This is a genomic window from Blastomonas sp., assembly GCF_046294995.1.
Lineage (GTDB): Bacteria > Pseudomonadota > Alphaproteobacteria > Sphingomonadales > Sphingomonadaceae > Blastomonas.
This window is the reverse complement of the sequence record NZ_JBKBOG010000005.1, coordinates 130704-187206: the sequence shown is the minus strand read 5'-3', so window position 1 is coordinate 187206 and position 56503 is coordinate 130704. Positions and strand designations below refer to the sequence as shown.

Below are 56503 nucleotides of genomic sequence, written 5' to 3'. Positions count from 1 at the left end.
CGCCTTGTGGCCGAGCTTGAGATAGCCCTCGTCGTGCACGCCCGCGCTGTATTCGAGGAATTTATCATAGCCCGCGACATCGGCGGGGTTGAGCTTTTCGATCTCGGCGCGCAGGCCGACTTCGTCGTTGGAATAATCGAAATTGGTGCCGTCGGGCCAGTTGAGCCGGTAGAACGGCATCACCGGCATCAGCTCGACGTCCTCGCTGATGTGGTGGCCCGAAAGCGCCCACAATTCCTCGAGGCAGGGCGGATCGGTGATCACGGTGGGGCCGGCATCGAAGGTGAAGCCGTCCTTCTCCCAGAAATAGGCGCGGCCGCCCGGCTTGTCGCGACCTTCGATGATGGTGGTGGCAATTCCGGCGGATTGCAGGCGGATGGCAAGCGCCAGCCCGCCGAATCCCGACCCTATGACAGCAGCTTTCTTCACGTGGCTTGGCCCCTGATTGTGTGCGACCCGAATATGCGGGCAGATTGTGCGGCACTATAGCGTTACGTGTGCAATGTGCCAGCAGATGCGCGCGCCTGTGTACGGCCGTGTGCACGTAGCCAAAACCCTTGCGATGCTGCGCCGCAATATGGTCTGGCTGCATCACCGGCATGTCTATTACACCGAAACCATCGCCTTTCCGCCAAGTTGCAAAAAACGCATGAAGCATGTGCATTAATTTCATTCGCAAGTGCAGCATTTCAGTTTGCAACTTATCAACCGAGCGCCTAAATCCTTTTCAACAACAAAGTCTGCCCATCCAGGGGCCGTCTCCTCCCTAGAGTGAAAGGAATGTTCCCATGACCATTCGTGCTTCCGCCCTGATCGGCGCCGTGCTTCTCGCAGCTACCGCTGCTCCCGCTTTCGCTCAGGACGATGCCCTGATCTCGAAGAACCAGACCATCTATGACGCCGAAGGCAAGCGCGTCGGCAAGGTGACCCGCGTTCTCGAAGACGGCTCGGCCCTGGTCATCTACAAGGGCAAGGTCGTGCGCATCGGCGCTGCGACCCTGACAAACGGCGAAGGCAAGGTTTCGACCTCGCTTTCCAAGAAGGAACTCGCGCGTCTGGATTGATCCGTCAATTCATACGCCGACCGGCCATGTGCCGGAAGGTAAGGGGCGGGAAGGCATGACGGTGCTTTTCCGCCCCTTTTCATGTCTAAAATCCTTGGCTTGCCGGGGATGTGGATCGCCGAAGGCGAGACGGAGGCGTGTCCACATTTGCGGGTGCAAGGCACCCCTCCACCACCCTGCGGCTGGTCCCCCTTGCCTTGCAGGGGAGGATCTGTCGGCGAACAACCGGCTTTTCATTTGGGCCGAAACCCGCTTAAGGTTTTGTCATGAAACTGACAGGCCCCGCATCGCAAAGCTATTTCTCCCAGCGCCTCAGGCTGCATTATGCCGACTGGGGCAACCCCGATAAGCCGCCGCTGATCCTGCTGCACGGCGGCGAGGACCATTGCCGCTCGTGGGATTTCGTGGCGGGCGAGCTGATGGCCGACTGGCACGTCATCACCCCCGACCTGCGCGGCCATGGCGATTCGCAATGGACCGCCGACGGCAACTATCCGACGATGAATTTCGTGTACGATCTGGCGCAACTGGTCGAACATCTCGGGCACGATCAGGTGACGATCGTCGCGCATTCTCTGGGCGGCAACACCGCGCTGCGCTATGCCGGGCTGTATCCTGAAAAGGTGCGCAAGGTTGTGGCCATCGAGGGTCTTGGCCCGTCGCCCAAGATGGTCGAAGAGCGCAGCCTGACCCCGCTGCACGATCACTGGCGCAAATGGTTTGCCGACAAGCGCGCCAAGGCGACGCGCAAGCACCGCGAGTATGACAGCTTCGAAGAGGCCCTCTCGCGGATGCACGCAGAGAACAGCTATCTGACCGCCGAGCAGGCGCGGCATCTGTGCGAACATGCCGTGATCCGCAACGAGAACGGGACGTACAGCTGGAAGTTCGATCCGCACATCCGCATCTGGCCGATCCTCGACATCACCACCGAGCAGATGCAGGCCCTGTGGCAGCGCATCACTTGCCCCACTTTGCTGTGCTGGGGCGAAAAAAGCTGGGCCTCCGATCCGGAGGCCGATGGGCGGTTGGAATTGTTCGCCAACGCCCGCCTCGCCAAGTTCGCCGATGCCGGCCACTGGCTGCACCACGACCAGTTCGACCGGTTCATGGCCGAACTGAAGGGCTTTTTGTGATGCAGCAAGCCGACGATTTCCTCACCGAGTGCGATCGTATCCACGCGCTGCTGGGACCGCTCGATAACACGACGCTGGCGACGCCCACCGCATTCAAGGGCTGGACGATCGGCGACATCATCGGTCACCTGCATGTCTGGAACCAGGCGGCGCAGATGTCGCTGAAGGATGAAGGCGCGTTCAAGGCCTTCATGGGCCAGGTGGGCGGGATCATCCGACAGGGCGGCGATCTGAATGCGTTCGAGCGCATTTGGCTCGATGGCCTCACCGGGCAGGCTTTGGTCGCCGCTTGGGCTCAGACCTATCGCGCCACCGCCGCCGATTTCGCGACCGCCGATCCGGCGCAGCGCGTGCCCTGGGCAGGGCCGAGCATGAGCGCGCGCTCGTCGATCACCGCGCGGCTGATGGAAAGCTGGGCGCACGCGCAGGCGATCTTCGACGTGCTGGGAGTCGAGCGCGAGAATGGCGATGGCATCAGGAACATCTGCGTGCTGGGGCTCAACACCTATGGCTGGACGTTCAAGAACCGCAGGCTGGAAGCGCCGCAGCCGGTTCCGCACCTGCGCCTGACCGCGCCCTCGGGCGAAGTCTGGGTGTTCGGCGAACCGGCGGACGGCGAACTGATCGAGGGCGATGCGGCGGAATTCTGCCAGGTGGTGACGCAGACCCGCAACATCGCGGATACATCGCTCAGGGTGACAGGTGCGAATGCGACCGCCTGGATGGCCATCGCGCAATGCTTCGCCGGAGCCCCGGTCGACCCGCCAGCGCCGGGGGTGCGGCGGAAGGCGGCTTGAGCCATGGCGGCTGCCAACTGAGGCATCGCGATTGACCAACCCGTCACCCTGAACTTGTTTCAGGGCCCATTTTTCCCCACGCGGCTTCGGCTCATCGGGCACGATGGGTGCTGAAACAAGTTCAGCATGACGGGTTTTTGTACCGCAGAGTTGGTGCGGAGACCTGATAATGATCATGTCGAGCGACGGGCGGTAGATACGTCGATGGCGGAGGCGAATACCCACCTCTTCGCGGCTTCGCTTCTTCGCGTCTTCGCGTGAAAAATATTGGCTCACGCGAAGACGCGAAGCCGCGAAGGAAAGCCATTGCAACAAGAGGTGCGCGTATCGGTCCCCTGCGAAGGCAGGGGTCCATCTCCCAGGCGCTGCGCCGGATGCGAGGGCAAGAGATGGATGCCTGCCTTCGCAGGCAGGCGGCTGTGTGAGGTAGGCGACCCATCACTGCCGCTCCGTATCCCGTCATCCCGGGCTTGACCCGGGACCCAGCGTCTTTTGCCCAAACGGAACATGCGATAGCCCTGGGCCCCGGATCAAGTCCGGGGTGACGATAACGGGAACGGCCTTAAACCCGGCCCGCAGGGTCGTTCACGACGAAGCGATGCGGACCTAAGAGTGCTCAGGCGTCTATCAAAGCAACTTCCGGCACAACCTGAATTTCTTCTACCGACCCATTGCGGGCACCGACGAATTGGCTGATGTTGTTCTAATGAGCGTCCGCACACAGTCTTTGACCATCGCCTTCTATGCTGCTTTCGCGTTGTGGTTCACTGCAATGAGCTACAGCAGGCCGGGATTTTATAGCTGGCTCATCCATCCTTTTGCGCAGGATGCGCTTGGCCTCCTGCTGTGGGGCATCTTCGCTGCGGTCGTAGTCGCAGTGGCCCACCGGTCAATCATTGCGGCATCAATGCCTTGGCTCGATTTGGTTGCCTTCGGTTGCGCTGTCGTGGTCTTCGAGTTGGTCTGGCGACTTTATCTAAGTCCCGATATTTGGGATGCGTTCAAGGTGATCTCAGTCGTGGTGGATGCAGCCACGCCAATCATTGGCGCAATCGGCGTCGCCGCGCTCGTCGGAGAGTGGAGACGGGGGCGGCGGCATGCCGCCTGATGGCCGCTTCCTCGTCAATCCCCTTGCACCCATAACGCGGCCAACCCTCACCCCCGCCGCGGCATCCTGAACGGCAGCATCAGCTTCACGATTCCCTTTTCCAGCCGGTCGAGTGACAGGCTCTCGTGCACCGCTTCCGCGCTCTCACCGAACAATCGCGTCTTGAGCGCGGTGCGTGAGTAGAACGGCGTGTCTTCCCACGTCCGGCGGATCTCCACCGGCGCACCGGCGTCGGCTCTCGTGATGCGTGGCATGCGCCACAGGGTCTTGGGCAGCACGCGTTCGGGTGGCAGTTCCACCTCGCTGATCGTGCCGTTGTCGGCGAAGCGCAGCCCCATCGCAAAGCGCGAGGCATCGCGCCGCTGGCCTTCGTAGAGCACCACCGAATCGCGCCCGAGATGCGCGCGCGACCAGTGCCAGTCGGAAAAGCCGCGTTCCAAGGGCTCGACCCCGGCGTTGCTGTCGATATAGCCCTCGCCGCGCCAGCTCAACGACGGGTTGTCGAGCTTGACCTCGACCACCGCGCGCGGCGCGATCGGGCGCCAGGCGTGGTTGCCCTCGGCATCGAGCGGCCACAATGTCTGCGGCATCACCTTGGGGTAGACGCGGATGGTGCCGCGCACCTTTTTGGGGAGCGGCGCGGTGATCTCTTCCAGGTCGATGCGCAGGCTGTCGCCATCCCAGTGCATCGAGCTTGGACCGATCACCAGATTGTCGTGATCGCGCGACAGGTGCTCGCGGCCACGCTCGGTCATGCACCAGCCGCCGCGCGGGCCATAGAGCGCGACGTTCATCGCGATGTGGTTGTCGGGGTCGGCGCGCCCCGACCAGTGGTAATAAGGCGAGAACACGCTGCCGATGAACGCGATGATCGTCAGGCCGTGCTTGCCGTCGTCGCTCAGCGCGTCGATGTACCACCAGGCATAGCCACCCGGCGGGACGATCGCATCGAAGGCAGGTCCGCAAGCAGCCGCTCTGCCGCCAAGCGGCCGGAGAGACTCGCCATCGGGATCCCGGCGCCGGGGTGGATTCCACCCCCGGCCAAATAGAGCCCCGGCAGGCGGCTCGCTGCCCCGGGCCGCTGGAAAGCCGCCTTCCATCCGTGAGTCGCCCGGCCGTAGAGCGCGCCGCCCGTTGCCGGGAACAAATGCTCGTAATCCGCCGGCGTCACCAAATGCGAGTTGTCCGCCGTTCGGTCGATCGTCAGGCCACAATCCTCCAGGAAGCCGAAAACTTGCCTCTCGCATCTGTCGATCTCCCCCGGTGAATTCTGGAATGTGTCGCCATTGGCTGGCGCGTTGACGATAAGCTGCAGGCGTTCGGGCCCCGGCGGCGCGCGCGCCGAATGGTCGTCGCGGTCCTGCGCGCAGATATAGATGGTGGGCTGGGCGGGCACTTGCCCCGCCTTGAAGATCGAATCGAATTCGGCGCGGTAATCGTTCGAGAAGAACACGCTGTGCCGCACCAGCGGGAAGCCCGAGGTCTTGGCGTTGATCAGCCAGGTCATGCTCGAGAGCGAGCGCTGCTTACGCGGCACCGGGGGAACGGCCTTGCGCGCCTTGTCGCCCAGCCGCCCGATGTTGAGCGCGGCGGGATCGCCGTTGAACACGACCGCGCGCGCGCGGATGACCTCGCCCGATTCCAGGCGCACCCCGGCAGCGCGGCCATGCTCGACCACGATCTCGGCGATCGGTGCATCATAGCGCAGCTGCGCGCCGTTGCTGCGCGCCAGCTCTGCGATGGCTGTGGCGATCGAATGCATGCCGTTGTCGGCGAGCCAAACCCCGTCCTGCTCGACATGCGCAATCAGCATCAAGGTCGCGGGCGCGACGAACGGCGAGGAACCGCAATAGGTGGCATAGCGCCCGAACAGTTGCTGCAGCCGGGGGTCGGTGAAGTGCCGCCCCAGCGCCTTCCACATCGCCTGATAGGGGCGGATCGCCATGGTTTCGGGCAGGCGCTTGAAGCCGATGCGGGTGACAAGCGAGAAGGGGGTGGGGGCAGGGGCCTCGAGATATGGTTCGCGCAGCACGTTGAAGATGCGCGCCGCCTCGGCGCAGAAGGTGCGGAAGCCTGCGGCATCCTTCGCGCCGAAGTACTCGCCGATCGCCTCTTCGCTGGCCTGGACGTCGGCAAGCAGGTCGAAGGGGGCTTCGGGTCCCCAGGCGTGGCGCGCGATCAGGCTTGCCGGGGTGAGGGGAATCGCGGTTGCCAGATCGCCGCCGCAGTCAGCGAACAGCCGGTCGAACACCCAGCGCATCGTGAACACGGTGGGGCCACCATCGACCGGCCGGCCTGCCGCGACAACCTCGCGGAGCTTGCCGCCGGGGGTGGGCTGGCGTTCGACCACCAGCACCGGCTCGCCCGCCGCCGCGAGCAACGCCGCCGCGCTCAGCCCGCCGACGCCCGCGCCGACCACGATGATCGGCTCATGGCGCACGGGGCGGCCCGTCGAGAGAAACGCGGTTCATGCAAGGATGCTAGCAGGTGTCCAGAAAAGATGACAGACGTTTGTCAGGTAAAATGGACATGGGCCGTGGTGCCCTCAAAAGCCCTCCCCCTTTGATGGGGGAGGGTTGGGTGGGGGTGATCTCTCCGGATTGAACAAAGGATGCCCTCCTGCGCCGCTGCGTCAAGCCGCACCATCACCCTCACCGCTGCAACTAGGCAGCAAGCTGCCAAGTTTCGCTGCCTCTCCCATCAAGGGAGAGGCGAAAGGGGGCGTTACGCTCACAACACTCTTCGCAGGGGATGAGCATTGGTCACGGCGTTCTCGCCAACATCCCCCGCCGCCACAAATCGGCGATGTGCACCGGGAAGGACAGCATCAGCGGCAGCGCGATCAGCGGCCAAGCGGCGCCGGTCAGCGCAGCCCGCAGGGCGAGAACGATGAACACCGCAGGCCCCAGCGCCAGCGCGACGTCGAGCGCCTTGCTTCCGCGCGACACCAGCCAGACGAACTCGGCCGCCAGCACGATCAGGATCAGGTCGGCGGCATGGCCGCTGGCGAAAAGGGCGGCGGCGGCGTCCATCTCAGCCAAACGGGCCGTTGAGTTGCACGATCCCATAGTTCAGCGCTGCCGCGACGCTGACCCACGCGATATACGGCAGCAGCAGCCACGCGGCCGGCTTCGAGAAGCGCCCGCAATAGACGATCAGTACCGCGACCGAGAGCCACAGTGCGGTGACCTCGATCAGCGCCCAGTCGGGGCGTTGGACGCGGAAGAACAACAGGCTCCACAGCACGTTGAGGAAGCCGTTGAACGCGAACAGCCCGATGATGTTGGTGCGCGCGTTGCGGCTCGGCGCGGCGCGCCAGGCGGCAAGCGAGGCCATCGCGGCCAACGCGAAGATCAACGTCCAGGCTACACCGTACAGCCAGCCGGGCGGGGCCCAGTCCGGCTGCGCAAGCCCCTGGTACCACGGGCCCAGATCGGTGATCGTCGCGCCGCCCGCGGCCACGATCAATGCCGCCATCGCCGCCAGGATGACGGGCAGAAAACCTTCACGATGCATTCGGTTTCAGCCTCCCAGCTGCAAAAATCAGGCGCCCCTCATCTTGAGCCTTCATGTCAGGCGCGCGACAGCCCGAGCAGATGTCCCATGTCCTTCACGAAAATTTTGGCATGCGCCACCGGTTTGCGGCGGACCAGCTCCTTGTGCATATAGCTCTGCCAGGTGAGATACTGGACATCGGGATCGGCGCACATCTTGACGAAGCGCTCGCGGCGCTTGTCCGACGAATACCAGAAATACTGCATCATCCCCAGAATCCAGAACACCTTGCCGTGCTTAGCCATGAACTGCTTGCGTGCCTGCTTGAGCGCGGAAGCCTTGCCGGTGACGAGGAACTGGAACACCGCGTCGCCTGCCAGCCGCCCGCACGCCATCGCGTAATAGATGCCCTCGCCCGAGGCCGGCGCGACCACGCCTGCGGCATCGCCCGCGACCACCAGATCGCGGCCATTGTCCCAGCGTTTCAGGGGCTTCAAGGGGATCGGTGCGCCTTCCTTGCGGATCGTCTCGCAGCCGGCCAGGCCGATCTGCTCGCGCATCATCGCGGTGGTTTCGCGCAACGGAAAGCCCTTGTTGGCGCTGCCCAGGCCGATGCTGGCGGTGTCGCCATGCGGGAACACCCAGGCGTAGAAATCGGGCGAGAGCTTGCCCTGATAATAGACGTCGCAGCGATCCTGATCGAAGTCGGTGGCATGGGCGACGTCAGCATCCGGCGTCTTGATGATCTCGTGATAGGCGAACACGCATTTGACCTGTTCGGCGCCCTTGATGTTCTGCCTGGCGACCGCCGAGCGTGCACCGTCTGCACCGATTACCGAGCGCACCCGAACCCGCCGGTCGGGTCCGCCTCGATCGCTGCGATAGACCAGCACCGCCATGCCATCCGAATCGCGGTCGATGCGTTCGTAGGTGCCGGTGATGCGTTCTGCGCCGTTGATCGCCGCCCGCGCGCGCAGCCATTCGTCGAACACGTCGCGGTCGACCATGCCGACATAGCCCTTGCCTTCAGGGCCATCGCCCACCGGCATGTCGACCTTGCGCCCCGCAGGCGAAATCATCCGCGCCGCGCGCGCCTTGGCGACCAGCAAGGATTCGGGAATCTCGAAGTCCTTCAGCGCGCGGGGCGGGATCGCCCCGCCGCACGGCTTGATCCGGCCATCGCGGTCGAGCAGCAGCACCTTGAGTCCGCGCTTGGCCAGATCGTTGGCCGCGGTCGCGCCCGATGGGCCGCCACCGATGACCGCTACGTCGAAATCCGCATCCGCCATTGCCTGTCTCCTGTCTGGCCCTCAGGCCGGTGCCGCCAATATGAGCGGATCGGCGGTGCGCATGGTCACGCGCACCCCCAAAAGCGCAGCGAGGATGAACAGCCCCGCCTCGCCAGCAAAAATCAGCTGAAACGCCGCGCCATCGCTGGCGAGCAGTCCGCGCGCGATATCGACTCCCATCGCGCCGGTCAGACCGCCCAGCCCGAAGGCGATCGCCTGCGACGCGCCCCACACTCCCATGCGGACACCTTCGCGCGATTGCTGGCCGGCGCCCGCCAGCCCCATCATCGCGCCGATCGCCGAGACTGCGAACAGCCCGTTGGCAAAGCCAAGCACCGCGACATTGGCCTTGATCGGCCAGTCGCTGCCCGTTGTTGCTGCGATCGCAAGCCCCGCCAGAGCGAGCGCCGATCCGCCGCAGCCCGCCAGAATCCACCAGCGCAGATCGGCAGGGCGGCGACCGGCAAAGGCGCTGCCGCCGATCCCGGCGACAATCATCCCTGCCATCACGCCGCCATGCTGCAGGCCGGAAAGCTTGGTCGATTCGCCCGGGGTCATGTCGAAAACGAGGCCTGCGAACGGCTCGAGGATCAGATCCTGCATCGCATAGGCCAGCATCGAGACGAAAACGAAGATGGTGAAGCGGCGTGCGGTGGGGTCGCCCATGATCTCGCGCAACGCCTCGCCGAAACTGCCGGTCGGCGCATCGGCGTTGGGATGCGGCGGCGGCACCAGCCGCTTTTCGATGCCCGCAATCGCGACGCAGGCGAGCACGAATGCGCTGAGCGCCACCCCGCCCGAGACGATCGCAAGCCTTTGCTCGCTGAACGGGTCGATCAGGCTGCCCGCAGTCGCTGCGGCGATGACGATCCCGCCGACCATCATGATCCAGGTGATCGCAGCGGCTGCCGCGCGCCGCTCAGGCACCACGCCCGATGCCAGCATCGCCAGCAAGGATGTGCCCGCCGCACCCACGCCTGCGCCGATCATGCTGAATGCGAGAACGGCGAGCAGCGTGCCGATCACCGGCGAGACCGGAAGCAGGATCGTGGCGTTGACCGCCACTATGCCGCCCAGCGCCAGAATACCCATGCCGCCGATGATCCACGGGGTGCGCTTGCGCCCCCGGTCGGAGCCATGGCCCCACATCGGCCGCGACAACTGCACCGCATAATGCCAGGCGACCAGGCCTGCGGGCAGCGCGGCAGGCAATGCGTATTCGACGACCATCACCCGGTTGAGCAAGGATGTCGCCAGCATAACGACCGCGCCGATGCTGGCCTGCACCAGCCCCATGCGCACGATATCGATCCAGCCCAAGCCGATACGGGTGGGGCCAAAGCGGGGCATCGCAGCAACGCTCATACCCAGCCTCCCAGGCCCAGCGCCGCAGCGAGCATGCCGAAGACATAGGACGAGACGCCAGTGGCGTTGTACCACGGCGCGTATTTGTTGGGGTCGGTGAGCAACCGGCGCATGAACACCAGTTGCATTGCCAGCAGCAGGGTGACCGCGATCGCAGAGATCGCCAGCCCCCAGTTGAGCAGCAGCGCGATGACCACCACCTGCGGCAGCGCCATCACTGCGCAGGCCAGCCGCGCGGCGTTGGCCACGCCCAAGGTGACCGGCAGCGAACGCACACCCATCGCGGTGTCGCCTTCGACCGCCTTGAAATCGTTCAAGGTCATGATGCCGTGTGCGCCGATGCTGTAAAGCAGGATGACGATCAGCACGCGGCTGTCGGGCAGCCCGCCGCTCATCACGCTCGCGCCGGTGAACCAGCTCAGCCCCTCATAGCTCAACGCCACGACACCCGGCCCCACCCATCCGCTCATCTTGAAGCGGAACGGCGGCGCGCTGTAACCCCAGGCGCACAGCAGCCCGACGATCGTCGCGAGGAACACCCAGAAGCCCAGCACCGCGCCCAGCACCAGCGAGAGTGCGGACCCGATCAGCGCGACATAAAGCCCCCATTTGCCGGCGATGCGGCCCGAAGGGATCGGTCGTTCGGGCTGGTTGATCGCATCGACATGCCGGTCGTACCAGTCGTTGACCGCCTGGCTGGTGCCGCAGACCATGGGCCCTGCGAGCAGCACCCCGCCGATCAGGAACAGCCAGCGATCATTGAGCGGCGCGCCCGACGACATCACCCCGCAGAAAAACGCCCACATCGGCGGAAACCAGGTGACCGGCTTGAGCAGTTCGAGCACATCGCGCGCGGCGGGAATCGGCACGGAACGGGAGATGTTGGCGGAGCGATCCATGGATTGGAGGCTATGCCTGACGCGCAGAAGTGTCAATCAGAATGGACAGTCGATAAGCTTCTCGTGATAACGAGGCGTCGGTAGCGGCGATACCCAATATCGGGCAATAGGGATGGGTCACGAGGGGAGCCGAACACCGATGATGTCACTGTCCAGAGGGGCGATCGTGCTGGCGTGTGTGCCGGGGCTGCTCTTTTCCTCCGCCGGGCCTGCGGCGCAGACGTCCGGGGTGGTGCTCGAAACGGAAGCGCTCGACCCGACCGAGAATGTCACGATTGCCCAGCCGCCTAACGCTGCGCAGCGCGACCGGTCCTATCCGTTCTACATGCCGATGCAGGGTCTTCGTCCGCCGGCGGTGACTTTGCGGATAAGGTGCGATGCTTCGCGGGCGGCGAGGCGTGAGGTGTATGCCGGGCAATCGGCTGAGTCGCTGGGTGGGCGGGTCGAGGGCGGATACGAGTTCATCTACGAGGCCCTGGATGGCGCGGGACAGCCCTGTGTCTATCCCTTCGCGCCATGGATGCCGCAGATCACCGGCGCGACGCAGGGCACGCAATACATCTTCCGCTCGTCGGTCCCCGGCATCCCGGTAACCTTCCGCACCGACGATGCCTGGGCGACGATCAATCCGCGCATGTTCGATCTCGGGCCGCAGCGGATCCATTTCGAGATGCGCGATATCGCGCTCGACTTTCCCGGCGCGGGCGAGGCCAAGGGTGCGGTGCATCTCGAGGTGCTGGGGGTCACCCGGCCGGGGCTGCTCACCGCGGTGATTCGCAGGGCCAAGCTTTTCGGCGGCAAGAATGCGCTGTTCGTGCCCGGCGGGCAGACCATGGTCTATATCGAGGACAGCGAGATTCGCGGCAACGTCGGCGACAATGTCGACCAGGAACACTCGACCTATATCAACGGCACGCTGGTCTCGCATCTGCGCAACTCGGTCTGGTACGGGCAGAAGGGCTGGATCGATGTTGCGAGCGGACACCAGCTCAAGGACAAGGCGTATTTGCGCATCTACGAGGATGTGACCGTCGCCAACCTGCCGGGCGCCACGGTGCCATCGGCGATGCCATTGGTCGATATCTCGGCGTTCGGCTTCACCTGGTCGAACAATCTGCGGCTGAAGCGCGTGGCGCCGACGCAGGCGCCGCGCGACGCTTTGGTCGATCTGCGCACCGAGATCGTCTACGGCGCGCCCGAAAACCACCCCTGGAACATCTTCGTCAGCCCCGACTGGCGGATGCCGGCAACGCCGCTGGGCGCACTCGATCAGGTCTATCTGTCGGTGTTCCAGAACACCGTGGTCGATAGCTTTCGCACCGAGCCGTTCGTCTTCAGGCTGGGGATGCAGGGGCTGGGGGTGGAGCCGGGCACGCCCACCGTGATCGGACAGGAGCACACGACCAAGGCGCAGCAGCGGATGGTGTCGCTGGCCTTCGGCACGCAAGGGAATTTTCGCCGGGCCTATTCACCCGAAGGCTGGAGCTTTGTCGACCCGCAGCTTGCGCCGGAAGCGCGGTGGGTTCTCGATCGGGATGCCTTTATCCGCCACGCGCTCGGGCTGATCGGCAGGTAGGCGCGGGGTACCCCGCGCTAGCTGAGCTCATCCTTGCGCCCGACCAGATTGTCAAGGCCGTGGCGATGCAGCTTGGAATACAGGCTCTGGCGGCTCAACCCCAGGATTTTGGCGGCAGAGGCGCGGTTGTCCGAGGTATAGGCAAGCGCCGCCTCGATGCACATGCGCTCGATCAGGTCGGTCGATTCGCGCACGATCTCGCGCAGCGGCATTCGCCCGACCAGCTCGGTCAGCTGGTCGACCGAGCGGGGAAGGTCGCGGTCGGCAGGCGGCAGATCGCGCATACGACGGCTGACGGTGCGGATGGCAAAGCCGTAATGCCCGCCCTGGCTGTCGGTCTTGACGCCTGAAACCTCGATCGCCTCTTCGATGGCATCGTCGGCGTGGACGATGGTGGTGGCATTGCGCACCTGGCCATGGGTGTCGAGCTGCTTGCGCATCAGATCGACATCGATGCCCGGGCGGCCGATGAAGCGTCCCAGCGGCTGGCCGGTGATCGCTTCCTTGGAGCTGCCGTGCACCAGATCGATGAACGCCGAGTTGGCGGTGATGATCTGCATCGCGCCATCGGTGAGCACGAAGGCATCGGGCATACGCTCGATCAGCTCGTGCAACGGGCGCTGGTCGCCGTCCGCGACCGCGGAATCGCCCGATTTCGACAACCGGATCATGAACTGGCGGCCGTTGTCCTGGCGGAACGGCATCGCGGTCAGCTTCATCGGCGGAAGGCCTTCGGCGATGCTGATGTCCATTTCGCAGCGCTCGCCGGTCGCGGTTGCGCCGCCCAGGCTGGCGATCAGATCGTCGCGCGAAATGCCACCGATCACATTGGCGAGATCGCGGTTTTCCAGCGCGCCTGACTTGGCGCCGAACAGGCGGTAGCTGGCAGGGTTGGCTGCGCTGATCCGACGCGTGCTGGCATCGATGACCAAAACCGGATCGGTGATCATATCGAACAGCAGGCGGAAGCGCGCCTCGGTTTGCCGCAGCTTGAGATAATCGCGTTCGAGCGACTGCTGGGTCTGCAACAGGCGCTGCTGCAGGCTGGCCCAGGCGCGCACGTCACGGCCGATCGCCATGCGCGGGTTGCCCGCGCCCAGATCGACGAGGCGGTAATGGATGGGAAGGTTGCCGTCGGGGCCAGGATGGTTGACCTGCCGCCAGCGCTCGGGCGCTCCGGTTGAATGACTGGCGAGCATCTCGTTGATCTTGGGCTTGCTATCAAGCGCAACGGTGTCCTCCCAGCGCCTGCCTATCCAGCCGCTGAGGTCGGGCATGTCGTCGACACTGACGGAAACATCGCTGATGACGCCGTCTGAATCGAGCGCCAGTGCTATATCGCCTGCGGCCAGCACCAACGCGAGTGCTGCACCGATTTCAAGTGTGCCAACGACGCCTTTGAGGTCGCGAAAAGGCATGGGGATCGCGGAAAGCTCGTCCTTTTTCATTGCCACGCCGGGAGCGGACTTCAAAACGAAAGAGCTACGCGCTCAACCCCGGCAGATACGAGTTCGTCAGCCAGCGCGAGCGCCGCTTGAGCGTCAGGCGCGGTCCCGTCTGCGCCCAGATCGCGCGCACGTGCAGGGTCATAGCCAAGGGCCGGACCGCCGATCATGATCGCCATATTGGGATTACAGGACACACTTCTCATCGCAGTCAGCAGCTTGGGAACCGCCGCAATATAAAAATCGGTCGTTACTGTCAATCCAACCACGTCAAACGACGTCGCGCTCAATGCCTGCAAAACGTCGGATTGCTGTGGTTCGATCAACGTCTCGACTTCCCAGCCGGCGCGCTGGAAGCACTCCGAGATGATCAGCGTCCCCAGACTGTGCTGGTCGCCGGGCATCGCCGTGAACAGGGCCTTGTTCGAACGCAGGTTCCATCCGGGTGAGGGCGGCGCCCAAGTCGCTACGGTGCGCAGCAGCGACTGCAGCCGCCACAGGCCCATCGTGACATCGACGAAGTCGCATTCGTCGCGAGTCCATTTGTCGCCCAGCTCGCGCGCGGCAGGGGCAATCAGCTGGATGAAGATCGTTTCAGGCGCAATGTTCAGGTCCAGATACGTCGTCACCATATCGGAAAGCGTCTCGACCTCGTGCAACAGCACCTGCGAGGCGAAATCGCGGATCGCGGCTTCATCGAATATCGGTTCGATCGTCATGGTATCGACGGCGGTGGCCGCCTTGGTATCGTTCATGTTGTCATTCGATTGTGTGCCTGACGGTTCGCGGAACCCGTTGTTGTCCGGTCCGGCGCCGTGGCCCGACATGGCGCCCGGGCTCATCGTCGCGGTGGTTTCGGCAGGAAAGTGGCTCATTCGCGGATCATCCTGGTGCACCATCAGCAGCCGTGGAATGATTTCGTCCTCCACGAGGCGGCCTACATGGTCGCTGGGATGGGGGTTGGCAAGTCGGCCGTGGCCGGTCTGCTCGCCGTCCCATGGCGACGTATTCTTGCGCGAACGGGCGCTGCGAAACAGTCCTGTCGTCGATTTTATCAGATCGATGCCAAAAACTGAGGCCATTCCCGACTCTCCTGGTCTTGTCGATGCATCCCGGTCCCTGATCGGATCGTGCATCGGCCTGGAGGCTGGAGACTTCTTGGACCGTTCCCTCGCCAGGCTCCAACCCTACGCCTGTCCAGTGGGCCTGACAACCTGCTTTTTGTCAAGAAAACTATACGTCAATTTAACTTGACACTTTTGCCGGGCGAGGGGTAGGTTTCAGTTATTGAAACGGGAGACGCAACGGCGCTTATGCGACTGGAAAACCAGCCTAGACCTGCGGAAAAGCGCGACTTTACAGGCGATCATGCTGTTCGCTCGTACCAGGCGGCGCCCGGTTCGCTTTATACGGCCGAAGAACGCCAGCGCCGCGATTCGACCGTGTGGACCCTCGTCCAGGGCGTGCTCGCACCCGTTCAGTTCTTCATCTTCCTCGGCAGCCTCGCGCTGGTCGTGCGCTATCTTGTAACAGGCGAGGGCGCCTTTGCCGCCGACGTCTCGATCATCGTCAAGACGCTCACGCTTTACACGATCATGATCACCGGATCGATCTGGGAGAAGGTGGTCTTCGGCAAATGGCTGTTTGCACCTGCGTTCTTCTGGGAAGACGCCGTCTCGATGCTCGTGCTCGCGCTGCACACAGGCTATCTGGTGATGCTGCTGGGCGGCATCGGCAGCATCGAGGCCCGGATGGGTGTCGCGCTTGGTGGTTATGGCGCCTATGTCATCAATGCGGGCCAGTTTCTCTGGAAGCTCCGCGTCGCCCGGCTGCAGGGTGCGCTCAACACCGAGTCGCAACGTCCTAACGGACTGGCGGTGGCATCATGATCGCCACCGCGCCCGCTCCCGCCATCGCCGAAGCCGGCTGCACCAGCGCTCCTGTCCTGCGCGAACGCGGCCAGCGCGAAGTGTTCTGCGGCCTCACCGGCATCGTCTGGCTGCACCGCAAGATGCCCGACGCGTTCTTCCTCGTCGTCGGATCGCGCACCTGCGCGCATCTGCTGCAATCGGCCGCTGGCGTGATGATCTTTGCCGAGCCGCGCTTTGCCACCGCGATCATCGAGGAACGCGATCTGGCGGGCCTGGCCGATGCCAATGAAGAGCTCGACCGAGTCGTCCGCCGTCTTCTGGCTCGCCGCCCCGAAATCCGCACCCTGTTCCTGGTGGGCAGCTGCCCGTCGGAAGTGATCAAGCTCGATCTGGCGCGCGCCGCCCACAGGCTTGCTGGCGCCTTCCTCCCCGATGTGCGAATCGTCAACTATTCGGGCAGCGGCATCGAAACCACCTTTACCCAGGGTGAGGACGCGTGCCTTGCCTCGCTGGTGCCGTTCATGCCGCAGCTTCCCGAAGGCTCGGCCCAGCAGCTGCTGATCGTCGGCGCGCTTCCCGATATCGTCGAAGACCAGCTGCTGCGGCTGGTGCGTGAGATGGGGATCACCAACGTTGCCTGCCTGCCGGCACGGTCCTCGCGCGATCTGCCCGCTGTCGGCCCCGATACCCGCTTCCTGCTCGCGCAGCCGTTCCTCGGCGATACCGCGCTGGCACTCGAAGATCGCGGCGCGGTGCATCTGCCGTCTGCCTTCCCGTTCGGCGCGGAAGGCACCACCGACTGGCTGCGCGCAGCGGCAAACGCATTCGGCATCGATGAAATGCACTTCCGCAGCGTCGTTGCTCCCGGCCGCGAACGCGCCAAGCGCGCGCTCGAGCACAGCCGGGCGCGGCTCGAAGGCAAGACCATCTTCTTCCTCCCCGATTCGCAGCTCGAACTGCCGCTCGCGCGCTTCCTGCATGTCGAGCTCGGCATGATCCCGGTCGAGGTCGGAACGCCCTATCTGCACCGCCAGCACATGGCCGCCGAACTGGCGCAGCTGCCGGTCGGCACCGTGATCAGCGAAGGCCAGGATGTCGACAAGCAGCTCGACCGGGTGCGCGCCTCCAAGCCCGACATCACCGTGTGCGGCCTTGGCCTCGCCAACCCGCTCGAGTCGGAAGGCTTCACCACCAAATGGGCGATCGAACTGGTGTTCTCGCCGATCCATGGTTTCGACCAGGCGGGTGATCTCGCTGAACTTTTTGCCCGGCCGATTCGTCGCCGCGACGTGTTGAGGGTATAGGGTCATGCAGCTATCGGTCTGGACCTATGAAGGGCCTCCTCACGTAGGGGCAATGCGGGTCGCGACCGGTATGACCGACGTGCATTACCTGCTGCACGCGCCGCAGGGCGACACTTATGCCGACCTGCTGTTCACGATGATCGAACGGCGCGGCAAGCGTCCTCCGGTCACTTACACCACCTTCCAGGCGCGCGATCTGGGCAAGGATACAGCCGAGCTGTTCCAGACCGCCGCGCGCAATGCGGTTGCCCGCTACAATCCCGCCGCCCTGCTGGTCGGATCGTCGTGCACCGCCGAACTGATCCAGGATGACCCCGCTGGCATGGCCCAGGCGATGCGGCTTTCCATTCCCGTCATTCCACTCGAGCTGCCCAGCTATTCCCGCAAGGAAAACTGGGGTGCTTCGGAGACTTTCTACCAGATTGTCAGAACTCTCGCGGTCGGGGATTCCTCCCGCCCCGCATCGCGCCAGGCAGGTTCTCCGCGTCCCAAAGCGAACCTGCTTGGGCCGAGCGCACTGGGTTTTCGCCATCGCGACGATATCGTCGAGATCGCGAAGATTCTGGCTGCGCTCGGCATAGAGATTAACGTCACCGCGCCGATGGGGGCAGGCGCGGCGGATATTGCACGGCTCGGCGATGCCGATTTCAACATCGTGATGTATCCGGAAATCGCCGACACCGCAGCGCGCTGGCTGGAGAAGACCTTCAAGCAGCCCTTCACCAAGACGATCCCGATCGGCCACGGCGCAACACTCGATTTCATCCGCGAAGTCGCTGGCCTTGCCGGTGTCGATGCCGCACCGGCACTCGATCTTGCCGAAGCGCGGATGCCCTGGTGGAGCCGCTCGGTCGATTCGACGTATCTTACGGGCAAGCGGGTCTTCATCTTCGGTGATGCGACGCATGCCATCGCCGCTGCCCGAGTCGCACGCGACGAGCTTGGCTTCGTGGTCTGCGGCCTGGGCTGCTACAACCGCGAATTCGCCCGCGATATCCGCGCAGCCGCCGCCGAACATGGTGTCGAGCCGCTGATCACCGACGATCATCTCGAAGTCGAGGACGCCATCGCTGCCGCGCACCCCGAGCTGGTGCTGGGCACGCAGATGGAACGCCACATCGCCAAGCGCCTCTCGGTGCCCTGCGCAGTGATCTCGGCGCCGGTGCACGTGCAGGATTTCCCCGCGCGGCACAGCCCGCAAATGGGCTTCGAAGGCGCCAACGTGCTGTTCGACAGCTGGGTGCATCCGCTGGTGATGGGGCTGGAAGAGCATCTGCTCACCATGTTCCGCGATGATCCGGAATTCCACGACGGTGCCGGCGCGAGCCACCTGGCGCATGGCACGACCCAAAATCCTCCCCTGCAAGGGGAGGTGGCTCGCGTCAGCGAGGCGGAGGGGTATAGCCCTCACGATAGCATGACACCCCTCCACCAGCCCGTGGCTGGTCCCCCTCCCCTTGCAGGGGAGGATTTGGCTCCTTCACATGGCGATGTCCTCGAACTGGTCCGCTGGACCGCCGAAGCCGAAACCGAACTCAAGAAGATCCCCTTTTTCGTCCGCGGCAAAGCGCGGCGGAACACCGAACGGTATGCCGAAGAGCGCGGCCTTTCATCGATATCCCTCGATACGCTCTATGATGCGAAGGCCCATTATGCCCGCTAGAGCCCCCCAAAACCTGGCCAAGCCCGCAAAAGGCCGTTCCGCGGCGATCCGCGTGGTGTTCATCACGCTCGACAACCATCTGTCGGGTGCTGTCGACCGCGCCGAAGCGACTTTGGTCAAGGACCTGCCCGGCCTGTCGATCGGCTTCCACGCCGCTGCCGACTGGGACCGCGATCCAGGCTCGCTCGATGCTGCCCGCGCCGATATCGCGCGCGCCGACATCGTCATCGCGACCATGCTGTTCCTCGAGGACCATGTTCGCGCGATCCACCCCGCGCTCGAAGCGCGGCGTGAGCAGTGCGATGCGATGCTGGGCCTTATGTCGGCGGGCGATATCGTCAAACTGACCCGCATGGGCGGCTACCGCATGGATGCGCCCGCGCGCGGTCCGCTGGCGCTGCTCAAGAAGCTTCGCGGATCTTCCAAGCCGGGGGCCAGTTCGGGCGCCGGGCAGATGAAGATGCTGCGCCGGCTGCCCAAGATCCTCAAGTTCATCCCCGGCACCGCGCAGGACGTGCGGCATTATTTCCTCACCCTGCAATACTGGCTGGCGGGCAGCGACGACAATGTCGTCTCGATGATCCGCGGCCTGATCGACCGCTACGCCGCAGGCGATCGTGCTGCGCTCAAGGGCACCACGCCTGCGCAGGCACCGCGTGAATATCCCGAACTCGGCCTGTATCACCCCGCCATCGCCGACAAGATCACCGAGGATGCCCAGGCGCTGCCGCGCAATGCCAAGGCGAGCGGAACGGTCGGTCTGGTGCTGCTGCGCTCGTATCTGCTCGGCAAGGACGCCGCGCATTACGATGGCGTGATTGCGGCGCTGGAAGCGCGTGGGCTCAACGTTGTTCCGGTGTTCGCCAGCGGCCTCGATGCGCGCCCTGCGATCGACAAGTTCCTGATGCGCGATGGCCAGCCGGTGGTCGATGCAGTGATCAACCTCACCGGCTTCTCGCTGGTCGGCGGCCCCGCCTATAACGATGCTGCCGCTGCCGAAGAAATCCTTGCAGGCATGGACCTGCCGTATATCGCGGCGCACCCGATCGAGTTCCAGACCCTCGAGCAATGGGGCAGCCGCCATCAGGGCCTGCTGCCGCTCGAAGCAACGATGATGGTCGCGATCCCCGAGCTTGACGGCGCGATCATGCCGCATGTTTTCGGCGGTCGCTCCGATGGCGCGGGCGAGCCCTGCGATGGCTGCGGACGCCATTGCCTGTTCACCGCGCCCGACGCGATGCGCGCGATGCAAAGCTGCCCCGAGCGCGCCGAGATGCTCGCCGCCAAGGTCGAGAAACTGGTGACGCTGCGCCGCTCCGCGCGCGCCAAGCGCAAGCTGGCGATCATCCTGTTCAACTTCCCGCCCAATGCCGGTGCCACCGGCAGCGCGGCGCACCTCGCCGTGTTCGAATCGCTCCACGCGACGCTGCACCGGCTGGCGGCAGAGGGCTATGACTGCTCCGCCCCTGCCACCGTCGATGGCCTGCGCGATGCGATCCTCAAGGGCAATTCGGAACGCTTCGGTTCGGACGCCAATGTCGCGGTGCGGATTTCGACCGACGATCACGTCACCAACGAGCCGCATCTGCGCGCGATCGAAAAGCAGTGGGGCCCCGCGCCCGGCAAGCTGAACAGCGACGGCTGGTCGATCCACGTGCTCGGCAAGCAGTTCGGCAACGTGTTCGTCGGCGTGCAACCCAGCTTCGGCTATGAGGGCGACCCGATGCGGTTGCTGTTCGATGGCGATTTTGCGCCCACGCACGCTTTCGCCGCATTCTATCGCTGGATCCGCGAAGACTTCCGCGCCGATGCGCTGCTGCACTTCGGCACCCACGGCGCGCTCGAGTTCATGCCGGGCAAGCAGGCAGGCCTTTCGGGCGATTGCTGGCCCGACCGTCTGCTGGGCACCGTCCCCAATTTCTATCTCTACGCCGCCAACAATCCGTCCGAAGGCATCATCGCCAAGCGCCGCTCGGGTGCGACGCTGGTGTCGTATCTCACCCCGCCGCTCGCCGAAGCCGGCCTGTACAAGGGCTTCGCCGATCTGAAAGCGCTGGTCGAACGCTGGCGTTCACTGGCAGGCGAGGGCGTCGAACGCGCCGCGCTGGAGATCATGATCCGCGATGCGGCGACCAAGCTCGATATCGATGGTTCGGATATCGCGGCGCTCGCGGGCAATCTGTACGAACTCGAACGCGCGCTGATCCCCTTCGGCCTGCACGTGCTGGGCAGCCAGCTCGAAGGCGAAGAACGCGAGGCCTTCCTTAATGCGCTCGCCGCTGCCGACAATGGCTCGACTCGCGAAGAACTCGACGCCAAGCTTTCGGCCAACGACGAATTGGGCGCTTTGGTCCATGCGCTCGACGGCGGCTATGTTCGTCCGGCGCCGGGCGGTGATATCCTGCACAACCCCGAAGTGCTGCCCACCGGGCGCAACACCCACGGTTTCGATCCTTTCCGCATCCCCAGCGCCTTTGCCTGCGCCACCGGCACGGTCCAGGCCGAAGCTTTGCTGGCACGGCATGCCGAAGCCGGCGATCCGGTGCCAGAAAGCATCGCGATGGTGCTGTGGGGCACCGACAACCTCAAGACCGAAGGCACGCAGATCGCGCAGGTCATGTGCCTGCTGGGTGCGCGCCCGCGCTTCGACTCGTACGGCCGTCTGGCTGGCGCAGAGCTGATCCCGCTGGCAGAGCTTGGCCGTCCGCGGATCGACGTGATCGCAACCCTGTCGGGTGTGTTCCGCGACCTCCTCCCGCTGCAGACCCGGATGATCGCCGAAGCCGCCTGGCTCGCCTCCACCGCCGACGAGCCCGAAACGCTGAACTTCGTGCGCAAGCACACGCTGGCCCATGCCGACCGCATCGGCTGCGACATGGAGACCGCCTCGTTGCGCGTCTTCTCCAATGCCGAGGGTGCTTATGGCGCGCAGGTCAACATGATGATCGACGGCGGTGCCTGGGCCGATCCCGACGAGCTCGCCGAAGCCTTCGAGACCCACAAGGGCTATGCCTATGGCCGCACAGGCGCACCGGTAAAGCACCGCGAACTGCTCGAAAGCGCATTGTCCTCGGTCGAGTTCACCTACCAGAACCTCGACTCGGTCGAACTGGGCGTCACCGATATCGACCAGTATGTCGATGCGCTGGGCGGCGTCAGCCGCTCGGTCACCCGCGCGCGCGGCGGCAAGGCTGCGCCGGTCTATATCGTCGATGCCACCGAAGGCCCCGCCAAGGTGCGCACGCTGTCCGAACAGATCGACCGCGAAACCCGCACCCGGATGCTCAACCCCAAATGGTACGAAGGCATGCTCAAGCACGGCTTCGAGGGCGTCCGCCAGATCGAGGGCCATGTCACCACGACGATGGGCTGGTCGGCCACCACCGGCCAGGTCGCACCCTGGGTCTATCAGCAGATCAGCGAAACCTATGTGCTCGACGATGCGATGCGCGCACGTCTCGCCACGCTCAATCCGAAAGCCTCGGCGCGTGTTGCCGAACGCCTTCTGGAAGCATGCGACCGCCGGCTGTGGGAACCGGATGCCGCTACCCTGGCAGCGCTGCGCGCAGCCGCGGACGATATCGAAGACAGGCTGGAAGGCCTGATCGCAGCAGAATGACGGGAGTTTATTGATATGAGCCTTTTAGACCACGGCAGCGCGCCCCCCGGATACGGCGAAGGCAGCACCCAGGTTGCGCTCGACCCGCGCGACGAGATCACCGGCGCCAAGGTGTTTGCCGTTTACGGCAAGGGCGGCATCGGCAAGTCGACCACCTCTTCCAACCTGTCCGCCGCGCTCTCGCTGCTCGGCAAGCGGGTGCTGCAGATCGGTTGCGATCCCAAGCACGACAGCACCTTCACGCTGACCAAGAAGCTGATGCCGACGGTGATCGACGTGCTCGAAACCGTCGACTTCCACTCCGAAGAGCTGCGACCTGAAGATTATATGTTCGAAGGCTTCAACGGCGTGATGTGCGTCGAGGCCGGCGGCCCGCCTGCGGGCACCGGCTGCGGCGGCTATGTCGTCGGGCAGACGGTCAAGCTCTTGAAGCAGCACCATCTGCTCGAAGACGCTGACGTGGTGATCTTCGACGTGCTGGGCGATGTGGTGTGCGGCGGTTTTGCCGCCCCGCTGCAGCATGCCGAACGCGCCGTGGTCGTCGCCGCCAACGATTTCGACAGCATCTTCGCGATGAATCGCATCGTTGCCGCCATCAAGGCCAAGTCGAAGAACTACGACGTGCGCATGGCGGGCGTGATCGCCAACCGCTCGGCCGCGACCGACGAGATCGACCGCTTCAACGAGGCGACGGGCCTCAAGACGCTGGCGCATTTCCCCGATCTCGACGCGATCCGTCGCAGCCGTTTGAAAAAGTGCACCATCTTCGAAATGGATTCGACCCCCGAGATCGAGGCGGTGAAAACCGAGTATCTGCGGCTCGCCGCCACGCTCTGGGCAGGTACCGACCCGCTCGACGCGATGCCGATGAAGGACCGCGACATCTTCGACTTCCTAGGGTTTGAATGATGGCCAGCCACGCCCCCCGCTCCACCTACGACAGCTATCGCGGCAGGCTCGAAACCTATTTCGACCGCACCGCGCGGCAGAACTGGGTCGACCTGACTTCGGACGCCAAGGTCAGCGGCATCCGCGCCACCGTGCGCGCGGGCCGCGACCGGATGCGCGCGATGCTGCTCGACTGGCTGCCCGATGACCTCACCGGCATGCGTATCCTCGATGCAGGCTGCGGCACCGGTTCGCTGGCCGTCGCCGCCGCGCAACTCGGCGCGCACGTCACCGCGATCGATATTTCGGGCGGGCTGGTCGATGTCGCGCGCGAACGTGCGCCGCAGGGGCTCGATATCGACTGGCGGGTCGGCGATATGCTCGATCCGGCGCTGGGCGAATTCGACCATGTCGTCGCGATGGACTCGCTGATCCACTATCAGACCGGCGATATCGTCGACGTGCTCGCCTCGCTGGCGCAGCGCTCGCCCAACATCGCCTTCACTTTCGCTCCGCGGACACCCTTGCTCGCGGCGATGCATGCCACCGGGAAACTCTTTCCCAAATCCGATCGCGCACCCGCGATCGTCCCGGTGGCCGAAGCGAAGCTGTCGAGATTGCTTGCCCAGCGTCTCCCCAGCCATGGCATCGCCGCGAGCGAACGCATCGTCAGCGGCTTCTACACCAGCCACGCGATGATGGTGACGCGCGCATGAACCTTGCCGGCGTCTCGACCCGGTTCTTCACCGGCCTGGGAAGCAGCTTCCTGCCGTTCGCCGATGCGGCGAGCGCGGAACTGCCGATCGGCCGTCTGCTGCGGCTGTCGCTTTTCCAGGTGACCGTCGGCGTGGCAACGGTGCTGCTCAACGGCACGCTCAACCGGGTGATGATCGTCGAACTCGGCACGCCTGCCTGGCTGGTCGGGCTCATGATCGCGATACCTTTGCTGGTCGCGCCGTTCCGCGCGCTGATCGGCCACAAGTCGGACAACCACAAGTCGATGCTCGGCTGGCGCCGGGTGCCCTATATCTGGTTCGGCTCGCTGCTCCAGTTCGGCGGCCTGGCGATCATGCCGTTCGCGCTGCTGCTGCTGTCGCGGCCCGACACCTTTACAGTCGGCTTGATCGCAGGCGCAGTCGCGTTCCTGCTCACGGGCCTTGGCATGCACACCACGCAGACCGCTGGGCTCGCGCTCGCCACCGATCTGGCGCCCGAAGACACCCGCCCCCGCGTCGTCGCGCTGATGTTCGTGATGCTGCTGGTCGGCATGATGATCGCCGCGTTCGTGATGGGCTCGCTGCTCGCCGACTTCTCGGCGACACGGCTGGTCGCGATCGTCCAGGGCGCGGCGATGTTCACGATGGCGCTCAACATCATCGCCTTGTGGAAGCAGGAGGCGCGCCGCCCCTCGACCACCCGGCCCGAACGCCCAACCCCGAAATTCTCGGTCGTCTGGCGCGAATTCACCGCAGAAGCACGCAATGCGCGGCTGCTTGCGGCGATCGGCTGCGGTACCGCAGCGTTCAGCATGCAGGACGTGCTGCTCGAACCGTTCGGCGGCGAGATTCTGGGAATGTCGGTTGGCGCGACAACGATGCTGACCGGGCTGTGGGCGTTCGGCATGCTGCTGAGCTTTGCCTATGCCGCGCGCCGCCTTGGTGCAGGCGCCGATCCGCTGCGGCTGGCAGGCTTCGGCGCGGTCGTCGGCATGCTGGCGTTTGCCATGCTGCTGTTTGCGGTGCCGCTCGATGCCAGCGAAATGGTGTTCGCCGGAGCGCTGTCGATCGGCATCGGCTCGGGCCTGTTCTCGGTGGGCACGCTCAGCGCGATCATGGCAATCGCGGGCAGCGGCCAGCACAAGGGATCGGGCCTGGCACTGGGCGCCTGGGGCGCGGTGCAGGCGAGCTGCGCCGGCCTTGCGATCCTGGCCGGCGGGCTGATCCGCGATGGGGTCTCGGCGCTCGCGCTGGCGGACCAGATCGGCCACACGCTGGCCTATCGCGCGACGGGCTATGGCACCGTCTACCTGATCGAGATCGTTCTGCTGCTTGTTACGATGATCGTGCTTGGCCCGCTTGTCGGGGGCCAGCGGGTCGATACCGCGCTGCCGCAATCGCGGTTCGGGCTCACCGAGTTCCCGACATGAAGGTTTTGAAGAAGAGAGGTAATCGCCATGTTTAACGGCAATATCGTGGGCAATATTGATGTTGCATCGATCGCTTTCTGGGCCTTCGTGGTCTTTTTCATCGGTCTGATATATTATCTGCGGCGAGAGGACCGGCGCGAGGGCTTTCCGCTCGAAGACGAGCTGACCGGACGTTCGCTGAACATGGGTGGCCCGCTGCTCCATGCCAGCCCCAAGTCGTTCAAGCTGCCCTTCGGCCGCGGCACGGTGTACACGCCGACGATCGGCAAGGAGCCGTTCAACATCGCCGCGCGCAAGGCTGGCCCGGGCGCTGGCGATCCTTACATCCCCACCGGCAACCCGCTGGCAGACTGCATCGGCCCGTCGGCCTATGCCCAGCGCAGCCCGCTGCCCGACATCGACGCCTTCGGCCGCAACCGCATCGTTCCGATGACGCTCGAGCCCAGCTTTTCGATCGCACGCGGCGATCCCGATCCGCGCGGCATGACCGTGATCGGCGCCGATGGCGCGGTCGCAGGCACCGTATCGGAAATCTGGGTCGATCGTGCCGAGCATCAGGTGCGATACCTTGAGGTCGTCACTGCCGAGGGCGTGCATGCGCTCGCCCCGATGGCGATGGCGAAGGTCCGCAAGTCCGCCCGCCAGATCGTCGTCGACGCAATCAACGCTGCGGACTTCTCCGGCTGCCCGCAGGTCGAAACCGCAGGCCAGATCAGCCGGCTCGAGGAAGACAAGATCTCGGGCTACTTTGGCGGCGGTTATCTTTACGCCAACCGTGCCCGGCAGGAGCCGCTGATATGATCACGGAATATGATGACGAGCCCATCCGGGGCCTGCCCGGTGAACTGCCCGAGGGCGAAACGCTGCTCTGGCAGGGTTCTCCCGAATGGCGGCTGCTGGCGCGCAGTGCGTTCTTCACCCGCATCGTCGGGCTGTACTTCGCGGTGCTGGTCGCCTTGGCCGTCGCCAACGGCAGCACCGGCGGGGTGATCGCCACGATCATCGCAGGCGCAGTCGGTATCGGCTTGCTGATGCTCTATGCCTGGGCGGTCGCGCGGACCACGGTCTACACGCTGACCAGTCGGCGGGTGGTGCTCCGCATCGGCGTCGCGCTCAACCTGTGCATCAACCTGCCGCTCGCCAAGATCGGCGGTGCCAACCTGCGTCCGCTGGGTCCGGTCGAGGGCGATCTTGCGCTGCAGCTGATCGGCCCGCACAAATTGGGCTATCTGGTGCTGTGGCCGCACGCGCGGCCGTGGAAATTGGGCAACCCGCAGCCGATGCTGCGCGCGCTGCCCGATGCCGCGGTGGTGGGTGAACGCCTGGCCCGCGCGGTAGCGGCAATCGCACCTGTCGATCGCGCGCAGGAAGTGCCATCGAAGTCCGCAGAAACGATGCCCGCAGGCCTTCAGGGAGCCGTCGCATGACCACCGCCCAACACAGCGCTCCTGCTGCTGCTAACAACTATAACGGCCACGGCCACAGCCATGAAAACACCGTGCCCAGGGGCGCGCTGGTGATGGCGTGCGGCGTGGTGCTGGTAACCCTGGCGCTGACCAGCGCGACCCAGCTCGGCTGGATCGCGCCGTCGCCATCGGCCAGCGAAGTGCGCACGGCAGAAGCTGCAACCGCGCTTTCCACCCGCATCCTGCAGTTCGCCGATGGCCCCAACGGCACCGTGGTGGTGACCGATGCCTCCACTGGTGCGACGGTGCACGTCTATGACGGCGAGGGCAGCGGCTTCGTCCGCGGCGTGCTGCGCGGGTTGAGCCGTGAGCGGCAGAAGCGCTCGATCCCGATGATGGCGCCGTACGAGCTCAACCACTGGACCGATGGATCGCTCTCGCTCACCGACACCGCGACCAACCGCATCGTCGAGCTGGGCGCGTTCGGGCCGACCAACCGCGCCACCTTCGAAGCGCTGTTGAAGTGAGAGGGTTGAAGTAATGGGCCTGTTCCGCGAGCCAGCCTTCGATACGCCCTGCCGCATCGCGGTGGAGCAGAGCGAGGCGCATTTCCATGCGCATGTCGAGCTTGAAGGCGATATCGCGATCCAGCCGGGCGACAAGGTCCGGGTGCACGGCGCGCCGATAATTGTCGGTTTTGGCGAATCAATTTTGATCCAGCGCATGGCGACGGTGCAGCCAGCCGGTGCATTGATGCGCGCATGGACCAAACTGACCGCGATGGGCGAGCTCAAGGAACTCTACGAGGTAAGCTTCACCACCAGCCGGTGGTGAACGCTGTCCACATGACAATGCCAGACGAGAATGGGAGTGGCGCGATGAACATGCAGGTAAAGGTGAAAGCGGCTCCGCTTGCCGATGCGCCCGATACGATGGTGCTGGCGACGCAGGATACCGTGCTCTCGCCGCGCTTTTACACCACCGATTTTGACGCGCTGAACGCGATCGACGTCTCGCTGGTACGCCGCGAATGGGATCAGCTGATGGCCGATATGGAGGGCGACCCGAACAAGGCGCATTTCCGGCGCAGCGAATCGTTCGAAGGCATCATCGACAATCTCGAGCCCGAGCTCAGGCGCGAATTCATCGATTTTCTGGTCAGTTCGCTGACGTCGGAATTTTCGGGCTGCATCCTGTATGCCGAGATCGCGCGGCGGACCAAGAACCCTGACGTGAAGCGGCTGTTCAAGCTGCTGGCGCGCGATGAAAGCCGCCACGCCGGGTTCATCAACGAAGTGCTCAAGGACGCGTCGATCGGCATCGATCTGAGCTTCCTCACCAAGACGAAGAAGTACACCTACTTCCAGCCCAAATTCATCTGGTATGCGGTCTATCTGTCGGAAAAGATCGGTTATGCGCGCTATATAGCGATTTACCGGCATCTGGCGCGGCACCCGGAAAACCGCTTCCACCCGATCTTCAACTGGTTCGAGCAATGGTGCAACGACGAGTTCCGCCATGGCGAGGCGTTTGCGATGCTGATGCATGCCGACCCCAAGCTGCTCAAGGGGTTGAACGTCTACTGGATCAAGTTCTTCATCCTGTCGGTCTATGCAACCATGTATGTGCGCGACCACAGCCGCCCGGTGTTCCACGCCGCGTTGGGGGTCAACCCGACCGATTACGATTTCCAGGTGTTCGACATCACCACCGCGATCAGCCGTCAGGTTTTCCCGGTCGAGATCGATACCGACAACCCCAAGATGCGCGCGCAGTTTGAAAAGCTGCGGTTGGCATCCGATCGCATTGCTGCTGGCAAGGCCAAGGGCGGCATCGGTGGTCTGATCCAGCGCGCCGGTGGCATGCTGGGTGCCGGCACCGCGTTTGCCCGGATGTACTTCATGCCCGGCAAGGCCAACCGTCTGCCTGCCACCATCCGCCTGCAGCCGGCCTGGTAAGGACATGAGCCTGTACGGCCATATCCTGCCCGCTCTGGTGGTGCTGATTGCCTGGTTCGGCAGCACGGGTGTCGTCGCCTGGCTGGCCAATCGCGGCAAGGACACGTTTGCGCGCAGCATCTCCTGGGCGGGCTTTGCCGCCGGAATCTGCCTGTGCGTCATCGTCTATGTCGGCCATGGGCACGGCGCGTCGGGTCCCGATGCGATGGACGCCTATATCAGCTTCGGCGCGGCGCTGGTGATCTGGGGCTGGCTCGAACTGACCTTCCTCACCGGCATCGTCGCCGGACCCCGCCGTATCGTCAGCGATCCGCTGGCGCGCGGCTGGCGCCGGTTTTCCGACGCCGCAGCCACGCTGATCTATCACGAGCTGGCGATTGCCGCGGTGATGGTGATCCTGGTGTCGCTGACCTGGGACAGCGCCAACCCCACCGGCACGGTGATCTTCAGCCTGCTGTTCGCGCTGCGCCTCTCGGCCAAGCTCAATCTGTTCGTCGGCGTGCCCAACATGAGCGACGAGATCATGCCGGGGCATCTGGAATATCTGAAGAGCTATTTCGGCCCGCGCCGCCTGCATGGCGCATTGGCATTCAGCCTTGTGGCCTTGCTCGCGCTGTCGCTATACTTGGGAATGCGCGCGCTTGCCGCCCCGGCCGACAGTTTCGCGGCCGTCAGCGGCACGTTGGTGTTCACCCTCGCAGCGCTTGGTTCGCTCGAGCATCTGTTTCTCGCGTTGCCGTTCAGGGACGGCGCGTTGTGGCGCTGGGCAATTCCAGCAACCGACAAGGATAAGAAGAAGGAGAGTGGTTATGGATTATGAGGGCTTTTTCCAGAGCGAAATCGATACGATCCGCGATGAAGGACGCTATCGGATTTTCGCTGAACTGGAACGCCATCGCGGCCGCTTTCCGCACGCCACGCGGTATACTGACGAAGGTACAGACGAAGTCACCGTGTGGTGCTCCAACGATTATCTCGGCATGGGCCAGCACCCTGCCGTGCTCAAGGCCATGCACGAAACCATCGACCAGTGCGGCGCGGGCGCCGGCGGTACGCGCAACATTTCGGGCACCAACCACCACCATGTGCTGCTTGAAACCGAGCTTGCCGATCTGCACGGCAAGGAAGCGGCATTGCTGTTCACCTCGGGCTATGTCTCCAACTGGGCGGCCCTGGGCACGCTCGCGGCCAGGCTGCCCAACTGCGTCGTGCTGTCGGATGCGGGCAACCACGCCTCGATGATCGAGGGCATCCGCCACAGTCGCGCCGAGTGCCTCAAGTTCAAGCACAACGACCCCGAAGATCTCGACCGTCTGCTCGCAGGGATCGCGCCGGGCCGTCCCAAATTGGTGGCGTTCGAGAGCGTCTATTCGATGGACGGCGACATCGCCCCGATCGCCGAGATCCTCGATGTCTGCGAAAAGCACGGCGCGATGAGCTATATCGATGAAGTCCACGCGGTCGGCCTGTATGGCCCGCGCGGCGGCGGCATTGCCGAGCGCGAAGGCCTGATGGACCGGATCACGGTCATCGAAGGCACGTTGGGCAAGGCGTTCGGCGTGATGGGCGGCTATATCGCGGCCTCGAGCGCCTTGTGCGATTTCGTCCGCAGCTTTGCCAGCGGCTTCATCTTCACCACCGCGCTGCCGCCCGCATTGGCCGCCGGCGCCACCGCCAGCATCCGCCATCTCAAGGCCAGCCAGATGGAGCGCGCGCGCCACCAGGACCGCGTCGCCAAGGTGCGCAAGCGGCTCGACCTGATGGGCATCACCCATCTCGACAACCCCAGCCACATCATCCCGGTGATGGTCGGCGATCCGCACAAGTGCAAGCGGATCAGCGACTGGCTGATGGACAATCACGGCATCTATGTGCAGCCGATCAACTATCCCACCGTGCCCAAGGGCACCGAGCGGCTGCGCATCACGCCCTCGCCGGTGCACACCGATGGCGATATCGACAAGTTGATCCACGCGCTGAGCGACATCTGGTCGCAATGCGAACTGGCCCGGCGCGCGGTTGCTGCCTGAACCAACCAATTCTCTGACCCGTCATTCCCGCGAACGCGGGAATCCCGCTTCGGCGCCAACGTCGCCAGATCGCGGGACCCCCGCTTTCGCGGGGGTGACGAATGGTAGGGCGGATGTCGAACGGTCAGAATTGCGAACACAAAAAAAGGCCGCCCCGCAAGGGACGGCCTTTTTGTTTCGGCAAAAGCCCGATCGGGAAGATCAGGGCTGCTGCAGATAGGCGATCAGGTCGGCGCGCTTCTGCGCATCGGGGAGACCGGCGAACACCATCTTGGTGCCGGGCACCACGCGGGCGGGCTTTTCCAGATACTGGAACAGCTTTTCCGGGGTCCAGGTGATGCCGCTGTTCTTGTTGGCGGGCGAGTAGTTGAAACCTTCGACGGTTCCAGCAGTGCGACCGACGATGCCGGCGAGCGAGGGGCCGACGCGGTTCTGGCCGGCTTCCTTGACGTGGCAGGTCTTGCACTGGATGAAGACCTTCTCGCCTTCAGCTGCATTACCGGTCATGTCGGCGAACTTGGTGCCGTCGAGCGTGTCGGTGTTGTCAGCTGCCGGTGCTTCGGCAGCAGCGGGCGTCGGGGTTACGGCAGGGGCATCAGCAGCCGGTGCGGCGGCGTTTTCCTCAGTGGTCGGGGTTTCGCTGCCGCCCGAGCAGGCGGCCAGCAGCGCGAGACCGGCAAAAACGCCGGAATAGCGCAGTGCATTCAATCTTGACATGAACTCTCCTTTTGCTCGGCGACTTTCGCCCATCAGCACCCGCCAATATAGACGGACTGAACAGGTTGGAAAGTGGGCAAGACACAATCTGAACGCCCGATGAAGAATTTTGTTCATGCGGCGGCAGTCAGGCCCCACATTTGGGTCAGCCGGCGCCCGTCCGGTGGCCCGGCAGGGCAGCGCCAAGACCGTGATCGGGCGGCGTGCAGACCGCCGGTCACACCCAGAATCCGCGCCGGAACCATTTGGTGACGATATATTTCGTCCCCGACCGGACCGGGTTGCCGCTGTGGAGCATGTGCAGGTTGGGCCGGCCATCGGGCGCCATGTTGTTCCAGATCAGCAGCATGCCGGTGCGCGGCATCATTTTGAAGCTCAGCCGCGGAAATTCGGTCTCACCGCCGCTTTTGGGTTCGTTGAGGAACACCATGGCGGTCCAGCTGCGCTGGCCACCCGCCTTGCGTTCCTTGGGCCAATAGCGCTGGTCGGTGTGAAAGAAGTCGTGATGCGGCTTGAACTGCTGGCCCTTGGTGTAACGCTGGCCCTGCAGCGTTTCGCCGCAGCGCGGATCGATGCCCGTCAGCCCGCAGATGCGATCGTCGATTCGCAGCACCTCAGGGTCCCAGCGATCGAGGTTGCAGCTGTAGCTGGTGCGAAACTCGCCGTCGCGTTCCTTGTCCGACCGATACAGCTCGGATGGCACGGCATCGGCGTCGATCATCGCGATGAGGTCTCGGCACTCCGCCTTGCTGAGGAAATCCTGGTAGCAATAGACCTGCATCGGCGCGGTCACGTCGTCAAAATCGATCCGCTGCACCTGGGGGTGCGCGTCGAGTCGCTCGCCCACCTCGCGCCCGATCCGCGCCAGCTGCCTGCGATGAAGAAGGTCCGTGATCATCTGCGATCGTTGTGCGCAGCGCCGCGTGCAAGTCAAGGTACAGGGTCTCGCAGATGCAAGAAGGCCCGCCGGATCACGCCGGCGGGCCCCTCATGTCGCAGCCATTAGGACCGTTGCGCTTACCAGAAGAAGTCGGGGATCACGTCCACGACCTGGCCGGTGTAGGTATCGACCAGCAGAACGTCGCCGAAGTAGCGCACCCAGCGCAGCTGCCCGTAAGCCGGCGGCAGGCGGTAGGCCCATGGATCGTTGATCCAGAAGTTGCTGGCGAAGAACGGCGCGCCCAGCGTGAAGCCTATGCCCAGCCGGCGGTAGCCCCAGCCGCGCACCGGCGGGTAATAGCGTCCGGCGCGGAAGAAGTTGCGGTTCTGGTTGCGGAAGCCGACCCAGTCATAGCGGCGGTCGTTGCGCCATCCGCGATCCCAGTTGCCGCCGCGCCCGCCACGGTTGTCCCAGCCCCGGTTGTCCCAGCCCCGGTTGCTATAGGCGCGGCGGTCGTTCCGGAAATTGCGATTGTCGCGGAAATTGCGATTGTCGCGGAAATTGCGATTGTCGACGCGGCGATCCTGACGGAAGTCCTGGCGGTCGTTGCGCCGATCGACCCGGAAATCCTGACGGTCGTTGCGGCGCTCTGCGCGGAACTCCGGCCGGGTCACGTTGCCCTGGCGAAGATCGCGACGGTCACCCCTGCGATCCTGGCGGAAGTCGCGCTGGTCTGCGCGGCGTTCCTGTCGGAAATCCTGGCGATCAGCGCGGCGCTCCTGACGGAACTGCTGGCGGTTGTCGATGCGTGCGGTACCGATGTTGTTGTTGCGGTTCTGCACCTGGACCTGACGTCCGCCGCCACGTACATCGCGACCGCCACCGCCACCGCCGCTGCTGCGCGCCGCATTGCTGCGGCCGCCACCGCCGCCGCGAACCGCGCTGCTGCGGCCACCGCCGCCGCCACGCATGGCGTTGCCGCCGCCACGGCCGCCGCGCTGCTGAGCAACCGGTTCCAGCCCGGCTTGCGCCGCGATGCGGCTTTCCTGCTGCACCGGCTCGATCACCGCAGCCTCGGCCTGGGCGAGCGGCAGCAAAAGGCTGGCAAGGGCAACCCCTGCCAATGCCAGCGGCATGCGGTACAATGTGTTGGACAGGCGCCGGGGCAAATCGCGGACAGGCTCGGCAGCGGGATAAGTGGTTGGATATGTTGACATGACCATAGTCGACCTTTCTCGAAAATGGCCTGAGCAATCGTGTCGGCAACCACGCGGCACAGGACGGTTTGATAATGCCTGTCTAGCAAATCCAGGCTGACCCCCAGCTTAACCACCCCATGCGCCTTTTGTTCATCCCGGCAAGGTCCTGCGGCGAACTGCACGATGAAACCCGTTGCGTGCGGCGGGCGGGCGGTTTAGCCTTTCGGTGCATGAGTTCGCACGCGGTCCGCATCCTGGCGCTGCTCACAGGCAAGCCCCGCCCTTTTCGTGAAGACGGCACGATGAGCGCGATCGCGCGTCAGCCCGTAGCAGGCCCGGTGATGCTGGGCGAGCTGGGTTTTGAGGGCGATGCGGTCGCCGATACGGTTCATCACGGCGGGCCGGACATGGCGGTGCACCATTACCCGTTCGATCATTACGCGTTCTGGCAGCAGCGGCTGGACAGGCACAAATTGCTGCAGAAACCGGGGGCGTTCGGCGAGAACATCTCGACGCGCGGGCTGGTGGAAAGCGACATGCGCATCGGCGACAAGTTCCGGCTGGGCGAGGCGCTCGTCGAACTGACCAAGGGCCGCCAGCCGTGCTGGAAGCTCGACCACCGCTTCGGCGTTTCGGGCAAGCAATCGGTGATGGCGGAGATCGTTCGCACCGCGCGCTGCGGCTTTTATTACCGCGTGCTCGAGCCCGGGCGGGTGCAGACCGGCGATGTCATGCGGCTGGTCGAGGCCGGTCCCGCGCCCTGGACGGTCGACCGCGTGTTCAAGCTTCTGGTCGCGGGACAATACAAGGCCGAACCCGAAGCGGTGCGCGCACTTGCCCAATTGCCGCAACTGGCAGATGACTGGCGCAAACGCGCCGCCGCTCTGGCGGATTGAGGGGAGATACGGGTTTGCGACATTTGATTTCGGGCGCTGCGGTGCTGGCGCTGGCAGCATCTGCGGGCTTTGCGCAGACCCCTGCTGCTTCCGATGCGGCCAAGGTACACGAACGCATCCTGACGCTCGACACGCATCTCGACAGCCCGGCGAACCTCGACCAGCCCGACTGGAACATCACCGAGCGGCACGATGTGCTGCACGATACCACCCAGGTCGATCTTCCGCGGATGATCGAGGGCGGGCTCGATGGCGGCTTCTGGGTGATCTACACCGGGCAAGGCCCCAATGATGCGACAGGCTATGCCCGCGCGCTGGCGCATGCATTGAAACGACTGCACCAGATCCACGATTTCGCCGCCGCCAATCCGCAAAGCTTCGCGCTGGCCACCACCGCTGCAGACGCCGCGCGGATCGCCGCCAGCGGCAAGCGCGTCGTCTATATCTCGATGGAAAACGGCTACCCGCTGGGCACCGACATCGCCAATCTCGAGGCATTCTACCAACTCGGCCTGCGGATGGCAGGGCCCGTGCACAATGGTTCCAACCAGCTCGCCGATTCGACCAATGGCGAGGCGGTGCACGGCGGCCTCAGCGATCTGGGCAAGGCGTGGGTGAAAGAGGCCAACCGGCTTGGCATCATCATCGATGCCAGCCACGCCGCCGACAGCAGCTTCGACCAGATGCTGGCGCTGTCCAAGGCGCCGATCATCCTGTCGCATTCGGGTCCCAAGGCGCTGCACGATCACCCGCGCAATCTCGATGATGCGCGATTGAAGGCGCTGGCAGCCAAGGGCGGGGTGATCCAGGTCAACAGCCTGTTCCTCTCGCCCGATCTGCCGCGCCCCGGGGTCGAGGCCATGCGCGCGCGGATGGCGGATGTGGACACGCTGCCGGCCGAGCAGCGCGCCGCACTGATGGCCGAATGGGCAAGGGTGAACGTCGCTGAGCCGCGCTCGGCGTCCGATTTCGATCGGTACATGGAGGCGGTGTTCTATTGCATCGATCTGCTCGGGGTCGATCATGTCGGTATCGGCGCGGACTGGGACGGCGGCGGCGGGGTGATCGGGCTCAATCAGATCAGCGAGATTCCCAAGATCACGCAGGCATTGCTCGCGCGCGGACTGACCGAACAGCAGGTCGAGAAGATCTGGAGCGGCAACGTGCTGCGCGTGATGGCCGAGGTGGAGCGCGTCGCTGCGGGCAAGTGACGAGCAGGTGAGCACCCCTCGTCATTCCCGCGAAAGCGGGAATCCCGCTATTGCGCAACGGTCGCGAAGGAAGCGGGACCCCCGCCTGCGCGGGGGTGACGGCGTTATTCTGGTTTTGCCTCAGGCCATCTCGACCGCGAACAGGGTGTTGCCCTGATAGCGGTCCTCGCGCGGGTTGAACACCGGCTGGGGATCGAACACCCGGTCGGTCAGCGCCAGATCGTTCAGGCCATCGAGCTTGAACGCGCCGACCTTGATCTCGCGCGGCGGCTTGCCGTCGCGCTCGAGAGTCACGCCGTCCAGATACAGCTGGTCGTGGCGGGTGTAGAGAATGTGCGGCGCGAGCCGGATGCGGGTGCGGTTGTAGGTCGCTTCGAGGCATTTGCGCAGGGCAATCGCTTCAAGCACGGTCTTGTTCATATCCATGTGCTGATTATGGGGTATTCGAGGCTGAGGTTCAACGATTATTGTGCAGTGCAGCATTTTGCTTATTTCGCGGGTTCGCCTTTGAGATGGGTATCGAACCACGCCACGGTCCTGCGCAGCGAATCAAGCCGGTTCTCGCGCCGGTCGAAACCATGGCCTTCCTGCGGGTAATACACCGTCTCGACGATGTTGCCCTTGGCCTTGAGCAGGTCGTTGACCTCCTGCGCCTGACCGCGCGGCACGCGGATGTCGTTCTCGCCCTGGATGGTGAGCAGGGGCGCCTTGGCGGCATTGAGATAGGTCAGCGGAGACGAAGCCTTGTAGACCTCGGGATTCTCGTCGGGCGTGCCCAGCAGGCCGCGCTGATAGGCCTTGAGCCGCTCGTCCTGGTCGCGGTACATCGTGTTCCAGTTGATGATGCCGAACCACTGCACGGCCGCTGCAAACTCGTCCGGGGTGCGGCCGATCGCCATCAGCGTCATGAACCCGCCATACGATCCGCCGAAGATGCCGACCTTGGCCTTGTCGACATAGCCAGTGCTGACCAGAAACTGCTTGGCCGCGACCGTGTCCTTGAGGTCGCCGCCGCCCAGATCCTTGTAGTTGGCGTTCTGGAAGGCATCGCCATAGCCGGTCGACCCGCGGAAATTGGGGGCGATCACGATGTAGCCACGACTGGCAAAGGCTGCTGCATACTGGCTGAACCCGTCCTGCGTCGCCGATGTCGGCCCGCCATGCGGGATCACGATCGCGGGATTGGAGCCATCGCGCTTGAGGTTGAACGGCATCGTCACCACCGCGCTGACCAATGTGCCGTCAAAGCTCTTGTAGGTGACGACGCTCGATTTGGGCAGCACCGCAGGCGTCAGGCTGGCCATCGCCAGCTGCGTCGCGGGGCGCGCGGTGTTTGCCGTCAGGTCGACCAGATACAGGTTGGTCGGCGAATCCGCGCCCGAGCGGGTGGTCAGCAGCATCCGGCCATCGGGCGACAGCGGCTGCGCGCCCGAGAGGTTGTTGACGCCCGGGCCGAGCGGCAGCGCCGTCTGTTGCATGCTGGCCAAATCGACGCGGTACAAGGTCGACCGGGTATCGGCATTGGTGCGCGCGATCAGCGCCTTGCCGTCGTCGATGAACGCGCCGGCCAGCTGCTCCCACGGCGTGGGCTTGAGCCACTTCCAGCTCTCGTCCGCTAGGGTGTAAACGCCGGCATGGTCCTGGCCGGTGTCCTGGTTGGTCGAGACCGCGATCAGGCTGCCGTCGGCGGTCGCATCGGCGGCTTCATAGCGCACATCCTTGGCGCCGAGCAGACGGACCGCCTTGCCATCGGCGATGGCGACCTTCCAGACTTCGCCTTCGCGGCTGTCGACCCGGATGCGGTTGGCGATGATCGCCTTGCCGTTGTCGATGAACGCGACCGGGCCCCAGTTGAACTGCGGGTCCTTCTCGGCGGTCAGGTTGCGGACCTTGCCATCGGGGCCCATCACCGCAAGGTTGGACTGGCCTTCGGATTTGCGCTTGGTCGAAAGCGCGATCAGATCGGTCTGCGCGCTGCTCAGCATGTCGCTTTCGGCGATGTCGGGGGTCTGCGTCAGCCGCTCGACCGCGCCGCCGCCGGTCGGCACACGATAGATATCGGCATATTCGTTGCCGCCGACGTCTTCCTCGAAATACACCCACTGACCATCGCGCGAGGCGACCAGGCCCGATTGCACCTCATCCGATTGGGTGATCTGCACCGGCCAGCTGCCCGCAGCATCGGTGCGCCAGATGTTGAAGCGGCCGGTGATGTTGGTCGAGACGAAGATTTGCCTGCCGTCGGCGCTCCATGTCACGCCCGCGAGGTTGCGGGTGGTGCCGATATCGTCGAGCGGCACCGGCCGGGCCTGCGGGTTGGTGGGGGAGGCAATGCTGGCCGGATCTGTCACCGGCCGGTCAGGGGTTGCCACCTGCGCGGCCAGAGGGACGGTGAAACCTAGCAGCAGGATCGCAGACCAACGCATCATCACCGTCTCCCCCTATGTCAGCCCCAACGGGCCGCCTATTTCTGTTCGGCTTCCTGCGCATCGAGCTGCGCCAGCCACTCTTCCAGCCATTTGATGGTATAGTCGCCCGACAGGAAATCGTCCTGCTTGAGCAGTTCCTGGTGCAGCGGGATCGTCGTCTTGACGCCCTGCACCACGAACTCCTCGAGCGCACGCTTGAGCCGCATGATGCAGCCCTGCCGGGTGCGGCCATAGACGATGACCTTGGCGATCATGCTGTCGTAATAAGGCGGGATCCGGTATCCGGCGTACAGCCCGCTGTCGACGCGCACATGCATGCCACCGGGCGGGTGGTAATAGCTGACCAGACCGGGTGACGGCGCAAAGGTGCGCGGGTCTTCGGCATTGATCCGGCATTCGATGGCGTGACCGCGAAACTCGATCTCGTCCTGACGCACCGAAAGCGGATGACCCTCGGCGATGCGGATCTGCTCGCGCACCAGATCGACCCCGGTGATCGCCTCGGTCACGGGATGCTCGACCTGCAGCCGGGTGTTCATCTCGATGAAGTAGAACTCGCCGTTTTCCCAGAGGAACTCGATCGTGCCCGCACCGCGATAGCCCATATCGGCCATCGCCTTGCACACCACGCCGCCCATGCGCTCGCGCTCTTCGGGCGTGATCACGGGCGAGGGGGCTTCCTCGAGCACCTTCTGGTGGCGGCGCTGCAGCGAGCAGTCGCGTTCACCCAGATGGATCGCGTTGCCGTTGCCGTCGCCAAACACCTGGAACTCGATATGGCGCGGGTTGCCGAGGTATTTTTCCATATAGACGGTGTCGTCGCCGAACGCCGACTTGGCCTCGTTGCCCGCCTGCTGCATCAGCGTTTCGAGCTGATCTTCGCTTGGCACCACCTTCATCCCGCGTCCGCCGCCGCCCGATGCCGCCTTGATCAGCACCGGATAGCCGATCGATGCCGCGATGATCTTGGCCTCGTGGACATCCTTGATCGCGCCGTCCGAGCCGGGAACCAGCGGCATGCCCAGCGCGCCTGCGGTGCGCTTGGCCTCGACCTTGTCGCCCATGGTGCGGATATGCTCGGGCTTGGGGCCGATCCAGATGATCTTGTGCGCCTCGACGATCTCGGCGAACTTGGCGTTCTCTGACAAGAAGCCATAGCCAGGGTGGATCGCATCGGCCTGGCTGATCTCGGCGGCCGAGATGATGTTGGCGATGTTGAGATAGCTCTGGCCGGCAGGCGGCGGGCCGATGCAAACCGCCTCGTCCGCCAGCCGCACATGCATCGCGTCGGCATCGGCGGTAGAGTGCACCGCCACCGTCTTGATGCCCATTTCGTGCGCCGCGCGGTGGATGCGCAGCGCGATTTCGCCGCGATTGGCGATCAGGATTTTCTTGATGGCCATAAGCGCTTACTCGATGACGACCAGCGGCTGGTCGAACTCGACCGGCTGCCCGTCTTCCACCAGGATCGCGGTGACCTTGCCTGCGCGTTCGGCAGTGATCGGGTTCATTACCTTCATCGCCTCGATGATCAGCAGCGGATCGCCGATCTTGACGCTCGCGCCGATGCTGATGAACGGCGCTGCGCCGGGTTCGGGCGCCAGATAGGTGGTGCCGACCATCGGCGATTTGACCGCATTGGCCATCGACGGTGCGGCGGGCGCTTCGGGCGCAGCGGCGGCGGCCGGGGCAGCGGCGGGCGCGGCGACCGGGGCGGGGGCTGCAGGAACGGCGACGCTGGCCACCGGTGCGGCGCTGATCGTGCGCGCGACGCGGATCTTGCGATCGCCGTCTTCGACCTCGATTTCACTCAGGCCGGTTTCGCCCAGCAGTTCTGCCAGTTCGCGTACCAGTTTGCTGTCTATGTTCATGCCGCCTCCCTGTTTTGCATTGCCGCTTTTGCTGCTTGGTGATGCCATTGTCTGTTCCTGCGCCCTTATTGTTCTGGTCCGCGGGTGCCTGTTGTTTGGCAACCTCGCGGGAATGTCATGGATTGAGCTATGCCCGCCCAGAGGCGGCAAAGACAACCGTTAACTGGTCATAGCAGCGCGGCGGCCTCCAGCGCCAATAGATAGGACGCTGCGCCGAAGCCAGAAATTGTCCCCTTCGCGGCCCGGCCGACCCAGGATGTGTGCCGGAATTCCTCGCGCGTGTGCGGGTTGGACAGGTGCACCTCGATCACCGGCGTGGTGATCGCACGGATTGCGTCATACAGCGCGATCGAGGTGTGGGTGAACGCGCCTGCGTTGAGCAGCACGGCCTTTGCCCCTGACGCCTGCGCCTCGTGCAGCCAGTCGATCAGATGGCCTTCGTGGTTGGACTGGCGCATGTCGATGGCCAGCCCCAGCGTCTGCGCGCGGTCGTCCAGCCGGTCGGCGATGTCGTCGAGCGTGTCGGCGCCATAGATTTCGGGCTCGCGCAGGCCCAGCAGGTTGAGATTGGGTCCATTGAGGACGAATATCATCGGTTGATCGGCCATGCTTTCCCCGTAGCCCGGCCCCGTAGTCCGGCGTGCGCCGCGCTTATGCGGGAAAGCGACTCGCTAGGCAAGGTCGCGGCGGTGCGAGCCGGGCACCTGCGCGTCAGGCGGGCGGCACCGGGCCGCCGCCATACAGCCAGTCCCAGCGTGCCATCACCGCATCGGGACGGGCAGCGGCGGCGCGGCCCAATGGCAGCCGCATCGCCAGCGTGGCGAGCGGATTGCCCGCGTGGAAATCGACGCCATTGGCGCGCGCATGCGCCTGGACGCGGGCCGTGCGCGGCTGGCGCAGCGCGAAGAAGCGGGTCAGCGCGGTTTCGACCTCCGCATCGCCCGGTGCCATCGGCAGCAGTTCGGCGAGCGTCGCGCCGTCCTCGATCCCCATCGCCGCGCCCTGCGCCAGGAACGGCAGCATCGGGTGGCAGGCATCGCCGATCAGCACCGCGCGTCCCCGGTGCCAGGCGCGCATCGGCTTGCGATCGTGCAGCGCCCAGCGCAGCGGCGCTTCGACGCGAGCGAGCAGCCGCGTGATCGCATCCCACCCGGCAAATTCGGCGCGCAGCCGGTCGGGGTCGCCGGGCAGGTTCCAGCCTTCCTCGCGCCAGTCCGACTGTTCGGTCACCCCGACAAAATTGACGAGGCCGGGTCGCACCCGATAGGTCACCGCATGGCGGCGCGGGCCCAGCCAGGCACCCACGCCCGCAGGCGGAGCGGCGGGATCGTCCTTGGTGACCGCGATCAGCGCGCGCCACGCGACATGGCCGGTGAAACGCGCGCTGTCCTTTCCGAACAGATGTTCACGCACCCGCGAATGGATGCCGTCCGCGCCGATGACGAGGTCTGCGGTCAACGTCTGGCCTTCCGCCGTCACCACCGCCGCGCCATCGGCATCGATCTGCTCCACAGCGCAGCCGGTGACCAGCGCGCCGGGCTGTGCCGCCTCGAGCGCTGCGTGCAGGATCGTAACCAGATCGGCGCGGTGCACCGCGACATAGCGCGCACCCCAGCGGCGCAGCGCCGTATCGCCCAGCGGGATTTTCAGGATCTCGCGCGCGCTGCGGCCATCGCGCAGGGTGATCGCCTGCGGGCATTGCCCTGCTGCAGCCACCGAATCGGCGACGCCCAGCTGGCCCAGCACACGCATCGCATTGGGGCCAAGCTGCAGCCCCGCGCCGACCTCGTGCAGGCCGTCTGCGCGCTCGAGCACGCGCACCTCATGCCCCTTGCGCGCCAGCGGCAGTGCGGCGGCGAGCCCGGCGATTCCCGCGCCGATGATCAGGATGCGCATGAAGGTCTGTTCGTGGCTCGCATGATCGCTGTGTAACGCAGCGATCTGCCAGCGCAACCATCGCCCTTCCGCGTGCGGGAATCTGCCGCTATGCCGGGTGTATGCTGCCTTCCCTCATGATCGTTGACGACTTCCTGGCCGATCCGCATTCCGCGCGCTCGGCAGCGCTGGCGCTCGGTTACGACCCTGCAACCCGAATGGGCAATTATCCCGGTACGCTGTCGGGCGCGCCATTGCCGATTGCGGGGCTGGAGGAGGCAGTGTCGCGAATCATCGGCGTGCGGTTGAAGCCCCAGCCCGGCACCACCCACGGCCATTGTCGCCTGACGCTCAAGGGCGATCGCGGGGTCAGCGGGGTGCACATCGACCCGTGCTTCTATTCCGGCATATTGTACCTGAGTCGCAACGAGGATGCGCGCGGCGGCACCGATTTCTTCCGCCACAAGCGCACCGGGCTGGAAAAGGTGCCCATCGATCCGCTGGGTCTGGCGCAAAGCGGCTATCCGGACGTCAACGCGCTGGTCGAGGATGTCGTCAACCGCGACACGCTGCACCCCGCACGCTGGGAGCGGGTGATGCGGGTGCCGATGCGCTTCAACCGGCTGATCCTGTTCAGCCCGTGGCTGTTCCACAATTCTGCCGATGGCTTTGGCGCGGCGGCGGACACCGGACGGCTGGTCCATCTGCAGTTTTTTGCCCGCGCCTGATCGCGGCCAGATCCCGAAGCGTCAGTCCCGATCGGTGTCCATCGCCCGCGCCTGCGCCTTGCGCCGCTTCAGATTGGCGCGCAGATTGGCCGCGAGCCGCGCCTTGCGCTCTTCGTCGGGGCGCGGCAGCTTCTGGCGTTCGGGCGGGGCGGGGGCGTCGGACATGGTGCGATGCGCTTAACGCGACAGTCTGCGATTTGGCAAGGCTTGCGAGGGTTGACAAAGCTTTGGCGGCTGCGCATAGGCGCAGGCCTTGCGAGCGGGCAGGCATCTGCCCCGCATCGCTGTGGTCCGCGAAATGGTGTGCTGCTGTAGCTCAGTGGTAGAGCGCATCCTTGGTAAGGCTGAGGTCGGGAGTTCAATCCTCCCCAGCAGCACCATTTCGCGAGACCGGCTTTTCCGCCCCGTTCAGGCCATCGGCCTCAATCCGCCAGCACGTCGTTCCATTCGGGATGGCGCTTGAACGCTGTCACGACATAGCTGCAGCGCGGCAGGATGGACCAGTGTTCTTCGCGCGCGGTGGCGATCAGCTGCTCGGTCAGCTTGGCGGCGATGCCCTGGCCGCGCATCGCATGGGGAACATAGGTGTGGTCGGCGATGACCCGGGTCGCGCCTGCGCTCGCGCCGGTGGTGGCATACGTCAGCTCGGCTTCGGCGCCCTCGGCGCGATAAACGAAGCGTCCCCCCGATGGCGAGGTCTCGTGGGTGATGGCGGTTGCGGGATCGGCGTCAGTCTGTGTCATGATGGTCTCCTTGTCGCCCCCCGGTCGCAATCCGATATGGGGGTGGGGCGGCGGACCGGCAACGGGTGGCCTTCGAGTCGCAAAATGTGGACCTTGCCCTGCCGGTTGCCACGGCGGCATGTCCGATCGTTGCGCCGATGCAACGCCAGGGTCGATTTGTGCGGCATATGCGGCGCAAACTGTGCATCTGCCCCTTTATCTATTGGGCAACTTGGCTTATATGGCGCGCTCAAGAAACCATCAGGAGAATTCGCTATACGTCCGCCAGCCCCCCGTCGCGGCCTCACCATGCCACTCAAATCCGGCCCGCGCTTCAATCAGTTCATACAGTCACCCCAGGTTCGGGTGATCGATGAGAATGGCGAAAATGTAGGCGTATTGCGTACCGAAGAAGCGATAGAGCGCGCAGCAGCCGTCGGGCTGGACCTGGTCGAGGTCTCCCCCAACGCAGAGCCGCCGGTCGCCAAGTTCCTCGACGTCGGCAAGTACAAGTACGAGGCCCAGAAAAAGGCCAATGCCGCGCGCAAGAACCAGAAGACGCAGGAGATCAAGGAGATCAAGATGCGTCCGAACATCGATGACCATGACTATATGGTCAAGATGAAGAAGGTTCATTCGTTCATCGACGAGGGCGACAAGGTCAAGATGACGCTGCGTTTCCGCGGCCGCGAACTTTCGCACCAGCAGCTCGGCATGGCCCTGCTCCAGCGGGTGCAGGAAGACGTCAAGGAAGTCGCCAAGGTTGAAGCCTATCCCCGCATGGAAGGCCGCCAGATGCTGATGGTGCTGGCACCCAAATAAGCGCGCGCTGGATCGGTAGCGTTTGGTTACCGATCTAGCGGACGTGTTTCAAACGTCAGTCTGGACGTGTCGTTGGCAGGCACCGTGACCTGCCAGACATGCTTGCCATCCTTGCGGATCGTGCGGCCGCTGGTCTTGCGCAGTTCGCTGCCTGCAACCATGGCCAGATCGATCTCGGCGGTGACCGGCTCTGGATTGGCGTTGGTCAATTCCAGCATATAGCCATCCCATCCGCCCTTCGATGCCACCAGCGTGCGGGTCGAGGCCAATTGCACCGCGCTGCTTGTCCCGATGGTGAACTTCACCTCCTGCCCCACCGCGTAATCGCGCATCCGGCCCTGGCCGATCAGCAGCCCGTTGTCCGCAGCGCCATCGAACACCGCGATCCGGCCCGAGGGCAAAGGCAGACCCAGCCCGGTCGCGGTCTTGTTGTCCATGCGGACCTCGATCTGCAGTGGCTGCGGCGCGCCTTCGCCATTGCCGACCGCACTCCCGCGATAGACCAGCCGCGCGGGCACATTCTGCTTCGATAGCAGCTTCACCTGTTTCTGCCCCTTGGCGGCAACGGTCGAGCGGAACGGGACGCGGTAGAGCTTCAGGTCGCCTAGCGCTTCGAGCTCGGCCTCGACCTTGCGCCGCGCCCCGGTCACCACGACCGCATCCATCGCTTCAGCGCGTGCCATCATCGCCGGAGCGGGGGCAAGAGGTGGTGGCGGAGGCGACATTTGATACCCGTTGTCGTCCATCCCTTCGGCGGTGCTGCCCTGCGGCCAGCATTCGATGTATAATGGTTCCGCCTCCGGCTTGTCGGCGATCTGCTGCATCGGCTGGCGGATGTTCAGCGTGCCCGCGATCACCAGCAGCTCGGCATCGGCAAAGCTCTCCGCATTGCCATTGGCGAGCGTCAGCCAGGAGAACAGGTCGAGGCTCTTGCCGTCCGCGCCCAGCTTGACGACATAATCGGCGTTCCAGTCGAAACCGGCGGCGAGATACGTCAGCGTCACCTCGGTGGTGGCGGCTTGCGGAGAGACGGTATCGACCGACAGCACCGGGGTCGCAAACAGGCCGCCGGGCAGGTCCTGGTAGATCACCGTTTCCGGCAGGCCCGAGCATTGCAGCGCCTCTACCCCAGCTTCGGTTTCGACCACGAGCGCGCCTTGCGAACCGCTGCGGATCACCGCATCGCGCTCGGTCACCGCGCCGGTAGCCGGATCGGTGCGGCGCAGCGTCACGCGGTTGCCCAAGCTTCCATCGACAAGCGCGCCGGGCGACAGCAGTTTCTTGTCGCGGTTCTGCTCGATGATCCCGCCGGGCAAACCCCGGATCACAGCGGAGACGGCCACCATGCCCTCGGCGACACCGGCAAACCGGATGGTGGCGGGGCCGGCGGGGACGGTGATCGTGCGGGTTTCGGTGACCACCGCAAAGCCGTTGAGGTAGTCTAGGTTCATCCCCCCGCCATCGCCGCGCGCAGGATCGCGATAGATGGTGACCGCAACGGTGTCGGGTTTGGCGGAGATGATTTCGGGGCGGGGTTGGGCGTGGGCGGGGGAGAGGAGGCAACACACCGCCGCCAAAGCCCCAAGCACAACATTCCGTGTTCCCGAGCGAAGTCGAGGGACCTTACGCAACCGGTGGCGCGCGCGTCCCTCGACTTCGCTCGGGAATGCGGGAAAGGTCATGGGGCACACAGTCTTTAGCCTATCCCCCCACCCTCAATACCTGGTCTCAAAAGTCGCGGTCACTTCCGCGCTGTCATTCGCTGGCACTGGCACCGCCCACACCACCGCATTGCTGCTGCGCCGCTCGCTCTTCAGGCTCTCGGTGACGATCCGGGTGTCGGTCCAGCCGAAGTCGAGACCCGATTGCATCAGGTCCACAGTGACTGCGCCATCGCGCGCATTGGTCAGCTCATAGCGCATGCTGGTCTGCCAGCGGGTGCTCGACAACCGCTTGCGCTCGACCACCGTGGTCTTGACCTTGACGTCGAACGCCTCGCCAGTCTTGAGCGCGAGCGCGCTGCCCATCGGGGTGTGGTCGATCGCGTTCTCGCCGATGAACTGTGGCGATCCGCGCTGGTCGCGCTGGTAGAAGCGCACGCTGCCTGCGGGCAGCGCATCGCCCAAGCCACCCGATTGGCTCGAGCTGAACTTGACCACGGTATCGGCGCTGCGCGGTTCGGTGATGCTCGCCAGCCAACCGGCGCGGTATTCGTAGGCGCGCGATGCCGGCACGCCCTGCACGTCGAGGAAGTTGATCTGCTTGGTCTGGCTGTCCGCAATCGTCGTGCGGCCGACGGGGTAGAGATAGAAATCGCCCAGCCGTTCGCGGTTCGCGGTCTCGGTGCCGGCGCTGCGGATATAGCGGCCTCTTCCCCCGCCAAAGCCCGATGCGCCTTGCGGATTGCCCGCGACAAGCAGCGTATCGGCGTTGCGATAGGTGGTGCCTGAGCTGTTCGACAGCGTCACCCAGCCCTGCACGTCGATGCTGCCCTTGGCCTCGTCGAACAGGGCGACATAGTCCGCCGACCAGCCCATGCCGCCAGTGAGATACCGGATCGCTGCCTCGCGCACGCCTGCACGTTGGCTGTCGAGCGTGATCGAGAGGGTGGGGCGTGCGCGCAGATTGTCGGGCACCTTGTCGAAGATCGCGCGCACCGGCAGGCCATCGTCGCGCAGCACCTCGATGCGGCTGCCGATCTGCACGACCACCCCCTGGTTGACCGAAAGCACCTTGGCGCGCTCGCGGGTCTCCGCGCCGGTCGCCGGGTTGGTGCGGACAAGCGTGATCGTCTCGCCGACCGCCTTTTCCATCAATTTGCCGGGGGTGAGCAGGTCGTAATCGAAATTCTGCTCGACGATCGTCGCACCTTCGGCGGAGAAGGAGACGGTCTGCGGCTGAATTTGCGCCGAGACATCGGGGAATTCGATCCGGCTGGTGCCGCTGGCGATGTTGATCCTGCGGACATCCTGCACCAGCGAGGTACCGCCGTTGTACACCGTGACCGAGACATTGCCCTGCGCGCTAGGGGCGTTGGGATCGGCGGCGTCCTGCGCCAGCGCGGGGGTGAGGGCAAACAGGCTGATCGCAGCCGCCCCCATCCAGAATCTAGACGAACGCTGCATGCTGGCCTCCCCGCGGATTGTCGCTTGATGGTGGCTTAGGCCTGGCCAAATGAACAGGGGCTAAATCGCTGGGCAAGCGTTTGCGCGGCCGTTAAGAAGGCGCCATGCTGCGCATCGCTTCCTACAACATCAACGGTATCAAGGCGCGCCTGCCGCGCCTGCTCGAATGGCTCGACGAGACCCGGCCTGCGATCGCCTGCCTGCAGGAGATCAAGACGCAGGACGAAGGCTTCCCCGCAGCCGAGTTCGAGAAATTGGGCTATGGCGCGATCTGGCACGGGCAGAAGGGCTTCAACGGGGTCGCGATTCTGGCGCGCGACGCGCAGCCGGTCGAGGTGCGGCGCGGCCTGGAGGGCGAGATCGAGGACGAGCATTCGCGCTATCTCGAGGCCGATGTCCACGGGCTGCGCGTAGCATCCATCTACCTGCCCAACGGCAATCCTCAGCCGGGGCCGAAGTTCGATTACAAGCTGCGCTGGATGGAGCGCCTGCGCAAGCGCGCGGCCGAGATCATGGCCGAAGAGGTCCCTGCGGTGCTGGCGGGCGACTACAACGTCATCCCGCGCGACAACGATACCTTTTCGGTGCGCGCGATGGCGTCCGATGCGCTGATGCAGCCCGAAAGCCGCGCTGCCTATCGCCGGATCCTCGCAGATGGCTGGACCGACGCGATCGGCACACTGCGTCCTGCGGGCGGGGTGTGGACCTATTGGGACTATCAGGCCGGTGCCTGGCAGCGCGACCACGGCTTCCGCATCGATCACCTGCTCTTGAGCCCGCAGGCTGCCGACCGGTTGAAAGCCATCGGCGTCGACAAGGATCACCGTGGCCGGGAAAAGGCCAGCGACCACGCACCGACCTGGGTCGAGCTGGCTGCGTCCTGATCCATCCCGACCACTGCGCCAATCCCGTCATTCCCACGAACGCGGGAATCCCGCTTCTCTCGACCGCCGCGCAGTAGCGGGACCCCCGCGTTCGCGGGGGTGACGATGGAAGTGTCGTTTAAATTCGGTCTGCCCGCGCGACCGATTCGGATGCCCGCAGCGCCATGATGATCTGCATCAGATGCCCGACATCGTGCACCTCCAGATCGGATTCATAGGTGTGGAAAGGCTGGTCGCGGTTGGTCAGCTTCAGGTTGACGATGTTCGCCTTGTGGTGGCTGAAGATGCCCGCCATGTCGGCAAGCGTTCCGGGGCGGTTGTAGAGAATCGCACGGATGCGCGCGGTCGCGCCTTCCGAATCACTTTCCCATGACAGGTCGATCCAGTCGGCATCGACCCCGCTGACCAGATTGAGGCAATCGATGGTGTGCACCTCGATATGTTCGCCCTGGCGGCGCAGCCCGACGATGCGGTCGCCCGGCACCGGGTGGCAGCATTCGGCAAGCTGGAACGCGACCCCGGGGGTGAGTCCACGGATCGAGATCGCGCGATCCTGTCGCGGAAACTCGCGCTGCGCCACAAGATCGCTGCTGCTGCCGGGGACGAGCGCATCCATCAGATCGTGGTCGGTGATCTGGTTGGTGCCGATCGCGACCATCAGATCGGTCTCGTCCTCCATCTCGAGCCGTTCGAGCGCCTGTTTGAGCGCCTTCTTGCCGATCTTGACCGGCAGGCGTCCGGCGATCTCGTCGAAGATCACCCGGCCCATCGCGGCGGTTTCCTCGCGCTCCTTGTCGCGCACATAGCGGCGGATCGCGGCGCGCGCCTTGCCGGTGGTGACAAAGCCCAGCCAGCTGGTCTGCGGCTCCTGGCCTTCGGATTTCAGGATTTCGACGATGTCGCCATTGGCGAGCGGGGTGCGCAGCGGCACGTTGCGTCCGTTCACCAGCACGCCCACCGCCTGGTTGCCCAGGTTGGTGTGGACCGCATAGGCAAAATCGACCGCAGTCGCGCCCTTGGGCAGCTGATGCAGCGCGCCCTTGGGGGTGAACGCGAAGATGCGGTCCTGATACATCGCCATGCGGGTGTGCTCGAGCAGCTCGTCGGCATCCTGCGCGGTGTCGAGAATCTCGATCAGGTCGCGGATCCACCCGGCCTGGCCATCGGGGCGCGACCCGCCCTGCTTGTAGGCCCAGTGCGCCGCCAGCCCGAATTCGCTTTGCCGGTGCATGTCATGGGTGCGAATCTGGATTTCCACCCGCATCGAGCGGCCATGGATGATCGCGGTGTGCAGCGAGCGATAGCCGTTGCGCTTGGGGGTCGAGATATAATCCTTGAACCGCCCGGGGATCATCTTCCACTTGCGGTGGATATGGCCGAGCGCGGCGTAACAATCATCGACGCTGTCGACGAGAACCCTGAACGCGATGATGTCGGTCATCTGCTCGAACGACACATGCCGCTCGGCCATCTTGCGCCAGATCGAATAGGGATGCTTTTCGCGCCCGCTGACATCCGCCGTCAGGCCATGCGCAGCAAGCTCGGTGACAAGCGATTGTGCGATGGTCTCGACCTGGTTTTCGCCGCTGGCCTTGATCTGGTCGAGCCGCCCGACAATGGTGTCATAGGCTTCGGGCTCGAGCTCGCGGAACGCCAGCATCTGCATCTCGCGCATGTATTCGTACATGCCCACGCGCTCGGCCAGCGGCGCGAAGATATCCATCGTCTCGCGCGCGATCCGCTTGCGCTTGTCGACGCTGGAGATGAAATGCAGCGTGCGCATGTTGTGCAGCCGGTCGGCCAGCTTGACCAGCAGCACCCGCAGGTCGTTCGACATCGCGAGCAGGAACTTGCGCAGGTTCTCCGCGGCGCGCTCGTTCTCGGTCTGCGCCTCGATCTTCGACAGCTTGGTGACGCCGTCCACCATCTCGGCCACCTTGGGACCGAACATGCGCTCGATCTCCTCGATCGTCGTCAGCGTATCCTCGACGGTATCGTGCAGCAACGCGGTGATGATCGTCTCGACGTCCATCTTGAGGTCGGTCATAAGACCAGCAACTTCAATGGGATGGCTGAAATAGGGGTCGCCGCTGGCGCGTTTTTGGCTGCCGTGTTTCTGCACCGAAAACACATAGGCGCGGTTGATCAGGGCCTCATCGGCATCGGGGTCGTATTCCTTGACCCGCTCGACCAGTTGATATTGTCTCAGCACCCACTGAATGTCGGTGCTTTGCCTTCAAATGCAACAGAAAAACGCGCCCGCACGGGCTTTGGCCAAAGTCGCTCCGGGGGCGGGAGGGCATAGGCCGAAAACCGGTGCAGGCGCGCGAGGTTTGCCGCTCGGCAGCGTCCATCCAGTGGGAGGTGCATGGCGCGAGCCGAGCAGGCGGAGTGGGTCGGGGAGCGGGCGGGGGAAACCTGGGCGGAAAGCTCAGCCCTTGGCGTTGCAGGCGGTCAGGTCCTCGCCCGCCATCGGCTCGCTGCGGGTTGAAAACGACGTGACTTCGCCCATCTTGCGTGACAGGCGGGTGCAGGCATTGATCGGCCGCGACGTGGCCTTCGAGCCGCTGCACACCGTGCCCTCGCACTGCCAGACCACGCCCTGGATGATCTTGGTGGTCTTTTCGACCGGTGCGGCAAGTTCCGCGCTGAAATAGCTGGCGCTGGAGTTGGAGCTCGGGCCTGGGGTCTGGGCGCTGGCGGTGCTGGCCTGCAGCATGACCAGGCTGGAGAGCGTGGCAGCTGCAACGAAGGCGATCTGGGTAAGGGTGTTGGCAAAGCGGGTCATGACGGTGTCCTTTCGCGGGTTATAACTTAGAGGATTGGGGTAGGTGTAAATTAGGTTGCGAATCACTACCTACATAATTAGGTTTCGAGTTGCAACTAGAAACTGAATTTTCATTGGCTTTGCTGCGATTTTGGATAAAGATGGCAGCCTGCAACCGGATATGATGACCATGAACCCACCCTCTGCCGCCAAATTGCGCGAACCGCTCGCCGAGATCGCTGCCTGCTGCAGCCTGCCGCAGGCGCTGGAGACGATGGGCGAGCGCTGGTCGTTCATGATCCTGCGCGCCTCGTTCAACGGGCTGCACCATTTCGAGGAGTTTCTCGAAGAGCTGGGAATCGCGCGCAACATCCTCTCCAACCGGCTGACTCGGCTGGTCGAAAGCGGCATCCTCAAGCGCGCGCCCTGCGTCGATGACCGCCGCAAGATCGAATATCGCCTGACCGACAAGGGGCTGGACCTGCTGCCGACGATGATCGCGCTGCGTCAGTGGGGCGAGAAGTGGGAAAGCGGCGTGCCGTCAAACCCGGTGCTGGTCGACGAGCGCGACCGCCGCGCGATCCAGCCAATCTCGATCCTCGCGCACGATGGCCGGGTGCTGACCCATCACGATCTGTGCTGGATCGATATCGGTGATCTCAACACCGGCGCGGTCGATGACGATCACGAAGGCGTGGTCAAGCGCATCGCCACGATTTGAGGGTTGGCGCCTTTCCCCTACCGCTTGCGGGGAAAAGCCCCAAAAGCCCGACCCATCTCCGCTCAGCCTGAGCCTGTCGAAGGCCCCGCTATATGGCCTGCGTGGGTGCGGGGCCTTCGACAAGCTCAGGCTGAGCGGGAGTGTGTGCGGACTGAATGTTCCTCCCGCTAGCGGCAGGGGAGAGCGCGCGGCTCAGCCCCCGTCCGCCGACAGCCTGACCGCGCGTTCGCGCAATCTTTCGACTGCTGCTGCATGAATATCCGGCGCGCAGCACAATACGCCGAACGCATTCGCGCGGGGTTTGTTGTAGCGCAGTTCGCCGCCCAGCGCGTCGGTGACGCGGGCGCCGGCTTCCTCGGCGATGATCGCGGCGGCGCCGATGTCCCATTCATAGCCCCAGCGCAGCGTGGCGAGCAGATCGGCGCGATCATCGGCGATCATCGCCATGCGCAGCGCGATGCTGTTGGGCTTTTCGACGACGGTGAGATCGATGTCCGCCTTGGGCAGCGCATCGGTCGGCACCCGCGATCCGGGGAAGCTGGTGCGCCTGCTCGACTTCAGCCTTTTGCCGTTGAGGAACGCGCCGCGACCGCGCGCCGCGATCCAGTATTCGTTGCGGGCAGGGGCGGCGAGCACGCCCATCACAACGCGGCCATCCTCGACCAAAGCCACCGAAATCGCCCAGCCGGTTCGCCCGCGGACGAAATCGCGGGTGCCGTCGATCGGATCGACCAGCCAGATGCGCTCGCAGTCCAGCCTCCCTGCGTCATCGGCGGTCTCTTCGGACAGCCAGCCTGCATCGGGGACCAGTGCGCCCAGCCGGTCGCGCAGGAAATTGTCGACAGCAAGATCGGTCTCGCTCACCGGATCGCCCGGCATCTTGTCCCAGACCTGCAGGTCGCCGCCGGCGCGCGCAAACGCGGTCACGGCAATGGTACTCGCCTCTTCGACGATATGCCGGATCGTATCGGGAGAGACCTTGGTGCGCGACGCCATACCAGCGCCTTAGCGCGCTGCGTTGCGCTGCAACAGTCCCTTAACGCTCACGCGTGGCGCTGAACGCAATGTCGGGGTTCTTTTCCTGTTGATAGCCGATGTCCCACGCCGACCGTGCCATGAACACCGGGTTGCCATCGCGATCCTTGGCGAGGTTGTTCATCGAGATGCGCTTGAAGGCCTCGAGTGCGTCGGATGGCCCGGTGATCCAGCGCGCGGTATCGAACGGCGACATCTCGAGCACCGCCTCGACCTTGTATTCGGCTTCCAGACGGCTGATCAGCACCTCGAGCTGGAGCTGGCCGACCACGCCGACGATCCACTGGCTGCCGATTTCGGGGTAGAACACCTGGATCACGCCCTCTTCGGACAGATCGTCCAAAGCCTTGCGCAGCTGCTTGGTCTTGGTCGGGTCCTTCAGCTGGACGCGGCGCAGGATTTCGGGCGCAAAGTTGGGCAGGCCGGTGAAGCGCACGTCGTTCTTCTCGGAGAGCGTATCGCCCACCCGCAACGTGCCGTGGTTGGGGATACCGATGATGTCGCCGGGCAGCGCCTCGTCGGCGAGCTCGCGGTCCTGCGCGAAGAACAGGATCGGCGAGTGCACCGCGATCGGCTTGCCGTGGCCCGACGGCACCAATTTCATGCCGCGCTTGAACGTGCCCGACACCAGCCGCATGAACGCGATGCGGTCGCGGTGCTGCGGGTCCATATTGGCCTGCACCTTGAAGATGAAACCGGTGACGTCCTTGCGGGTCGGATCGACGGCCTCGGGCTGCGCAGGCTGCGCGCGCGGCGGCGGGGCGTGGTCGGCGATCGCGTTGATCAGCTCGTCGATGCCGAACTGCTTGAGCGCCGAGCCGAAATAGACCGGGGTCAGGTCACCATGGCGATAGGCTTCCAGATCGAAGCTGGCATAGCCGCCCTGCGCGAGCTCAGCCTCGCCGACCAGCCGTTCGAGCGCCTGATCGGTGAGCTTGTCGGCCAATGTGGGATCATCGAGCCCCGAGACCTGTGTGAACGAGCCGTCGAACTCACGGCTTGGCCCGGTGGGCTGCATCAGGCGGTTGCGCGCGAGATCGTACACGCCTTCGAACTGCCCGCCCATGCCGACCGGCCAGCTCATCGGGCAGACATCGAGCGCGAGCGCATCGGCGACCTCGTCGAGCAGCTCAAACGGGTCGCGGCCTTCGCGGTCGACCTTGTTGACGAAGGTGATGATCGGCACGCTGCGCAACCGGCAGACCTCGAACAGTTTGCGCGTCTGCGGCTCGATGCCCTTGGCAGCATCAATCACCATGATCGCGGAGTCGACCGCAGTCAGCGTGCGATACGTGTCTTCGGAAAAGTCTTCATGGCCCGGGGTGTCGAGCAGGTTGAAGGTGATGCCCTTGCGCTCGAATGTCATCACCGAGGATGTGACCGAGATGCCGCGCTGCTGCTCGATCTTCATCCAGTCCGACCGTGCGCGCCGCGCCGCGCCGCGTGCCTTGACCTCGCCCGCCAGATGGATCGCGCCGCCGGTGAGCAGCAGCTTTTCGGTCAGCGTGGTCTTGCCCGCATCGGGATGCGAGATGATGGCGAAGGTGCGACGGTTGAGGGCGGTCATAATTTCAATTCAATTCTCTGTCTGCTTTCCGGCGAAAGCCGGAATCCAGGGCGATAACAGCGCGATCTGACTCCTGGGCTCCGGCTTTCGCCGGAGAACAGGCAGGATTTTGGCTAACCCCGCAATTCCGCCCCCAGCTTCGTCGCTGCCTTGACGATGACGTCGGCGATCGCCTTCAGCTCTTCATCGGCAAAGCTCTTGTCTACCGGCTGCAGCGTCACCTCGATCGCGAGCGAAAGCTTGCCTTCGGGCACGCCCTGGCCTGCAAAGCTGTCGAACACGCGCGCATCGGTGATCAGCTTCTTGTCCGCACCCTTGACCGCGCGGACGAGATCGCCTGCGGGCAAGGCCGCATCGACAAGGAAAGCGAAGTCTCGCGTTACCGCCTGCAGGGCGGGGGGCGCATAGGCCTCGCGCATCGCAGAGCCGCGAGGTTTCAGCGGGATGCCATCGAGGAACAGCTCGGCGACCATTACGGCTCCGTGGACCGGCTTGAAGCCGAACGCCTTGGCGGTGCTCGGGTGCAGCGTGCCGTAGGCTGCGAGCACGTTCTTGGGACCAAGCCGCAATGTTGCTGCCTGGCCAGGGTGATAATGATCGCCCGGACCTGCGCTGTCGGGGGCAAAGTCCATCAGCTTGGCCGATGGCGCGCCTGCAGCCTCGAGCAGCGCCAGCACTTCGGCCTTCACGTCATGCGCGGTGAACACCTGCGCCTTGCCCGAGCGCCAGTCGCGGCTCACCTTGTCGCCCGCGAGCACGATGCCGAGCGTCGCGCGCTCGAGGCTGGTGCCGTCCTCGGCCTTGAAATAGCGCCGGCCGATCTCGAACAGCCGGACAGAACCCGCGCCGCGATCGAGGTTGCGCTTGGTGGCCGAGAGCAATCCGGGCAGCAGCGAGGGCCGCATCACTTTCAGGTCTTCGCTGATCGGGTTGGCGAGCGTCCAGTCGCCGCCGCCGAAGGGGGCTGCTTCCTTGTCCGAAATGAACGACCAGTTGACCGCCTCGTTGAGACCGCGCGCCGCCGCCAGACGCCGCACGCGCCGCTCCTGCAGCTGCGCCGGGCTGGCGGTGGGCTTGGCGACACCGGGCAGGCGCGGCAGCGGGGTCGAAGGGATCGCATCGATCCCGGTGATCCGCACCACTTCCTCGACGATATCGGCTTTGCCCGCCACATCGCGCCGCCAGCTCGGGACGGTGATGGTCCACGGGGTTGCTGCGCTGTCGATGGCGAAACCGAGGCGCTCGAGGATCGCCTTCTGCTCGTCAGCGGGAACGTCGATGCCGCCGAGCGCGGCGCAATAGGACGGGTCGTACGACACCGTCCTCGCCTCAACGGGCGGCGACCCGGCGCGCGTGACCTCGCTCGGCGTGCCGCCGCACAGGCTGATGACATAGGCCGTCGCGATCGCCAGGCCGTCGTCGAGGAACGCTGGGTCCACCCCGCGCTCGAAGCGCTGGCGCGCGTCCGAGGTCAGCATCAGCATCTGGCCGGTGCGCGCGATGTGCTCGGGGTCGAAATAGGCGCACTCGATCAGCACGTCGGTGGTGGTCTCAGCCACGCCCGAATGCTCGCCGCCCATGATCCCGCCGATGTCGTGCACTTGGGCGTCGTCGGCGATCACGGTCATCGAGCTGTCGAGCGTGTAGGTCTTGCCGTTGAGCGCCAACACCTCTTCGCCGTCCTTCGCCTTGCGCGCGACAAGGCCACCCGAAAGCGTCGCCATGTCGTAGACGTGCAGCGGGCGGCCCAGATCGATCATCACATAGTTGGTGATATCGACCAAAGCCGAGATCGGCTTCTGCCCCACGGCCTTCAGCCGCGCCTGCATCCAGTCGGGCGCCGCGCCGTTGGTAACGCCGGTGACGGTGCAGCCGTAGAACGCCGGGCAGCCTTCGGAATCGTCGGTGCGCACATCGGGGCCAGGCAAAAGCCCTCCACCCTTTAGGGGGGAGGGTTGGGAGGGGGGGATGGAAGACAGTGCGAGGTCAGGCGCG

General features: G+C 64.7%; 54 protein-coding genes and 1 tRNA gene (1 of these 55 running past the window's edge). 27 read left to right on the top strand and 28 right to left on the bottom strand.

Annotated elements, in window-relative coordinates:
* On the bottom strand, positions 1–429 hold the start of the coding sequence (locus ACK4R0_RS08870) for a phytoene desaturase (protein ID WP_409673266.1). It extends 1050 nt beyond the left edge of the window; only the first 429 of its 1479 coding nucleotides appear in the window; it begins with the start codon at positions 427–429; its stop codon lies off the left edge, out of view.
* An 85-nt stretch (positions 430–514) separates the two neighbouring features.
* On the opposite strand from ACK4R0_RS08870, the gene ACK4R0_RS08865 reads away from it, so the two are divergent.
* The 5 genes from ACK4R0_RS08865 (at position 515) to ACK4R0_RS08845 (ending at position 4105) form a co-directional block, all read left to right on the top strand.
* Positions 515–667, top strand: a complete 153-nt coding sequence (locus tag ACK4R0_RS08865) for a hypothetical protein (RefSeq protein WP_409673264.1) — start codon at positions 515–517, stop codon at positions 665–667.
* Positions 668–788: 121 nt separating this feature from the next.
* Entirely contained in the window at positions 789–1064 is a 276-nt protein-coding gene (locus ACK4R0_RS08860) for a hypothetical protein (protein WP_409673261.1), read from the top strand.
* 266 nt (positions 1065–1330) lie between these two features.
* Positions 1331–2200, top strand: a complete 870-nt coding sequence (locus ACK4R0_RS08855) for an alpha/beta fold hydrolase (RefSeq protein WP_409673258.1) — start codon at positions 1331–1333, stop codon at positions 2198–2200.
* Positions 2200–2997: a TIGR03084 family metal-binding protein gene (locus tag ACK4R0_RS08850; RefSeq protein WP_409673256.1), complete on the top strand. Its 798-nt coding sequence runs from the start codon at positions 2200–2202 to the stop codon at positions 2995–2997. Before ACK4R0_RS08855 ends, ACK4R0_RS08850 begins: the two co-directional genes overlap by 1 nt.
* Positions 2998–3703: 706 nt before the next feature.
* The gene (locus tag ACK4R0_RS08845) at positions 3704–4105 is read left to right on the top strand and encodes a hypothetical protein (RefSeq protein ID WP_409673253.1); all 402 of its coding nucleotides are present in this window, start codon (positions 3704–3706) and stop codon (positions 4103–4105) included.
* Between the two features lie 47 nt (positions 4106–4152).
* On the opposite strand, the gene ACK4R0_RS08840 is transcribed toward ACK4R0_RS08845, so the two are convergent.
* The 7 genes from ACK4R0_RS08840 to chlG all read right to left on the bottom strand — a co-directional run bounded on the left by ACK4R0_RS08840 (position 4153) and on the right by chlG (position 11153).
* Entirely contained in the window at positions 4153–4956 is an 804-nt protein-coding gene (locus ACK4R0_RS08840) for a hydratase (protein WP_409673251.1), read from the bottom strand.
* 47 nt (positions 4957–5003) lie between these two features.
* The gene (gene crtD, locus ACK4R0_RS08835; protein WP_409673248.1) at positions 5004–6545 is read right to left on the bottom strand and encodes a 1-hydroxycarotenoid 3,4-desaturase CrtD; all 1542 of its coding nucleotides are present in this window, start codon (positions 6543–6545) and stop codon (positions 5004–5006) included.
* Between the two features lie 322 nt (positions 6546–6867).
* The gene (locus ACK4R0_RS08830; protein WP_409673245.1) at positions 6868–7137 is read right to left on the bottom strand and encodes a hypothetical protein; all 270 of its coding nucleotides are present in this window, start codon (positions 7135–7137) and stop codon (positions 6868–6870) included.
* A 1-nt stretch (position 7138) separates the two neighbouring features.
* Positions 7139–7621 (bottom strand): TspO/MBR family protein, encoded by a 483-nt coding sequence (locus ACK4R0_RS08825; protein WP_409673242.1) that lies wholly within the window; start codon positions 7619–7621, stop codon positions 7139–7141.
* A 56-nt stretch (positions 7622–7677) separates the two neighbouring features.
* The gene (locus ACK4R0_RS08820; RefSeq protein WP_409673240.1) at positions 7678–8889 is read right to left on the bottom strand and encodes a geranylgeranyl diphosphate reductase; all 1212 of its coding nucleotides are present in this window, start codon (positions 8887–8889) and stop codon (positions 7678–7680) included.
* Between the two features lie 21 nt (positions 8890–8910).
* The gene (locus ACK4R0_RS08815; RefSeq protein WP_409673237.1) at positions 8911–10254 is read right to left on the bottom strand and encodes a BCD family MFS transporter; all 1344 of its coding nucleotides are present in this window, start codon (positions 10252–10254) and stop codon (positions 8911–8913) included.
* A complete protein-coding gene (gene chlG / locus ACK4R0_RS08810) occupies positions 10251–11153 on the bottom strand; it encodes a chlorophyll synthase ChlG (protein ID WP_409673234.1) in 903 nt (300 codons plus the stop codon). Before chlG ends, ACK4R0_RS08815 begins: the two co-directional genes overlap by 4 nt.
* 139 nt (positions 11154–11292) lie before the next feature.
* Here chlG and ACK4R0_RS08805 point away from each other — a divergent pair, with 139 nt between their 5' ends.
* Positions 11293–12729 carry a hypothetical protein gene (locus ACK4R0_RS08805; RefSeq protein ID WP_409673231.1) on the top strand — a complete coding sequence of 479 codons (1437 nt, stop codon included), beginning with the start codon at positions 11293–11295 and terminating at the stop codon, positions 12727–12729.
* A gap of 17 nt (positions 12730–12746) precedes the next feature.
* On the opposite strand, the gene ppsR is transcribed toward ACK4R0_RS08805, so the two are convergent.
* Together ppsR and ACK4R0_RS08795 are read right to left on the bottom strand one after the other, a co-directional pair.
* Entirely contained in the window at positions 12747–14177 is a 1431-nt protein-coding gene (gene ppsR / locus ACK4R0_RS08800) for a transcriptional regulator PpsR (RefSeq protein WP_409673298.1), read from the bottom strand.
* 20 nt (positions 14178–14197) lie between these two features.
* Positions 14198–15256 carry a B12-binding domain-containing protein gene (locus ACK4R0_RS08795; RefSeq protein ID WP_409673229.1) on the bottom strand — a complete coding sequence of 353 codons (1059 nt, stop codon included), beginning with the start codon at positions 15254–15256 and terminating at the stop codon, positions 14198–14200.
* Positions 15257–15487: 231 nt separating this feature from the next.
* Here ACK4R0_RS08795 and bchF point away from each other — a divergent pair, with 231 nt between their 5' ends.
* The 14 genes from bchF to hemA are packed head-to-tail and all read left to right on the top strand — an operon-like array spanning position 15488 to position 31059.
* The gene (gene bchF, locus ACK4R0_RS08790) at positions 15488–16063 is read left to right on the top strand and encodes a 2-vinyl bacteriochlorophyllide hydratase (protein WP_409673226.1); all 576 of its coding nucleotides are present in this window, start codon (positions 15488–15490) and stop codon (positions 16061–16063) included.
* Complete coding sequence (locus ACK4R0_RS08785) at positions 16060–17349, top strand: ferredoxin:protochlorophyllide reductase (ATP-dependent) subunit N (protein ID WP_409673224.1); 1290 nt, start codon at positions 16060–16062, stop codon at positions 17347–17349. The genes bchF and ACK4R0_RS08785 overlap by 4 nt, the downstream gene beginning before the upstream one ends.
* A gap of 4 nt (positions 17350–17353) precedes the next feature.
* Positions 17354–19012 (top strand): ferredoxin:protochlorophyllide reductase (ATP-dependent) subunit B, encoded by a 1659-nt coding sequence (gene bchB / locus ACK4R0_RS08780; protein WP_409673221.1) that lies wholly within the window; start codon positions 17354–17356, stop codon positions 19010–19012.
* A complete protein-coding gene (locus ACK4R0_RS08775) occupies positions 19002–22631 on the top strand; it encodes a magnesium chelatase subunit H (RefSeq protein WP_409673218.1) in 3630 nt (1209 codons plus the stop codon). Before bchB ends, ACK4R0_RS08775 begins: the two co-directional genes overlap by 11 nt.
* A 15-nt stretch (positions 22632–22646) precedes the next feature.
* Positions 22647–23540, top strand: a complete 894-nt coding sequence (bchL, locus tag ACK4R0_RS08770) for a ferredoxin:protochlorophyllide reductase (ATP-dependent) iron-sulfur ATP-binding protein (protein WP_409673216.1) — start codon at positions 22647–22649, stop codon at positions 23538–23540.
* Positions 23540–24235, top strand: a complete 696-nt coding sequence (gene bchM / locus ACK4R0_RS08765; RefSeq protein WP_409673295.1) for a magnesium protoporphyrin IX methyltransferase — start codon at positions 23540–23542, stop codon at positions 24233–24235. The genes bchL and bchM overlap by 1 nt, the downstream gene beginning before the upstream one ends.
* Complete coding sequence (locus tag ACK4R0_RS08760; RefSeq protein WP_409673213.1) at positions 24232–25665, top strand: BCD family MFS transporter; 1434 nt, start codon at positions 24232–24234, stop codon at positions 25663–25665. Before bchM ends, ACK4R0_RS08760 begins: the two co-directional genes overlap by 4 nt.
* A 45-nt stretch (positions 25666–25710) precedes the next feature.
* Positions 25711–26466, top strand: coding sequence for a photosynthetic reaction center subunit H (gene puhA / locus ACK4R0_RS08755; RefSeq protein WP_409673211.1), 756 nt, complete (start codon positions 25711–25713; stop codon positions 26464–26466).
* On the top strand, positions 26463–27092 hold the full coding sequence (gene puhB / locus ACK4R0_RS08750) for a photosynthetic complex putative assembly protein PuhB (protein ID WP_409673208.1): 630 nt from the start codon (positions 26463–26465) through the stop codon (positions 27090–27092). The genes puhA and puhB overlap by 4 nt, the downstream gene beginning before the upstream one ends.
* Positions 27089–27598 (top strand): photosynthetic complex assembly protein PuhC, encoded by a 510-nt coding sequence (gene puhC / locus ACK4R0_RS08745; RefSeq protein WP_409673205.1) that lies wholly within the window; start codon positions 27089–27091, stop codon positions 27596–27598. Before puhB ends, puhC begins: the two co-directional genes overlap by 4 nt.
* A 13-nt stretch (positions 27599–27611) precedes the next feature.
* A complete protein-coding gene (locus ACK4R0_RS08740; protein ID WP_409673202.1) occupies positions 27612–27905 on the top strand; it encodes a hypothetical protein in 294 nt (97 codons plus the stop codon).
* Positions 27906–27949: 44 nt separating this feature from the next.
* On the top strand, positions 27950–29029 hold the full coding sequence (gene acsF, locus ACK4R0_RS08735; protein WP_409673200.1) for a magnesium-protoporphyrin IX monomethyl ester (oxidative) cyclase: 1080 nt from the start codon (positions 27950–27952) through the stop codon (positions 29027–29029).
* Positions 29030–29033: 4 nt separating this feature from the next.
* Positions 29034–29849: a putative photosynthetic complex assembly protein PuhE gene (gene puhE / locus ACK4R0_RS08730; protein WP_409673197.1), complete on the top strand. Its 816-nt coding sequence runs from the start codon at positions 29034–29036 to the stop codon at positions 29847–29849.
* On the top strand, positions 29839–31059 hold the full coding sequence (gene hemA, locus ACK4R0_RS08725) for a 5-aminolevulinate synthase (protein WP_409673194.1): 1221 nt from the start codon (positions 29839–29841) through the stop codon (positions 31057–31059). The genes puhE and hemA overlap by 11 nt, the downstream gene beginning before the upstream one ends.
* 201 nt (positions 31060–31260) lie before the next feature.
* Here hemA and ACK4R0_RS08720 read toward each other — a convergent pair whose 3' ends face one another.
* The 3 genes from ACK4R0_RS08720 to ACK4R0_RS08710 form a co-directional block, all read right to left on the bottom strand.
* On the bottom strand, positions 31261–31776 hold the full coding sequence (locus ACK4R0_RS08720; RefSeq protein WP_409673191.1) for a c-type cytochrome: 516 nt from the start codon (positions 31774–31776) through the stop codon (positions 31261–31263).
* A gap of 217 nt (positions 31777–31993) precedes the next feature.
* Positions 31994–32674, bottom strand: a complete 681-nt coding sequence (locus tag ACK4R0_RS08715; RefSeq protein WP_409673188.1) for a prolyl hydroxylase family protein — start codon at positions 32672–32674, stop codon at positions 31994–31996.
* Between the two features lie 119 nt (positions 32675–32793).
* On the bottom strand, positions 32794–33873 hold the full coding sequence (locus tag ACK4R0_RS08710; RefSeq protein WP_409673185.1) for an RcnB family protein: 1080 nt from the start codon (positions 33871–33873) through the stop codon (positions 32794–32796).
* Between the two features lie 212 nt (positions 33874–34085).
* Between ACK4R0_RS08710 and ACK4R0_RS08705 the strand changes: the two genes are divergently transcribed.
* Together ACK4R0_RS08705 and ACK4R0_RS08700 are read left to right on the top strand one after the other, a co-directional pair.
* Complete coding sequence (locus tag ACK4R0_RS08705; RefSeq protein WP_409673183.1) at positions 34086–34751, top strand: MOSC domain-containing protein; 666 nt, start codon at positions 34086–34088, stop codon at positions 34749–34751.
* Between the two features lie 14 nt (positions 34752–34765).
* A complete protein-coding gene (locus ACK4R0_RS08700) occupies positions 34766–35962 on the top strand; it encodes a dipeptidase (RefSeq protein WP_409673180.1) in 1197 nt (398 codons plus the stop codon).
* 120 nt (positions 35963–36082) lie between these two features.
* Here the strand turns inward: ACK4R0_RS08700 and ACK4R0_RS08695 are convergent, their stop codons facing one another.
* From ACK4R0_RS08695 to ACK4R0_RS08670, 6 genes are all read right to left on the bottom strand, one after another.
* Positions 36083–36388: a hypothetical protein gene (locus ACK4R0_RS08695; protein ID WP_409673177.1), complete on the bottom strand. Its 306-nt coding sequence runs from the start codon at positions 36386–36388 to the stop codon at positions 36083–36085.
* 62 nt (positions 36389–36450) lie between these two features.
* Positions 36451–38391: a prolyl oligopeptidase family serine peptidase gene (locus ACK4R0_RS08690; RefSeq protein WP_409673174.1), complete on the bottom strand. Its 1941-nt coding sequence runs from the start codon at positions 38389–38391 to the stop codon at positions 36451–36453.
* A gap of 35 nt (positions 38392–38426) precedes the next feature.
* A complete protein-coding gene (gene accC / locus ACK4R0_RS08685) occupies positions 38427–39794 on the bottom strand; it encodes an acetyl-CoA carboxylase biotin carboxylase subunit (protein WP_409673171.1) in 1368 nt (455 codons plus the stop codon).
* Between the two features lie 6 nt (positions 39795–39800).
* Complete coding sequence (gene accB, locus ACK4R0_RS08680; RefSeq protein WP_409673168.1) at positions 39801–40262, bottom strand: acetyl-CoA carboxylase biotin carboxyl carrier protein; 462 nt, start codon at positions 40260–40262, stop codon at positions 39801–39803.
* 167 nt (positions 40263–40429) lie between these two features.
* On the bottom strand, positions 40430–40870 hold the full coding sequence (gene aroQ, locus ACK4R0_RS08675; protein ID WP_409673165.1) for a type II 3-dehydroquinate dehydratase: 441 nt from the start codon (positions 40868–40870) through the stop codon (positions 40430–40432).
* 103 nt (positions 40871–40973) lie between these two features.
* The gene (locus ACK4R0_RS08670) at positions 40974–42215 is read right to left on the bottom strand and encodes an FAD-dependent oxidoreductase (protein ID WP_409673162.1); all 1242 of its coding nucleotides are present in this window, start codon (positions 42213–42215) and stop codon (positions 40974–40976) included.
* Between the two features lie 59 nt (positions 42216–42274).
* Between ACK4R0_RS08670 and ACK4R0_RS08665 the strand changes: the two genes are divergently transcribed.
* Positions 42275–42865, top strand: a complete 591-nt coding sequence (locus tag ACK4R0_RS08665; RefSeq protein ID WP_409673159.1) for a DUF6445 family protein — start codon at positions 42275–42277, stop codon at positions 42863–42865.
* Positions 42866–42886: 21 nt separating this feature from the next.
* Here ACK4R0_RS08665 and ACK4R0_RS08660 read toward each other — a convergent pair whose 3' ends face one another.
* Positions 42887–43030: a hypothetical protein gene (locus ACK4R0_RS08660; protein WP_409673156.1), complete on the bottom strand. Its 144-nt coding sequence runs from the start codon at positions 43028–43030 to the stop codon at positions 42887–42889.
* Between the two features lie 140 nt (positions 43031–43170).
* Between ACK4R0_RS08660 and ACK4R0_RS08655 the strand changes: the two genes are divergently transcribed.
* Positions 43171–43245 (top strand) — tRNA-Thr (locus ACK4R0_RS08655).
* Between the two features lie 42 nt (positions 43246–43287).
* Here ACK4R0_RS08655 and ACK4R0_RS08650 read toward each other — a convergent pair.
* On the bottom strand, positions 43288–43608 hold the full coding sequence (locus ACK4R0_RS08650) for a GNAT family N-acetyltransferase (protein ID WP_409673153.1): 321 nt from the start codon (positions 43606–43608) through the stop codon (positions 43288–43290).
* A gap of 288 nt (positions 43609–43896) precedes the next feature.
* Between ACK4R0_RS08650 and infC the strand changes: the two genes are divergently transcribed.
* Positions 43897–44409: a translation initiation factor IF-3 gene (gene infC / locus ACK4R0_RS08645; RefSeq protein WP_300883709.1), complete on the top strand. Its 513-nt coding sequence runs from the start codon at positions 43897–43899 to the stop codon at positions 44407–44409.
* 26 nt (positions 44410–44435) lie between these two features.
* Here infC and ACK4R0_RS08640 read toward each other — a convergent pair whose 3' ends face one another.
* Both ACK4R0_RS08640 and ACK4R0_RS08635 read right to left on the bottom strand, forming a co-directional pair.
* Positions 44436–45860 (bottom strand): DUF4139 domain-containing protein, encoded by a 1425-nt coding sequence (locus ACK4R0_RS08640; RefSeq protein ID WP_409673150.1) that lies wholly within the window; start codon positions 45858–45860, stop codon positions 44436–44438.
* A gap of 264 nt (positions 45861–46124) precedes the next feature.
* Positions 46125–47534 carry a DUF4139 domain-containing protein gene (locus ACK4R0_RS08635; protein ID WP_409673147.1) on the bottom strand — a complete coding sequence of 470 codons (1410 nt, stop codon included), beginning with the start codon at positions 47532–47534 and terminating at the stop codon, positions 46125–46127.
* Between the two features lie 107 nt (positions 47535–47641).
* On the opposite strand from ACK4R0_RS08635, the gene xth reads away from it, so the two are divergent.
* Entirely contained in the window at positions 47642–48418 is a 777-nt protein-coding gene (gene xth / locus ACK4R0_RS08630) for an exodeoxyribonuclease III (RefSeq protein ID WP_409673292.1), read from the top strand.
* Between the two features lie 118 nt (positions 48419–48536).
* On the opposite strand, the gene ACK4R0_RS08625 is transcribed toward xth, so the two are convergent.
* Positions 48537–50630: a RelA/SpoT family protein gene (locus ACK4R0_RS08625; protein WP_409673144.1), complete on the bottom strand. Its 2094-nt coding sequence runs from the start codon at positions 50628–50630 to the stop codon at positions 48537–48539.
* Positions 50631–50849: 219 nt separating this feature from the next.
* Positions 50850–51206 (bottom strand): CC_3452 family protein, encoded by a 357-nt coding sequence (locus tag ACK4R0_RS08620; protein ID WP_409673141.1) that lies wholly within the window; start codon positions 51204–51206, stop codon positions 50850–50852.
* Between the two features lie 163 nt (positions 51207–51369).
* Between ACK4R0_RS08620 and ACK4R0_RS08615 the strand changes: the two genes are divergently transcribed.
* Positions 51370–51906, top strand: coding sequence for a winged helix-turn-helix transcriptional regulator (locus ACK4R0_RS08615; protein ID WP_409673289.1), 537 nt, complete (start codon positions 51370–51372; stop codon positions 51904–51906).
* A gap of 192 nt (positions 51907–52098) precedes the next feature.
* Here the strand turns inward: ACK4R0_RS08615 and ACK4R0_RS08610 are convergent, their stop codons facing one another.
* The 3 genes from ACK4R0_RS08610 to pheT all read right to left on the bottom strand — a co-directional run.
* Positions 52099–52902 carry a 3'(2'),5'-bisphosphate nucleotidase CysQ gene (locus tag ACK4R0_RS08610; protein ID WP_409673138.1) on the bottom strand — a complete coding sequence of 268 codons (804 nt, stop codon included), beginning with the start codon at positions 52900–52902 and terminating at the stop codon, positions 52099–52101.
* Positions 52903–52942: 40 nt separating this feature from the next.
* Positions 52943–54508 carry a peptide chain release factor 3 gene (locus ACK4R0_RS08605; protein ID WP_409673135.1) on the bottom strand — a complete coding sequence of 522 codons (1566 nt, stop codon included), beginning with the start codon at positions 54506–54508 and terminating at the stop codon, positions 52943–52945.
* Positions 54509–54621: 113 nt separating this feature from the next.
* Positions 54622–56503, bottom strand: a 1882-nt coding sequence (pheT, locus tag ACK4R0_RS08600; RefSeq protein WP_409673132.1) for a phenylalanine--tRNA ligase subunit beta, incomplete at its 5' end; no start/stop codon positions are given.

Excerpts from the sequence above, each read along its gene's own strand:
- ACK4R0_RS08865 (WP_409673264.1), top strand. The coding sequence starts at position 515 with ATGCGCGCGCCTGTGTACGGCCGTGTGCACGTAGCCAAAACCCTTGCG.
- ACK4R0_RS08860 (WP_409673261.1), top strand. The coding sequence starts at position 789 with ATGACCATTCGTGCTTCCGCCCTGATCGGCGCCGTGCTTCTCGCAGCT.
- ACK4R0_RS08855 (WP_409673258.1), top strand. The coding sequence starts at position 1,331 with ATGAAACTGACAGGCCCCGCATCGCAAAGCTATTTCTCCCAGCGCCTC.
- ACK4R0_RS08850 (WP_409673256.1), top strand. The coding sequence starts at position 2,200 with ATGCAGCAAGCCGACGATTTCCTCACCGAGTGCGATCGTATCCACGCG.
- ACK4R0_RS08845 (WP_409673253.1), top strand. The coding sequence starts at position 3,704 with ATGAGCGTCCGCACACAGTCTTTGACCATCGCCTTCTATGCTGCTTTC.
- ACK4R0_RS08830 (WP_409673245.1), bottom strand. The coding sequence starts at position 7,137 with ATGGACGCCGCCGCCGCCCTTTTCGCCAGCGGCCATGCCGCCGACCTG.
- ACK4R0_RS08825 (WP_409673242.1), bottom strand. The coding sequence starts at position 7,621 with ATGCATCGTGAAGGTTTTCTGCCCGTCATCCTGGCGGCGATGGCGGCA.
- ACK4R0_RS08820 (WP_409673240.1), bottom strand. The coding sequence starts at position 8,889 with ATGGCGGATGCGGATTTCGACGTAGCGGTCATCGGTGGCGGCCCATCG.
- ACK4R0_RS08815 (WP_409673237.1), bottom strand. The coding sequence starts at position 10,254 with ATGAGCGTTGCTGCGATGCCCCGCTTTGGCCCCACCCGTATCGGCTTG.
- chlG (WP_409673234.1), bottom strand. The coding sequence starts at position 11,153 with ATGGATCGCTCCGCCAACATCTCCCGTTCCGTGCCGATTCCCGCCGCG.
- ACK4R0_RS08805 (WP_409673231.1), top strand. The coding sequence starts at position 11,293 with ATGATGTCACTGTCCAGAGGGGCGATCGTGCTGGCGTGTGTGCCGGGG.
- ppsR (WP_409673298.1), bottom strand. The coding sequence starts at position 14,177 with ATGAAAAAGGACGAGCTTTCCGCGATCCCCATGCCTTTTCGCGACCTC.
- ACK4R0_RS08795 (WP_409673229.1), bottom strand. The coding sequence starts at position 15,256 with ATGGCCTCAGTTTTTGGCATCGATCTGATAAAATCGACGACAGGACTG.
- bchF (WP_409673226.1), top strand. The coding sequence starts at position 15,488 with ATGCGACTGGAAAACCAGCCTAGACCTGCGGAAAAGCGCGACTTTACA.
- ACK4R0_RS08785 (WP_409673224.1), top strand. The coding sequence starts at position 16,060 with ATGATCGCCACCGCGCCCGCTCCCGCCATCGCCGAAGCCGGCTGCACC.
- bchB (WP_409673221.1), top strand. The coding sequence starts at position 17,354 with ATGCAGCTATCGGTCTGGACCTATGAAGGGCCTCCTCACGTAGGGGCA.
- ACK4R0_RS08775 (WP_409673218.1), top strand. The coding sequence starts at position 19,002 with ATGCCCGCTAGAGCCCCCCAAAACCTGGCCAAGCCCGCAAAAGGCCGT.
- bchL (WP_409673216.1), top strand. The coding sequence starts at position 22,647 with ATGAGCCTTTTAGACCACGGCAGCGCGCCCCCCGGATACGGCGAAGGC.
- bchM (WP_409673295.1), top strand. The coding sequence starts at position 23,540 with ATGGCCAGCCACGCCCCCCGCTCCACCTACGACAGCTATCGCGGCAGG.
- ACK4R0_RS08760 (WP_409673213.1), top strand. The coding sequence starts at position 24,232 with ATGAACCTTGCCGGCGTCTCGACCCGGTTCTTCACCGGCCTGGGAAGC.
- puhB (WP_409673208.1), top strand. The coding sequence starts at position 26,463 with ATGATCACGGAATATGATGACGAGCCCATCCGGGGCCTGCCCGGTGAA.
- puhC (WP_409673205.1), top strand. The coding sequence starts at position 27,089 with ATGACCACCGCCCAACACAGCGCTCCTGCTGCTGCTAACAACTATAAC.
- ACK4R0_RS08740 (WP_409673202.1), top strand. The coding sequence starts at position 27,612 with ATGGGCCTGTTCCGCGAGCCAGCCTTCGATACGCCCTGCCGCATCGCG.
- acsF (WP_409673200.1), top strand. The coding sequence starts at position 27,950 with ATGAACATGCAGGTAAAGGTGAAAGCGGCTCCGCTTGCCGATGCGCCC.
- puhE (WP_409673197.1), top strand. The coding sequence starts at position 29,034 with ATGAGCCTGTACGGCCATATCCTGCCCGCTCTGGTGGTGCTGATTGCC.
- hemA (WP_409673194.1), top strand. The coding sequence starts at position 29,839 with ATGGATTATGAGGGCTTTTTCCAGAGCGAAATCGATACGATCCGCGAT.
- ACK4R0_RS08720 (WP_409673191.1), bottom strand. The coding sequence starts at position 31,776 with ATGTCAAGATTGAATGCACTGCGCTATTCCGGCGTTTTTGCCGGTCTC.
- ACK4R0_RS08715 (WP_409673188.1), bottom strand. The coding sequence starts at position 32,674 with ATGATCACGGACCTTCTTCATCGCAGGCAGCTGGCGCGGATCGGGCGC.
- ACK4R0_RS08710 (WP_409673185.1), bottom strand. The coding sequence starts at position 33,873 with ATGTCAACATATCCAACCACTTATCCCGCTGCCGAGCCTGTCCGCGAT.
- ACK4R0_RS08705 (WP_409673183.1), top strand. The coding sequence starts at position 34,086 with ATGAGTTCGCACGCGGTCCGCATCCTGGCGCTGCTCACAGGCAAGCCC.
- ACK4R0_RS08695 (WP_409673177.1), bottom strand. The coding sequence starts at position 36,388 with ATGGATATGAACAAGACCGTGCTTGAAGCGATTGCCCTGCGCAAATGC.
- ACK4R0_RS08690 (WP_409673174.1), bottom strand. The coding sequence starts at position 38,391 with ATGATGCGTTGGTCTGCGATCCTGCTGCTAGGTTTCACCGTCCCTCTG.
- accC (WP_409673171.1), bottom strand. The coding sequence starts at position 39,794 with ATGGCCATCAAGAAAATCCTGATCGCCAATCGCGGCGAAATCGCGCTG.
- accB (WP_409673168.1), bottom strand. The coding sequence starts at position 40,262 with ATGAACATAGACAGCAAACTGGTACGCGAACTGGCAGAACTGCTGGGC.
- aroQ (WP_409673165.1), bottom strand. The coding sequence starts at position 40,870 with ATGGCCGATCAACCGATGATATTCGTCCTCAATGGACCCAATCTCAAC.
- ACK4R0_RS08665 (WP_409673159.1), top strand. The coding sequence starts at position 42,275 with ATGATCGTTGACGACTTCCTGGCCGATCCGCATTCCGCGCGCTCGGCA.
- ACK4R0_RS08660 (WP_409673156.1), bottom strand. The coding sequence starts at position 43,030 with ATGTCCGACGCCCCCGCCCCGCCCGAACGCCAGAAGCTGCCGCGCCCC.
- ACK4R0_RS08650 (WP_409673153.1), bottom strand. The coding sequence starts at position 43,608 with ATGACACAGACTGACGCCGATCCCGCAACCGCCATCACCCACGAGACC.
- infC (WP_300883709.1), top strand. The coding sequence starts at position 43,897 with ATGCCACTCAAATCCGGCCCGCGCTTCAATCAGTTCATACAGTCACCC.
- ACK4R0_RS08640 (WP_409673150.1), bottom strand. The coding sequence starts at position 45,860 with ATGAACCTAGACTACCTCAACGGCTTTGCGGTGGTCACCGAAACCCGC.
- ACK4R0_RS08635 (WP_409673147.1), bottom strand. The coding sequence starts at position 47,534 with ATGCAGCGTTCGTCTAGATTCTGGATGGGGGCGGCTGCGATCAGCCTG.
- ACK4R0_RS08620 (WP_409673141.1), bottom strand. The coding sequence starts at position 51,206 with ATGACCCGCTTTGCCAACACCCTTACCCAGATCGCCTTCGTTGCAGCT.
- ACK4R0_RS08615 (WP_409673289.1), top strand. The coding sequence starts at position 51,370 with ATGACCATGAACCCACCCTCTGCCGCCAAATTGCGCGAACCGCTCGCC.
- ACK4R0_RS08610 (WP_409673138.1), bottom strand. The coding sequence starts at position 52,902 with ATGGCGTCGCGCACCAAGGTCTCTCCCGATACGATCCGGCATATCGTC.
- ACK4R0_RS08605 (WP_409673135.1), bottom strand. The coding sequence starts at position 54,508 with ATGACCGCCCTCAACCGTCGCACCTTCGCCATCATCTCGCATCCCGAT.